Origin of the sequence: Ferrovibrio terrae (assembly GCF_943372915.1) — a bacterium.
GTDB classification, from domain to species: domain Bacteria; phylum Pseudomonadota; class Alphaproteobacteria; order Ferrovibrionales; family Ferrovibrionaceae; genus Ferrovibrio; species Ferrovibrio terrae_A.
In genome coordinates this window covers 1-57,471 of sequence record NZ_CALSAN010000005.1, presented here as the reverse complement: position 1 = coordinate 57,471, position 57,471 = coordinate 1, and the positions used below count along the sequence as shown (strand labels likewise).

51 protein-coding genes and 1 tRNA gene (1 of these 52 only partly in view) are annotated in these 57,471 nt (G+C 60.9%); 29 read left to right on the top strand and 23 right to left on the bottom strand.

All coding sequences use genetic code 11. The annotated features are described in order from the left end of the window. A protein-coding gene (locus AAG821_RS05085; RefSeq protein ID WP_341911398.1) for a PA0069 family radical SAM protein crosses the window boundary here: on the top strand, positions 1–657 show its 3' portion. 489 nt of this gene lie to the left of the window's left edge; the window shows 657 of its 1,146 coding nt (coding positions 490–1,146); its start codon lies beyond the left edge, outside the window; its stop codon occupies positions 655–657. 30 nt (positions 658–687) lie between these two features. Here AAG821_RS05085 and AAG821_RS05080 read toward each other — a convergent pair whose 3' ends face one another. The 4 genes from AAG821_RS05080 to AAG821_RS05065 form a co-directional block, all read right to left on the bottom strand. Next, positions 688–903: a hypothetical protein gene (locus AAG821_RS05080; RefSeq protein WP_341911397.1), complete on the bottom strand. Its 216-nt coding sequence runs from the start codon at positions 901–903 to the stop codon at positions 688–690. Positions 904–972: 69 nt separating this feature from the next. After that, positions 973–2,445: a DUF294 nucleotidyltransferase-like domain-containing protein gene (locus tag AAG821_RS05075; protein WP_341911395.1), complete on the bottom strand. Its 1,473-nt coding sequence runs from the start codon at positions 2,443–2,445 to the stop codon at positions 973–975. After that, positions 2,442–3,173, bottom strand: coding sequence for a 3'-5' exonuclease (locus AAG821_RS05070; protein WP_341911393.1), 732 nt, complete (start codon positions 3,171–3,173; stop codon positions 2,442–2,444). Before AAG821_RS05070 ends, AAG821_RS05075 begins: the two co-directional genes overlap by 4 nt. A gap of 10 nt (positions 3,174–3,183) precedes the next feature. After that, on the bottom strand, positions 3,184–3,780 hold the full coding sequence (locus AAG821_RS05065; RefSeq protein ID WP_341916225.1) for a hypothetical protein: 597 nt from the start codon (positions 3,778–3,780) through the stop codon (positions 3,184–3,186). Between the two features lie 174 nt (positions 3,781–3,954). Between AAG821_RS05065 and AAG821_RS05060 the strand changes: the two genes are divergently transcribed. From AAG821_RS05060 to panE, 6 genes are all read left to right on the top strand, one after another. Next, complete coding sequence (locus tag AAG821_RS05060) at positions 3,955–4,221, top strand: DUF4212 domain-containing protein (RefSeq protein ID WP_341911390.1); 267 nt, start codon at positions 3,955–3,957, stop codon at positions 4,219–4,221. A 19-nt stretch (positions 4,222–4,240) separates the two neighbouring features. Next, positions 4,241–6,088: a sodium:solute symporter family protein gene (locus AAG821_RS05055; protein WP_341911389.1), complete on the top strand. Its 1,848-nt coding sequence runs from the start codon at positions 4,241–4,243 to the stop codon at positions 6,086–6,088. A 90-nt stretch (positions 6,089–6,178) separates the two neighbouring features. Beyond that, the gene (locus AAG821_RS05050; RefSeq protein WP_341911387.1) at positions 6,179–6,502 is read left to right on the top strand and encodes a hypothetical protein; all 324 of its coding nucleotides are present in this window, start codon (positions 6,179–6,181) and stop codon (positions 6,500–6,502) included. Further along, positions 6,499–6,798, top strand: coding sequence for a hypothetical protein (locus AAG821_RS05045; protein WP_341911385.1), 300 nt, complete (start codon positions 6,499–6,501; stop codon positions 6,796–6,798). The genes AAG821_RS05050 and AAG821_RS05045 overlap by 4 nt, the downstream gene beginning before the upstream one ends. Before the next feature lie 13 nt (positions 6,799–6,811). Next, complete coding sequence (locus tag AAG821_RS05040; protein WP_341911383.1) at positions 6,812–7,210, top strand: hypothetical protein; 399 nt, start codon at positions 6,812–6,814, stop codon at positions 7,208–7,210. A gap of 78 nt (positions 7,211–7,288) precedes the next feature. Continuing rightward, complete coding sequence (gene panE, locus AAG821_RS05035) at positions 7,289–8,203, top strand: 2-dehydropantoate 2-reductase (RefSeq protein ID WP_341911381.1); 915 nt, start codon at positions 7,289–7,291, stop codon at positions 8,201–8,203. A 163-nt stretch (positions 8,204–8,366) separates the two neighbouring features. Here the strand turns inward: panE and mog are convergent, their stop codons facing one another. After that, positions 8,367–8,906, bottom strand: a complete 540-nt coding sequence (gene mog, locus AAG821_RS05030; protein ID WP_341911379.1) for a molybdopterin adenylyltransferase — start codon at positions 8,904–8,906, stop codon at positions 8,367–8,369. A 201-nt stretch (positions 8,907–9,107) separates the two neighbouring features. On the opposite strand from mog, the gene AAG821_RS05025 reads away from it, so the two are divergent. Beyond that, positions 9,108–10,052 carry a radical SAM protein gene (locus AAG821_RS05025; RefSeq protein WP_341911377.1) on the top strand — a complete coding sequence of 315 codons (945 nt, stop codon included), beginning with the start codon at positions 9,108–9,110 and terminating at the stop codon, positions 10,050–10,052. A gap of 6 nt (positions 10,053–10,058) precedes the next feature. Here the strand turns inward: AAG821_RS05025 and AAG821_RS05020 are convergent, their stop codons facing one another. Beyond that, positions 10,059–10,805: a cyclic nucleotide-binding domain-containing protein gene (locus AAG821_RS05020; protein WP_341911375.1), complete on the bottom strand. Its 747-nt coding sequence runs from the start codon at positions 10,803–10,805 to the stop codon at positions 10,059–10,061. A gap of 294 nt (positions 10,806–11,099) precedes the next feature. Here AAG821_RS05020 and AAG821_RS05015 point away from each other — a divergent pair, with 294 nt between their 5' ends. The 11 genes from AAG821_RS05015 to ytfE are packed head-to-tail and all read left to right on the top strand — an operon-like array spanning position 11,100 to position 24,210. After that, a complete protein-coding gene (locus tag AAG821_RS05015; RefSeq protein WP_341911373.1) occupies positions 11,100–12,383 on the top strand; it encodes a nitrate/nitrite transporter in 1,284 nt (427 codons plus the stop codon). 15 nt (positions 12,384–12,398) lie between these two features. After that, entirely contained in the window at positions 12,399–13,754 is a 1,356-nt protein-coding gene (locus tag AAG821_RS05010) for a nitrate/nitrite transporter (RefSeq protein WP_341911371.1), read from the top strand. A 22-nt stretch (positions 13,755–13,776) separates the two neighbouring features. Continuing rightward, positions 13,777–17,508 carry a nitrate reductase subunit alpha gene (locus tag AAG821_RS05005; RefSeq protein WP_341911369.1) on the top strand — a complete coding sequence of 1,244 codons (3,732 nt, stop codon included), beginning with the start codon at positions 13,777–13,779 and terminating at the stop codon, positions 17,506–17,508. A gap of 27 nt (positions 17,509–17,535) precedes the next feature. After that, entirely contained in the window at positions 17,536–19,044 is a 1,509-nt protein-coding gene (gene narH / locus AAG821_RS05000; RefSeq protein ID WP_341894861.1) for a nitrate reductase subunit beta, read from the top strand. Beyond that, entirely contained in the window at positions 19,044–19,736 is a 693-nt protein-coding gene (gene narJ / locus AAG821_RS04995) for a nitrate reductase molybdenum cofactor assembly chaperone (RefSeq protein WP_341916223.1), read from the top strand. The genes narH and narJ overlap by 1 nt, the downstream gene beginning before the upstream one ends. A gap of 16 nt (positions 19,737–19,752) precedes the next feature. Further along, positions 19,753–20,451, top strand: coding sequence for a respiratory nitrate reductase subunit gamma (narI, locus tag AAG821_RS04990; RefSeq protein ID WP_341894863.1), 699 nt, complete (start codon positions 19,753–19,755; stop codon positions 20,449–20,451). A 10-nt stretch (positions 20,452–20,461) separates the two neighbouring features. Then, complete coding sequence (locus tag AAG821_RS04985) at positions 20,462–21,220, top strand: peptidylprolyl isomerase (protein ID WP_341911365.1); 759 nt, start codon at positions 20,462–20,464, stop codon at positions 21,218–21,220. 7 nt (positions 21,221–21,227) lie between these two features. After that, entirely contained in the window at positions 21,228–21,956 is a 729-nt protein-coding gene (locus AAG821_RS04980; protein WP_341911363.1) for a carbonic anhydrase, read from the top strand. Then, positions 21,953–23,164: an NnrS family protein gene (locus AAG821_RS04975; RefSeq protein ID WP_341916221.1), complete on the top strand. Its 1,212-nt coding sequence runs from the start codon at positions 21,953–21,955 to the stop codon at positions 23,162–23,164. The genes AAG821_RS04980 and AAG821_RS04975 overlap by 4 nt, the downstream gene beginning before the upstream one ends. A 16-nt stretch (positions 23,165–23,180) precedes the next feature. After that, entirely contained in the window at positions 23,181–23,534 is a 354-nt protein-coding gene (locus AAG821_RS04970) for a carboxymuconolactone decarboxylase family protein (protein ID WP_341914026.1), read from the top strand. A gap of 28 nt (positions 23,535–23,562) precedes the next feature. Beyond that, positions 23,563–24,210, top strand: a complete 648-nt coding sequence (gene ytfE, locus AAG821_RS04965; RefSeq protein WP_341914028.1) for an iron-sulfur cluster repair protein YtfE — start codon at positions 23,563–23,565, stop codon at positions 24,208–24,210. 64 nt (positions 24,211–24,274) lie between these two features. Here the strand turns inward: ytfE and AAG821_RS04960 are convergent, their stop codons facing one another. The 5 genes from AAG821_RS04960 to AAG821_RS04940 all read right to left on the bottom strand — a co-directional run bounded on the left by AAG821_RS04960 (position 24,275) and on the right by AAG821_RS04940 (position 30,091). Then, a complete protein-coding gene (locus tag AAG821_RS04960; RefSeq protein ID WP_341914030.1) occupies positions 24,275–24,757 on the bottom strand; it encodes a hypothetical protein in 483 nt (160 codons plus the stop codon). A gap of 98 nt (positions 24,758–24,855) precedes the next feature. After that, entirely contained in the window at positions 24,856–26,394 is a 1,539-nt protein-coding gene (locus AAG821_RS04955; protein WP_341914032.1) for a TniQ family protein, read from the bottom strand. Next, on the bottom strand, positions 26,391–27,416 hold the full coding sequence (locus AAG821_RS04950; protein WP_341914034.1) for a TniB family NTP-binding protein: 1,026 nt from the start codon (positions 27,414–27,416) through the stop codon (positions 26,391–26,393). The genes AAG821_RS04955 and AAG821_RS04950 overlap by 4 nt, the downstream gene beginning before the upstream one ends. Continuing rightward, positions 27,417–29,372, bottom strand: coding sequence for a DDE-type integrase/transposase/recombinase (locus AAG821_RS04945; RefSeq protein ID WP_341914036.1), 1,956 nt, complete (start codon positions 29,370–29,372; stop codon positions 27,417–27,419). Positions 29,373–29,380: 8 nt separating this feature from the next. Further along, a complete protein-coding gene (locus AAG821_RS04940) occupies positions 29,381–30,091 on the bottom strand; it encodes a TnsA endonuclease N-terminal domain-containing protein (protein WP_341914038.1) in 711 nt (236 codons plus the stop codon). A 454-nt stretch (positions 30,092–30,545) separates the two neighbouring features. Here AAG821_RS04940 and AAG821_RS04935 point away from each other — a divergent pair, with 454 nt between their 5' ends. The 3 genes from AAG821_RS04935 (at position 30,546) to AAG821_RS04925 (ending at position 34,591) form a co-directional block, all read left to right on the top strand. Further along, positions 30,546–31,361, top strand: coding sequence for an HAD domain-containing protein (locus AAG821_RS04935; RefSeq protein ID WP_341914040.1), 816 nt, complete (start codon positions 30,546–30,548; stop codon positions 31,359–31,361). Positions 31,362–31,634: 273 nt separating this feature from the next. After that, the gene (locus tag AAG821_RS04930) at positions 31,635–33,041 is read left to right on the top strand and encodes a toll/interleukin-1 receptor domain-containing protein (RefSeq protein ID WP_341914042.1); all 1,407 of its coding nucleotides are present in this window, start codon (positions 31,635–31,637) and stop codon (positions 33,039–33,041) included. Then, complete coding sequence (locus tag AAG821_RS04925; RefSeq protein ID WP_341914044.1) at positions 33,041–34,591, top strand: hypothetical protein; 1,551 nt, start codon at positions 33,041–33,043, stop codon at positions 34,589–34,591. The genes AAG821_RS04930 and AAG821_RS04925 overlap by 1 nt, the downstream gene beginning before the upstream one ends. A gap of 278 nt (positions 34,592–34,869) precedes the next feature. Here the strand turns inward: AAG821_RS04925 and AAG821_RS04920 are convergent, their stop codons facing one another. From AAG821_RS04920 to AAG821_RS04900, 5 genes are all read right to left on the bottom strand, one after another. Continuing rightward, entirely contained in the window at positions 34,870–35,370 is a 501-nt protein-coding gene (locus AAG821_RS04920; RefSeq protein WP_341914046.1) for a hypothetical protein, read from the bottom strand. A gap of 477 nt (positions 35,371–35,847) precedes the next feature. Continuing rightward, positions 35,848–35,924, bottom strand: a tRNA-Ile gene (locus AAG821_RS04915). 80 nt (positions 35,925–36,004) lie between these two features. Further along, the gene (gene rpoD, locus AAG821_RS04910) at positions 36,005–38,107 is read right to left on the bottom strand and encodes an RNA polymerase sigma factor RpoD (protein WP_341914047.1); all 2,103 of its coding nucleotides are present in this window, start codon (positions 38,105–38,107) and stop codon (positions 36,005–36,007) included. Between the two features lie 71 nt (positions 38,108–38,178). Next, entirely contained in the window at positions 38,179–40,020 is a 1,842-nt protein-coding gene (gene dnaG / locus AAG821_RS04905; RefSeq protein ID WP_341914049.1) for a DNA primase, read from the bottom strand. Between the two features lie 60 nt (positions 40,021–40,080). Next, a complete protein-coding gene (locus AAG821_RS04900) occupies positions 40,081–40,539 on the bottom strand; it encodes a GatB/YqeY domain-containing protein (protein WP_341914051.1) in 459 nt (152 codons plus the stop codon). Positions 40,540–40,830: 291 nt separating this feature from the next. On the opposite strand from AAG821_RS04900, the gene carA reads away from it, so the two are divergent. The 5 genes from carA to AAG821_RS04875 are packed head-to-tail and all read left to right on the top strand — an operon-like array spanning position 40,831 to position 47,341. Beyond that, a complete protein-coding gene (gene carA, locus AAG821_RS04895; RefSeq protein WP_341914053.1) occupies positions 40,831–42,006 on the top strand; it encodes a glutamine-hydrolyzing carbamoyl-phosphate synthase small subunit in 1,176 nt (391 codons plus the stop codon). 27 nt (positions 42,007–42,033) lie between these two features. Beyond that, a complete protein-coding gene (gene carB, locus AAG821_RS04890) occupies positions 42,034–45,267 on the top strand; it encodes a carbamoyl-phosphate synthase large subunit (protein WP_341914055.1) in 3,234 nt (1,077 codons plus the stop codon). A gap of 21 nt (positions 45,268–45,288) precedes the next feature. Further along, on the top strand, positions 45,289–45,762 hold the full coding sequence (greA, locus tag AAG821_RS04885; RefSeq protein ID WP_341894804.1) for a transcription elongation factor GreA: 474 nt from the start codon (positions 45,289–45,291) through the stop codon (positions 45,760–45,762). Between the two features lie 23 nt (positions 45,763–45,785). Then, positions 45,786–46,646: an alpha/beta hydrolase gene (locus AAG821_RS04880; protein WP_341914056.1), complete on the top strand. Its 861-nt coding sequence runs from the start codon at positions 45,786–45,788 to the stop codon at positions 46,644–46,646. A 2-nt stretch (positions 46,647–46,648) separates the two neighbouring features. Next, positions 46,649–47,341, top strand: coding sequence for a response regulator transcription factor (locus tag AAG821_RS04875; protein WP_341914057.1), 693 nt, complete (start codon positions 46,649–46,651; stop codon positions 47,339–47,341). A 32-nt stretch (positions 47,342–47,373) separates the two neighbouring features. On the opposite strand, the gene AAG821_RS04870 is transcribed toward AAG821_RS04875, so the two are convergent. After that, entirely contained in the window at positions 47,374–48,129 is a 756-nt protein-coding gene (locus AAG821_RS04870; protein ID WP_341916219.1) for an enoyl-CoA hydratase/isomerase family protein, read from the bottom strand. A 122-nt stretch (positions 48,130–48,251) separates the two neighbouring features. Here AAG821_RS04870 and AAG821_RS04865 point away from each other — a divergent pair, with 122 nt between their 5' ends. Then, complete coding sequence (locus AAG821_RS04865) at positions 48,252–49,085, top strand: MBL fold metallo-hydrolase (protein ID WP_341914061.1); 834 nt, start codon at positions 48,252–48,254, stop codon at positions 49,083–49,085. Between the two features lie 32 nt (positions 49,086–49,117). Beyond that, positions 49,118–49,945, top strand: coding sequence for a class I SAM-dependent methyltransferase (locus tag AAG821_RS04860; RefSeq protein WP_341914063.1), 828 nt, complete (start codon positions 49,118–49,120; stop codon positions 49,943–49,945). Between the two features lie 9 nt (positions 49,946–49,954). On the opposite strand, the gene AAG821_RS04855 is transcribed toward AAG821_RS04860, so the two are convergent. The 6 genes from AAG821_RS04855 to AAG821_RS04830 are packed head-to-tail and all read right to left on the bottom strand — an operon-like array spanning position 49,955 to position 57,302. Next, positions 49,955–51,142: an ABC transporter permease gene (locus AAG821_RS04855; RefSeq protein WP_341914065.1), complete on the bottom strand. Its 1,188-nt coding sequence runs from the start codon at positions 51,140–51,142 to the stop codon at positions 49,955–49,957. Between the two features lies 1 nt (position 51,143). Then, positions 51,144–52,169, bottom strand: coding sequence for an ABC transporter permease (locus AAG821_RS04850; protein ID WP_341914066.1), 1,026 nt, complete (start codon positions 52,167–52,169; stop codon positions 51,144–51,146). A 12-nt stretch (positions 52,170–52,181) separates the two neighbouring features. Beyond that, positions 52,182–54,086 (bottom strand): ABC transporter substrate-binding protein, encoded by a 1,905-nt coding sequence (locus tag AAG821_RS04845; protein WP_341914068.1) that lies wholly within the window; start codon positions 54,084–54,086, stop codon positions 52,182–52,184. Further along, entirely contained in the window at positions 54,083–55,975 is a 1,893-nt protein-coding gene (locus AAG821_RS04840) for an ABC transporter ATP-binding protein (protein ID WP_341914069.1), read from the bottom strand. Before AAG821_RS04840 ends, AAG821_RS04845 begins: the two co-directional genes overlap by 4 nt. Further along, positions 55,972–56,511: a hypothetical protein gene (locus AAG821_RS04835; protein ID WP_341914072.1), complete on the bottom strand. Its 540-nt coding sequence runs from the start codon at positions 56,509–56,511 to the stop codon at positions 55,972–55,974. The genes AAG821_RS04840 and AAG821_RS04835 overlap by 4 nt, the downstream gene beginning before the upstream one ends. Then, positions 56,508–57,302 carry a polysaccharide deacetylase family protein gene (locus tag AAG821_RS04830; RefSeq protein ID WP_341914074.1) on the bottom strand — a complete coding sequence of 265 codons (795 nt, stop codon included), beginning with the start codon at positions 57,300–57,302 and terminating at the stop codon, positions 56,508–56,510. The genes AAG821_RS04835 and AAG821_RS04830 overlap by 4 nt, the downstream gene beginning before the upstream one ends. Between the last annotated feature and the right edge of the window lie 169 nt (positions 57,303–57,471).

Sequence of the window (57,471 nt, the reverse complement as noted above, 5' to 3'; positions counted from 1 at the left end):
GTGGAGCGCGAGCAGAAGATCACCCGCTCGATCCTGGAGGTGCTGCTGGAAACCCGCCACCCGCTCGGCATCGTGACCAAGAACCATCTCGTCACCCGCGACATTGATCTCCTGTCGGAGATGGCGAAGCTCGGGCTGGTGAAGGTCTTTGTTTCGCTCACCACGCTGGACCGCAAACTGGCGCGGGCCATGGAGCCGCGTGCCTCCACGCCGCCGAAGCGGCTGGAGGCGATCCGCATGCTCAACGAGGCCGGCATTCCATGCGGTGTGATGACGGCGCCGATGATCCCGGCGGTGAATGACATGGAGCTGGAACGCCTGCTGGAAGCAGCCTGGGCGGCCGGCGCGCGCGAGGCCGGTTGGGTGTTGCTGCGGCTGCCCTATGAGCTGAAGGAACTGTGGCGGGAGTGGCTGCAGGAGCATTACCCCGACCGCGCATCGAAGGTGATGAAGCTGGTGCAGGACTCGCGCGGCGGCAAAGACTATGTGGCCGATTTCGGCGACCGCATGCGCGGCGAGGGCGCCTATGCCCAGTTGCTGGCCCAGCGCTTCCAGCTGGCAATCAAGCGCATCGGTTTCAACGAACGCCGCCTGCGCCTGCGCAAGGATCTGTTCCGCCCGCCGCCGCTGGATATCCGGCAGGGCAGCCTGTTCTGATTGTACCGCAACGGCTGGCGGTGCAGGCCGTTACGGCCGCATGAATTCATAATCGCGATCCTGCAGATTCTCGATGGCGAATTGCAACTCGGCGCGGATGTCGTCGAGTGGGCGATGGACTTTCAGAATCCGCACCGCTTCACTGATCAGGGTGCTGGCCACCGCCTCGGGCGTGATCGACGCCGTGGCCGCATCAGCCAGTGCAGCCTCGACATGGCCGTGGACCAATTCCCAGGTGCTGGTCATCGCTGTCTCCATCCTTGATGGCGGGCAACATGATCCTGTCGGCTTTCGGCCGCATTGATCCGGCTCAAGTCAGGATGGTTTTCCGCTGCCCGGTGTCGTGGCAGAGGTCAGCACGCCCTGCACCATGTCGGGCAGCAGCGATACATGCTTCAGCGCCGCCTTGAGCCGGTCGCGCTGCCGCCGTTGCAGGCTGGCGAGGTCGATACGGCTGCCCGGTGTAAGGCCGGCGGCCAGATCGGCGATCTGCTGGCGCAGGATCAGGTCGAGCAGCAGGCCGTGGCTGGAGATCAGTCCGGCGATGTCGCTGTCGCCGATCAGGCCGGCCTGTCCGACGGCCTGCAGGCGTGCCGCCGTGCTGGTGGCGGCGGTGCCCAGACGCAGAGCCATCAGGCGGGCCCCGCTGACCAGGGGCAGCAGGCCGCCGAGCTTGAGGTCGGTGCGGCCATCGGCATCGGCCTTCAGCTGGCCGAACAGACCGAGCGCCGGATGCAGTTGTGCCGACTGCTCGGCCAGCAGGCGCAGGAACAGCGGCGAGTTGCGGGCCGCCGCCAGCGCCTCGGTGCGCAGAGACTCGCCCAGGCGCAGCGTGCCGTAAACCGGCTGCAGGTCATAGAAGATGTCGACGTTGAGCAGGGCTTCCGGCGTGTGGCGGGCGATCCATTCGGTGACGCGGGCGCGCCACTGGCCCTGGCTGCCGCGCCAGGCGGTGTTCTTCGCCATCACGCCGCCCTTGCAGAAGGGGATGCCGGCACTGTCGAGCAAGGCGGCAATGCGTTCGCCGGCGCGCGCATACCAGCCATCGTCCTCGGTGCTGCCAGCATGGATGATGGCGTTGTCCTGATCGGGTTTCAGCAGGCTTTCGCCGCGTCCGCCCGAGCCGAGGATCAGCATGCACCAGGGTGCCGGAGCAGGGTTGCCGGCCAGGTTGGCTTCGGCCTCGACGATGGCGGCAGCCCGCGCGGTCATGTCGGCATAGATGCCGGAGATCACAGCGGCCACTGCCGGGGCATCGGACCCTTCGCTCAATAATGTCGCGGCCAGATGCGGCAGGGCGGCGCGGGCATGGCCAAGCTCGGCGGCGGTCTGCGCCACATCGAGTTCGTCGGCGATCATCTGCGAATCCTGGGCCCGCAGGCGCAGCAGGCTGCGGGCGGTCAGCATGCCGGTATAGCGGCCGGCACTGTCGGTGACCGGCAGGTAGCGCAGGTTGAGCCGCCGCATGCGGCCGATGGCGCGGAACAGGAAGGCGGTTTCGGCGATGGCGACCACATCCTGCGTCATCAGGTCGGCGGCGGTCAGCCGCAATGCCGCTGCGCCATCGCGCCCCAGTGCGCGGGTGATGTCGCGTTCGGTCAGGATGCCGACATGGCGGCCATACTGGTCGCGCACCAGCAGGGCGCCATGCGACATGTCGCTCATGCAGCGCGCGATCTCGGCCAGTGTGGCGTCTGCCGTTATATCGCTGACCGGCTGCTGCATGGCTTCGCTCACCCGCCGGCGGTAGGGCTCCAGATCAGGCAGGGTGGGGGCAACAGGGATCATCGCGGCAGCAACAGCTCGATCGCCCAGCCGGCGCGCTGCTGGCGCTGCAGCAGGTCGCGCTGGCGCTGCATCAGGCGGCGCGCGTCGCCCAGCGTGGCAACGCCGATGCGACCAAGCGCCGGCAGCATGTGGCGCCAGATGCCGGCGGTGGTCTCGGCATCGCCCAGGGCTGTGTGGCGGCCATCGACGGCAACCGAGAAATCCTCGGCGATGCGTTCCAGGGTGATATGCGTCGCGCGCGGCTTCAGGCCGGCATAGAGCAGGCCGAGATCGAGTGCGCCAGCCGGCGGATGGAAAGGCATGCGATGACGAGCCGCCTCATGGTGCAGCATGGCGATGTCGAAGCCGGTATTGTGTCCGATCAGCACGCGGCCCTGCCAGAACAGCTGGATGCTGCCCCAGAGCAGGGCCAGTGAAGGCGCCGCGGCTACCATCGCATCATCGATACCGTGGATTGCCGTCGCCGTCTTCGGGATGCGGATGCCGGGATGCAGCAGGAAATCCAGCGCCGGCTGCGGCTCGGCCATTCCCCCCCGATAGGGCAGACCGGCAATCGAGACGATACGGTCGCGTGTTACGTCCAGCCCGGTTGTCTCGGTATCCAGCAGCAGGGCGGGCAGCGTCGCCAGCGGTTCGTCATCGGCCAGGGTGATGGCCGATTGCGGCGGCGCCGGGCTGCGCAGCCGCGCCAGGATGCGGTTGAACCCGCCGCTCAGCGCCCGCCGCATCGCCCGCCGCTCAGGTCGTCAGCGCTGCCACCAGCGCGTCACGACGAAACCGCTTGAGCATCGAGCTATGCGCCGCCAGCATATGCATGCGCAGATCACCATTGATCACCTCGCGGTCGTTGCGCTTCAGCCGGTCGGCAATCGGCACCAACTCGTGGATCAGCTTTGCCGATTCCGTCACCACCTGTTCCGGGGCGGCCGGCTCGGATGTGCGGGCGAGGGCGAAGCGCCGCTCAAAGGCGGCAAGGCTGTCGGCCCAGTCCTGCCGGTGCGGCGGGACATGCTGGCCCAGGATCGCCGGGTAGAAAGCGGCCAGCGAATCGGCCAGCTTCTGCCGGGCCGGTTCCGCCCCGGGGCGCAGCCAGCCCTCGATCAGAACCAGCATGTCGCTCAGCGTGCTGGCATAAGCCTCCCAGCGGCAAAGCTCCTGGGCATCCCGGAAGTCTGCCTCGGTCAACAACTTCTCGTAGTCCAGCATGGTCTTGACCCGGCAATAGCCGATGACCGTTTTCTGCGCCAGATAAGAGGCCTCACCGGTGGCGAAGGCCTTCAGCTCTTCGATTGTCGAAACCGAAGGTGGAAAAAAGAACTCGAGTGTGCGGCGCAACAAAATGCATTTCCCCCTGTGATACGCTGGCATAACCACCCGCCCAACCTCGCTTACACTTTGGTCTAATGGGCTGTGGTAAGAAGCGACTCCTATACTGCACGAAGCTGGCTTGCGGGTCGAATCCGCTGTCAGACGAATAACTAAATCATAAACAAGGGGCAGGAGCGCTTCATGTCAGAATTAACTCCCGAAAAGGCCAAGGCCTATTGGGCCAGAACATCCGGCCTCATGTGGACGATGCTGGCCATCTGGTTCTTCTTCAGCTTCGTGGTGCATTTCTTCGCGCCGCAGCTCAACAAGATCAGCTTCATTGGCTTCCCGCTCGGCTTCTACATGGCCGCGCAGGGCTCGCTGATTGCTTTCGTCGTCTCGCTCTTCTGGTTCGCGTCCAAGCAGAACGCGATCGATGAAGAGTTCGGCGTCGCCGAAGACGAATAGAACAGGGGGAAACGCCATCATGGCAAACAACACGCAAACCGGGGGTAAGAGTTTTATCGATAACCTCGGTAAAATTTACGGAATTTACACGGGCGGCTTTGCCGCCTTCGTGATCGTGCTCGCCATCCTTGAGCAGATGGGCGTGCCCAACCAGATCATCGGCTACCTGTTCGTGTTCATGACGGTCGGCGTCTACGCGCTGATCGGCGTGCTGTCGCGCACGGCGGAAATGGGCGAATACTACGTCGCCGGCCGCAAGGTGCCCGCCTTCTACAACGGCATGGCCACCGGCTCTGACTGGATGTCGGCCGCATCGTTCATCGCCATGGCCGGTACACTGTACCTGTCGGGTTATGACGGCCTCGCCTTCGTGCTGGGCTGGACCGGCGGCTACCTGCTGGTGTCGATCCTGTTGGCGCCGTATCTGCGCAAGTTTGGCCAGTACACGGTGCCTGACTTCCTCGGCGCCCGCTACGGCGGCAACGTCGCGCGCTTCGTGGGCGTGATCGTGCTGATTTCTGCGTCCTTCGCGTATGTGACGGCGCAGATCTTCGGCGTCGGTATCATTGCCTCGCGCTTCCTCGGCATCTCGTTCGAGGTCGCGGTGTTCGTCGGTCTGGCCGGTATTCTGGTCTGCTCGATGCTCGGTGGCATGCGCGCGGTCACCTGGACCCAGGTGGCGCAGTACATCATCCTGATCATCGCCTACCTGATCCCGGTTATGATCATGTCGGCCAAGGTCACGGGTGTGCCGATCCCGCAGCTGATGTACGGTCAGGCCCTGGAGAAGATCCTGGCGCTGGAACCGGCCCTCGGCGTGGTCAAGAGCCACACGGCGGTGTTCTCGGATGCCAAGGGTGTGGTGAACTTCACCGATGGTCTGAACTTCTTCGCGCTGATCCTCTGCTTGATGGTGGGTACGGCTGCTCTGCCGCACATCCTGATGCGCTACTTCACCACGCCCAGCGTGCGTGATGCCCGCAAATCGGTGGCGTGGAGCCTGCTGTTCATCTTCCTGCTCTACTTCACCGCGCCGTCCTATGCGGTGTTCGCGAAGCTGGAAGTCTACCAGAACGTGATTGGCCAGCAGATCACGGCGTTGCCGGCCTGGGTGCAGTCATGGGGGGCGATCGGTCTGGTCGGTGCCTGTGACGCGGCTAATGCGGCGACGCAGTATGCGCTCTGCAAGGGCGTGACGGGCAATGCCGACGGCATCCTGCAGCTGAGCGAGTTCCGTATCGCGGCCGACGCTATCGTGTTGGCCACGCCGGAAATCGCCGGTCTGCCGTATGTCATCGCGGGCCTGGTTGCGGCCGGCGGTCTGGCGGCAGCGCTCAGCACGGCCGACGGCCTGCTGCTCGCCATCGCCAACGCGCTCAGCCACGACGTCTACTACCGCATGATCGACCCGCATGCTGCGACGAAGAAGCGCCTGATCATCAGCCGCGTGCTGCTGATCGTGGTGGCGATCGTCTCGGCCTATGTCGCGGCGCAGAAGCCTTCGCACATCCTCGCTATGGTGGCCTGGGCCTTCTCGATCGCGGCTTCGGGTCTGTTCCCGGCGCTGGTGATGGGTATCTGGTGGAAGCGGACCAGCAATACCGGCGCGGTTGCCGGCATGATCGCGGGTTACGGTGTCTGCCTGTACTACCTGATCATGACCCAGTTCTATGGTATGCCGCTGTGGTTCGGGGTCAGGAACATCTCCTGTGGCCTGTTCGGTATCCCGGCCGCCTTCATCGTGACCTATGTCGTCAGCTTGATGACAGCGGCCCCGGCGAAGGAAATGCAGGACTTCATCGACAGCATCCGTGTGCCGAAGGGCGACGTGAAGCTGGCGAATGCCGACGACGCCATCTCGCACTAAGTGCAGTGACGTGGTAGTGACGGCGGGGGCCATTGGCCCCCGCCGTTTTCTTTTGTAGTCTTCACATCCAGTTTTCTTTCCGGATTTTCAATGACCCCTCAACCTGACTTTTTCTGGAGTTATCTGCCCTATTGGGCGGTCAGCTATGCCTTTGCGTTGATCGGCTGGACCTGCATCGGGCGGTTCATGATGACGGCGTTCCTGCCGCCGGATCATCCGAACTACATTTTCCGGTTTTTCCATCTGCTGACCAACTGGGCGGTCTGGCTGACCGACTGGATCACGCCGCGCTTTGTGAATCTGCGCTTCATCCCGCTAGTAACGGCATTCTGGTGCTTTGCATTGCGCTATGTGGCGCATTTCCTGTTTGCCGCGAATGGTTTGGCCCCCAGCCTGACACAGGCGGTATCATGAGCCCACACACCATCTTTATCGCCATTCTGGGAATCACCCTGCTCAACGGCTTCGTTTCGCCGATCGTACCCCTGGTCTTCATCATGGCACCGGTCTGGCTGCCGGAATTCGTGCCGCCGACCCGGATCGTGCTGCTCTACGGCACCTCTCTGATCGTCTCGATCACCACGCTGATGCTGTCGGCAGTGCCGGCGGGCATTTTCGAGCGCCTGACCGGGCGTGAGGAAACCGACCAGACATCCATGTTCATCTGGCTGGGTGCTGCGATCCTGCTGACCCTGCCCGGACTGGCCTGAGACGGGCTCCGCCATGGCCGAACCCGACACGTACAGGGTGCGGACATTGGCGGTGCTCTCGATCGGGCGCGGCTGTTTCTTTGCCGCGCTGGCGATTTTCTGCGTCATGATCGGCCTGATCGCGGAGCCGCTGCAATCTCTCAAGTCGGGCGCCATCCTGACGATGATCGTCGCCTGCGTGCTGCTGATCAAAGCGGAATGGGTGGTGCGGCATTCCTACAAGCAGACCGAACTGTGGATATTGCTTGAACGCCGCATCGAACTGGCCCCCGAAGCGGCGCAGCGCATCATTACCCTGACCCTGCGCGAGGTTTACCTGCGCTATGCGCTATACGCGACAGCAATTGCTGTCGGCTTCTGGCTTATGGCCTTGCTGCTCTGGCTCGGCGGCGCAAAGGCCGGGTTCAAATAGCGCCAGCTGGCGAGGCTTGACCATTTTGCCCCATGCGGTACTTGGATGGTCCTTGCACCGATCATTTAAGGGGGAATCATGCGTCTGCTCGTTGTTGGAGCCGGGTCGACCGGCGGCTATTACGGCGGCCGCCTGGCCCAGGCCGGTCGCGATGTCACCTTCCTGGTCCGCCCGGGCCGCGCGGCGCAGCTGCAGAAGGATGGCCTCCAGATCGTCAGCCCGCATGGCGATGTGACGCTGCGGCCCAATCTGCTCACCGCCGACCGGATCGACCAGCCGTTTGATGCCGTCATCCTGACCGTGAAGGCCTACCAGCTGGATGCCGCGCTGGATGACATGGCGAAGGCTGTCGGGCCACAGACCATGATCCTGCCGGTGCTGAATGGCATGAAGCATGTCGAGGCCATCACGGCCCGTTTCGGCAAGGCCGCGCTGATTGGCGGCCTGTGCCGCATCCCGGCCCAGCTGGACGAGCAGGGCCGGGTGATCCAGATGGGCAAGTTCCACGATCTGGCCTATGGCGAGATGGATGGCAGCAGCTCCGCGCGGATTCTGGCGCTGGATGCCGTGCTGAGAGATGCAGGTTTCGATGCCAAGCTGACCCCGCATATCGAGCGCGAGATGTGGGAGAAATGGACCCTGCTCGCAGCACTCGGTGGCCTGTGCTGCCTGATGCGGGGCACGGTGGGCGAGGTGGCGGCGGCGCCGGGCGGCACCGACTTCGCGCTCGGCCTGATCGACGAGGTGGTGACGACGGTGAAGACGGTCGGCGTGGCGCCCAGCGAGGCCTTTGTCGCCAACACGCGCGAGACCCTGACCAAGGCAGGTTCGGCTCATACTTCGTCGATGTATCGCGACCTGCTGAAGGGTTCGGCTGTAGAGGCCGACCAGATCGTTGGCGACCTGTTGGCGCGGGCGCGCAAGGCCGGGCTGTCGACCCCGTTGCTGTCGCTCGCCTACACGCACCTGGCGGTTGTCGGTGACCTCATATAGTGACACCGACGATTGAGGAAAATCAGCAGGTTATGCCGTCAACGTGACGGCATAACCTAGCCTCGAATTGAGCATAAAGTGCCTCTTCTGGCCAGTAAGAGGCCATATCTTGCATCCGGCCGGGAGCAAGCCGCCGATGGCCTGTGAAAAGTGCTCGTACACATCACCGGCTCGGCCGAAAAGCCGCGCAGACGGCAGGATCGGTCTCCAGATACGGGCCGCCGATCAGATCGATGCAATAGGGGATGGCAGGAAAGACGGCTGCCAGGCATTCGGCTATGGCGCTCGGCTTCCCCGGCAGGTTCACGATCAGGCTTTGGCCGCGTATTCCGGCTGTCTGGCGCGACAGGATTGCGGTCGGTACCGACTTCAGGCTGACACTTCGCATCAGCTCGCCGAAACCCGGCATCATTTTTTCGCAAATACTTTCGGTCGCTTCCGGGGTGACATCACGTAGGGCCGGGCCGGTACCGCCGGTAGTCACGATTAGCGGACACCGCTGACGATCTGTCAGTTCAGTGAGCGTCGCAGCAATCAACGGACGTTCGTCCGCAACGATGCGCGTCTCCGCATGCCAGGGGTTAGTCAGAATGCGCCGCAGTTCGGCGATGATGGCGGGCCCGCCGCGATCCTCGTAGATGCCGGCGCTGGCTCGATCTGATATCGTCACGACACCAATCGGTATGTCCTGATTCATTGTCATCATCCTGCTACATGGTTGTGCATCGCTCTGGTGCGGTTCCGGCGCCAGTTTCACAAGACGGCCGGGGTGGAAAATTGACCTTGATCAACAGGTCGACGCCATCAATTGCCCGGCGCGGCAACAGGCCGCAGCGCAATTAACAAGTCGTTCAGCATCACTGCGACGGTAATCGTATTCGCAGATTCATAGAAAGGATGCGAGATGACGATCACTGAACGAATCGATGCTATCACCCGCCTGGATGAGGTGAGTGCCAAGGCCGTAGCGCCAATCCCGCGATCTGTAAAAATCGAGCTGACCGGGCGCTGCAACTTTGCCTGCGCTTTCTGCGCGCGCGAGATGATGTTGCGTGATCAGAAAGACATGGACAAGGATATGTTCAAACGCTTGGCACTGGAGATGCGGCAGGCGGGCGTTGAAGAGCTCGGCCTGTTCTATCTGGGAGAATCCTTCATGGTGCCCTGGCTGCCGGAAGCGATTGCTCATGCGAAGACCGAGTGCGGATACCCTTATGTCTTCCTGACCACGAATGGATCTTTGGCCACGCGCGAGCGCGTGCGCGCTTGCATGGACGCAGGCTTGGATTCTTTGAAATTCTCTTACAATTTCGCCGATGCGGAACAATTCAGTGATGTTGCCGGTGTGAAGCCACGCTATTTCGAGGCGATTAAGGCCAACATCCGTACCGCTCGCGAGGTGCGCGATGCTGGTGGGTACAGTTGCGGCATCTACGCCTCCTATATCGAATATGATGGCGAGCAGGGCCAGCGCATGCAGGCGGCGCTGGAAGAGATCCGCGGCTATGTCGATGAGATCTACGCCTTGCCCCTTTACAATCAGGCCGATTTCGTCAGTGGTGAAGAAGACGTGCGCGGCTGGGCTTCCATTGCCGGTAATCGCGGCCGTGCCGCGGCCCTACGTGACCCGCTACCTTGCTGGGCGGTTTTCACAGAGGGGCATATCACCTGGGATGGCAAGCTGTCGGCCTGCTGCTTCGATCATGACGGCCGTTTCCATATGGGCGATCTGATGACGGAAGGTTTTGCCAAAGCCTGGAATTCCGAGACATTCCAGGCTCTGCGTGCGGCACATTTGAGGCGAGATGTGACCGGTACGGCCTGTGAAGGCTGCGTTGCCTATAAATAACCGGTATCAGCGCGCCGCGAAGTCCTGCAGCTCGGAAGGCTCGCTTGCGTCTGGCCGATTGCCCGACAGGGCAGCGGTCACGGGGCGATAAAGAGCCTGCAGGCGTTCTATATCGCTGACTTCAATGTGGTTTCCGCTGGCCCGGACACCACAGCTTCGCAGTTGTTGGAAGGTTCGGGACAGGCATTCGGAACTCATCCCAAGCTCTCCAGCAATGGTTTTCCGGTCATCGAGCAACTGGAAACTGGCCGGTCCTGCATTGGTGGTGCAGTGGCGCACCAGATAGCTGGCAAGGCGTTCGACCGCCGTATGCAGTTTGACTTCGCGCAGATGCTCGACCAGCAAGCGCCAGTGCCGGGCTAGAATCTCCACCATCATCATCGCAAGGCCATGCTCCGTTTCTAGGGCCTGTCGGAAACGAGTGCTTGGAATCAGAACGATGCGCGACAGAGTCTTGGTTTTGGCAGTCACCAGATAGGGCAGTTGCAGGATGGTGGCCGCGCTGACGAAGATTTCTCCGCTTCCAAAGGTGGTCACGACGGTCGTTTCGCCATCGCAGCATTCTGCGGTCAGGGAGACACGTCCGCTGAGGATCAGATGGACGCATTCGGATTCCTCGCCCTGGCGGGTGAGAATGGCATTCTTGGGGAATTCCCGGACCGGGCAGCCACGCACCAAGCGCTCCGCGACCACGCCGCCTAATTTCCGGTAAATATCTGTTTTCTCGAAGAGTTCCTGATCATCAGGGCGCATGCCGTTGTCCTCCTGCCAATCACAAGATAACCCTCCCCGGTGCGGCGGCATTGACCGACATCAAGCCCGTTGATCCGCGCAGCTGCGAAGAGATTTTGACAATTATCAAGAAATTGCACTGCAAAAAGCGGCCGACGGATAGCGGCTTGATCTAGGACAATCCGTTTTCTCGCGAAGCTTTCCATCGTCAGTCCACACAGCTCGTTGTCACTCGATACGGCTGCAGGAGCATGACAGATGATTGCGCGTTCAGACCCCGACACAAACCCCGCAGGCCAGACCACGGCTCTGGTCATGAGTACGGTTGCATTCACCGTCTGCTTTGCGGTGTGGACGATCTTTTCCATCATCGGCATCCAGATCAAAGCGGATCTCGGGCTTAATGAAACCCAGTTCGGCTTGCTGATCGGCACGCCGATCCTGACCGGATCGCTCAGCCGCCTCATGCTTGGCATCTGGACCGACCAGTATGGCGGCCGCCTGGTTTACACCGTGGTCATGGTCGCAGCGGCGATCGCGACCTGGCTGCTCACCTCAGCCTATTCCTATGAAACATTTCTGCTAGCGGCGCTGGGCGTCGGCATCGCCGGCGGCTCTTTCGCGGTCGGCGTCGCCTATGTTTCGAAATGGTATCCTAAGCACAAGCAGGGCACTGCCCTGGGTATATTCGGCATGGGCAATGTCGGTGCCGCAGTCACCAAGTTCATTGCTCCCTTCGTCATGGTCGCCTTCGGTTGGGAGATGGTTGCCAAGGTCTGGGCCATCGGCCTGCTGGTGATGGCCGTCCTGTTCTTGCTGCTGACCAAGGACGATCCGGCCCAGGCCGAGCGCAAGCGCACCGGCGCCAAGCCGGAGCCGCTGCTGCGGCAGCTGGCACCGCTGAAGAACCTGCAGGTCTGGCGCTTCTCGCTCTATTACTTCTTCGTTTTCGGCGCCTTCGTGGCGCTCGCCCTTTGGCTGCCGCGCTACTACATGGGCGTCTACGGCCTCGACATCAAAACCGCCGGTATGCTGGGTGCCGCCTATTCGATCCCGGCCAGTCTGTTCCGCGCTTATGGCGGTGTTCTGTCGGATAAATACGGCGCCCGCCGGGTCATGTACTGGACCTTCATCGTCTCGGTGATCTGCACGTTCGTCCTGTCATACCCGGCCACCGATTATGTCGTGCATGGCATCAAAGGCCCGATCAGCTTCACGCTGGCCATCGGCTTCCTGCCGTTCACCGTCATCACCTTCGTGCTTGGCTTCTTCATGTCGCTCGGCAAAGCCGCCGTCTACAAGCATATCCCGGTCTATTACCCCAACCATGTCGGTGCGGTAGGCGGTGTGGTTGGCCTGATCGGCGGCCTCGGCGGCTTTGTGCTGCCGATCACGTTCGGGGCGCTGAACGACATCATTGGCGTATGGACCAGCTGCTTCATGCTGCTGTTCGCCCTGGTCGCCACGGCGCTGACCTGGATGCATTTCACCATTCAACGCATGGAGCGTCGCAAGCATCCGGGTCTGCGCGGACCGCAGGATCTGCCGGAACTGGCCGAGGGCGGCATCCCGGCGCGGATTTCGGGCAGCGCCCGGTAGAAGGAAGCCATCATCATGACTGTCACAAACGAAACCGCGGTGCCACGTAAGGGTCATTGGCTGAGTCGCTGGGAGCCGGAGAATCCCGAGTTCTGGGAGAGCACCGGCAAGGCGATCGCCTGGCGCACACTGATCATCACGACGGCCAACCTGACCATGGCCTTCATCGTCTGGTTCATGGTCAGCGCCCTGGTGGTGCGCTTGCCTGGCGCCGGGTTCAAGCTCAATGCCGGCGAGCTGTTCTGGCTGGCGGCCATGCCCGGACTGGCTGGCGGCTCGCTGCGCATCATCCACACTTTCCTGGTGCCGCTTTACGGCACCCGCAACGTGGTGGCGATCTCGACGCTCAGCCTGCTGATCCCGGCCGTAGGCTGGTTCTATGCGGTACAGGATCCCACCACGCCCTACTGGGTGCTGATGGTGCTGGCTTTCCTCGCCGGCCTCGGCGGTGCCAATTTCTCCTCCTTCATGCCGAGTACCAGCCTGTTCTTTCCCAAGCGCCAGCTGGGCACGGCATTGGCGATCCAGGCCGGCATCGGCAATTTCGGTGTCAGCATCGTGCAGTTCGTCACGCCCTGGATCATCGGCCTGGCGCTGTTCGGCACCCTGGCTGGCGAGCCGCTGCCCTTCACCCGCGCGGGCGTGCAGAGCCAGATATGGCTGCAGAATGCCGCGCTGCTCTATGTGCCCTTCATTGCCCTGTTCGGCATCCTGGCCTGGTTCATGCTGCGCAGCGTGCCGGTGCGTGCCAACTTTCGCGATCAGCTCGATATCTTCAAGCTGAAGCACGGCTTCTTCATGACGCTGCTGTACATCATGACCTTCGGTTCGTTCTCGGGCTTTTCGGCGACCTTCCCGCTGCTGATCCGCCAGACTTTCGGCGGCTTCCCGAATGCGCCCGATCCGCTGGCCTATGCCTTCATCGGGCCGCTGATCGGTTCGGTCATGCGTGTGATCGCGGGTCCGCTGTCGGACCGCTTCGGCGGCGCCGTGGTCACGCAGTGGTCAGGTATCGGCCTGATCGCCTGTGCCATCGGCGTGTCTTTCTATACTGCGCCGACCTCGATGGCCGATTTCCCGTATTTTCTCGCCTTCATGCTCGGTCTGTTTTTCTTCTCCGGTATCGGCAATGCCTCGACCTTCAAGCAGATGCCCATGCTGTTCGAGCCGCGTCAGGCTGCTGGCGTGATCGGCTGGACCAGCGCGATGGCGGCCTATGGTCCGTTCGCTGCCGGCCTGATGCTCGGTTACTCGATCACCCTGTTCGGTTCACCGAACGCCTTCTTCTACTGGGCCGCTTTCTATTACGCGGTCAATGTCGCCATCAACTGGTGGTACTACGCCCGCAAGGGCGCCCCGAATCCGTGCTGAATTCGAAACGGAGTGACCAGCCATGAGTCGTTTTCTCGATCGCCTAACCTATTTTCGCAAGCAAGTCGGCAGCTTCTCCAATGGACACGGCATCGTCACCACCGAGGATCGCGCCTGGGAGAATGCCTATCGCGACCGCTGGGCGCATGACCGCATCGTGCGCTCCACGCATGGCGTGAACTGCACCGGGTCGTGTTCGTGGAAGATCTATGTCAAGGGCGGCATCGTCACCTGGGAAACCCAGCAGACCGATTATCCGCGCACGCGGCCCGACCTGCCGAACCATGAACCGCGCGGTTGTTCGCGCGGCGCCAGCTACTCCTGGTATCTCTACAGCGCCAATCGGGTGAAGTATCCGATGATCCGTGGCCGGCTGATCCGGTTGTGGCGCGCGGCGCGGAAAACCCATCGCGATCCGGTCGCCGCCTGGCAGTCCATCGTCGAGGACAAGGCCAAGGCGAAGGAATACAAGTCTGCGCGCGGCCTGGGCGGTTTCGTGCGCGCGAACTGGGACGAGGCGAACGAGATCATCGCCGCTGCCAATGCCTACACGATCAAGGCGTTCGGGCCGGATCGCGTGATCGGTTTCTCGCCGATCCCCGCGATGTCGATGGTGTCCTATGCTGCCGGCAGCCGTTACCTGTCGCTGATCGGCGGCGTCTGCATGAGCTTCTACGACTGGTACTGCGATCTGCCGCCGAGCTCGCCGCAGACCTGGGGCGAGCAGACCGACGTGCCGGAATCGGCCGACTGGTACAATTCGACCTTCCTGATGCTCTGGGGCTCGAATGTGCCACAGACGCGAACGCCCGATGCCCATTTCATGACCGAGGTGCGCTACAAGGGGACCAAGGTCGCGGTGGTGACGCCGGATTATTCTGAAGCGTCCAAATTCGCGGATCTGTGGCTGCATCCCAAGCAGGGCACCGATGCGGCGCTCGCCATGGCCATGGGCCATGTCGTTCTGAGCGAATACCACGTCAAAACCCGCAGCAGCTATTTCGAGGATTACTGCCGTCGCTATACCGACATGCCCAACCTGGTCATGCTGGTGGAACGCGACGGGCGCCTCGTGCCCGACCGTTTCCTGCGCGCCTCCGATTTCGCCGACAATCTGGGCGAAGCCAACAACCCCGACTGGAAGACACTCGCCTTCGACGAGACCAGTGGCAAGCTGGTCACGCCGCTGGGCTCGATCGGTTTCCGTTGGGGCGAGCAGGGCAAGTGGAACCTGGAGGAGAAAGACACTGCGGGCAGCGGGACCAAACTGCGTCTGGGCCTCAAGGGCATCGAGGACGAGCTGAAGCCGGTCGCCTTCCCGTATTTCGGCGGCATCGTGAACGAGCATTTCCCGAACAATGCCCAGACGGATGTGATTGAACGGAAAGTCCCGGTCAAGCGCATCGAAACCAAGAACGGCGCGGTGCTGGTCACCGCGGTCTACGACCTGTTCATGGCTAATTACGGCGTCGATCGCGGTTTCGACGACCCGAACACGGCGAAGAGCTTCGACGATAACCAGCCTTACACTCCGGCCTGGCAGGAGAGCATCACCGGCGTGCCGCGCGAACAGGTGATCGCGGTCGCCCGTGCCTTTGCCGACAATGCCGACAAGACCAAGGGCAAATCCATGGTCATCCTCGGTGCGGCGATCAACCACTGGTATCACGCCGACATGAACTACCGCGGCATCATCAACCTGCTGGCGATGTGCGGCTGCATCGGTCAGTCGGGCGGTGGCTGGTCGCATTATGTCGGGCAGGAAAAACTGCGGCCGCAATGCGGCTGGCTGCCGCTGGCCTTTGCGCTGGACTGGCACCGTCCGCCGCGCCAGCAGAACTCGACATCCTTCTTCTATGCCCATACCGGGCAGTGGCGATATGAAAAGCTGGCGGTAGAAGAGATTCTCTCGCCGGTGGCGCCGAAGAAGCTGACCGGCTCGCTGATCGACTTCAATGTGCGGGCGGAACGGATGGGCTGGTTGCCTTCGGCTCCACAGGTGGACCGTAATCCGCTGCAGATCGCGAGGGATGCTGCCGCCGTCGGACAGGAGCCGGCGCCCTATCTGGTCGACAAGCTGAAAAGCAGCGACATCCGCATGTCCTGCGAGGATCCGGATAATCCGGTGAACTTCCCGCGCAACATGTTCGTCTGGCGCTCCAACATTCTTGGCTCCAGCGGCAAGGGCCACGAATACTTCCTCAAATACCTGCTCGGCACCCAGCATGGCGTGCAGGGCAAGGACCTGGGCCAGGAAGGCGGACGCAAGCCCGAAGAGGTGGTGTGGCGCGAAAGCGCGGAAGGCAAGCTCGACCTGCTGGTGACACTCGACTTCCGCATGTCCACCACCTGCGTGTATTCTGACATCGTGCTGCCGACGGCCACTTGGTACGAGAAGCACGACATGAACACCTCCGACATGCATCCCTTCATCCATCCGCTGTCGGCGGCGGTGGATCCGGCCTGGGAAGCGCGCAGCGACTGGGAAATCTTCAAGGGCCTTGCCAAGAAATTCTCGTCGGTCTGCGAAGGCCATCTCGGCGTCGAGAAGGATGTGGTGATGACGCCGCTGATGCACGACACCCCGGGAGAGCTGGGACAGGCCTTCGAACCGAAGGACTGGCGCAAGGGCGAGATCGAGCCGATCCCCGGCAAGACCATGCCGCAGATCACCGTGATCGAACGCGACTATCCGAATACCTACAAGAAGTTCACCGCGCTGGGTCCGCTGCTGAGCAAGATCGGCAATGGCGGCAAGGGCATCAGCTGGAATACCCAGCATGAGGTCGAATTCCTCGGAAAGCTGAACGGCAAGGTCACCGAGCCGGGCGTCAGCCAGGGCATGCCGCGGATCGAAACCGACATCGAGGCGGCGGAAGTAATCCTGTCGCTGGCGCCGGAGACCAACGGCGAGGTGGCGGTGAAGTCCTGGGCGGCGCTGTCGAAGGCGACCGGCCGCGACCATACGCATCTGGCGCGTCCGCGCGAGGACGACAAGCTGCGCTTCCGCGACCTGCAGGCGCAGCCGCGCAAGATCATCTCGTCACCGACCTGGAGCGGGCTGGAATCCGAGCATGTCAGCTACAATGCTTGCTATACCAACGTGCATGAACTGATCCCCTGGCGCACGCTGACCGGTCGTCAGCAGCTCTACCAGGATCATCCCTGGATGCTCGCCTTCGGCGAGGGCCTGTGCACCTATCGGCCGCCGATCGATACCCGCAGCGTCGCTGCCGTGCATGGCAAGCGCAGCAACGGCCATCCGGAAATCCTGCTCAACTTCATTACGCCTCACCAGAAATGGGGCATCCACAGCACCTATACCGACAATCTGCTTATGCTCACGCTGTCGCGTGGCGGGCCGATCGTCTGGCTCAGTGAAGTGGATGCCGCCAAGGTCGGCGTCGAGGATAACGACTGGGTCGAGGTGTTCAACGCCAATGGCGCACTCGTCGCCCGCGCCGTGGTCAGCCAGCGTGTCAACGAAGGCATGCTGCTGATGTATCACGCGCAGGAAAAGATCGTGAATGTGCCGGGCAGCGAGATCACCGGCGCGCGCGGCGGTATCCACAACTCGGTCACGCGTACCACGGTAAAGCCGACGCATATGATCGGCGGCTATGCCCAGCTGAGCTACGGCTTCAACTACTACGGCACGATCGGCACCAACCGCGATGAATTCGTGGTGGTGCGCAAGATGACCAATATCGATTGGCTGGACGGTCCGCGGGTCAGCACCGCGGCCGCCGAATAAGCCAGCACAGACCAAGGAGATTGCCCCATGAAAGTCCGTGCTCAAATCGCCATGGTCCTCAATCTGGACAAATGCATCGGTTGCCATACCTGCTCGGTGACCTGCAAGAATGTCTGGACCTCGCGCCAGGGCGTCGAATACGCCTGGTTCAACAATGTCGAGACCAAGCCCGGCATTGGCTATCCGAAGGAATGGGAAAACCAGGAGAAGTGGCAGGGCGGTTGGCGCCGCACCCGCAGCGGCAAGATCGAGCCGCGCATCGGTGGTCGCTGGCGCATCCTGTCGAAGATTTTTGCCAATCCGCATCTGCCGCAAATCGACGATTACTACGAGCCCTTCACCTTCGATTACGAGCACCTGCAGACAGCGCCGGAATCGCAGGCAACCCCGGTGGCGCGGCCGGTGTCGTTGATCACCGGCAAGCGCATGGAAAAGATCGAGTGGGGTCCGAACTGGGAGGAAATCCTCGGCACCGAATTCGCCAAGCGCTCGAAGGACAAGAATTTCGACGGGCTGCAGAAGGAAATCTACGGCCAGTTCGAAAAGACCTTCATGTTCTACCTGCCGCGCCTGTGCGAGCATTGCCTCAATCCAGCCTGCGTCGCCGCCTGTCCGTCGGGCTCGATCTACAAGCGTGAGGAAGACGGCATCGTCCTGATCGACCAGGACAAGTGCCGCGGCTGGCGCATGTGCGTCAGCGCCTGCCCCTACAAGAAAATCTATTACAACTGGCAGTCCGGCAAAGCCGAGAAATGCACCTTCTGCTTCCCCCGCATCGAGGCAGGAGAACCGACGGTCTGCTCGGAAACTTGTGTCGGCCGCATCCGCTATCTCGGCGTGCTGCTCTACGATGCCGACCGCATCGAGGAAGCCGCCAGCGCCGAGAACGAGCAGGATCTGTATCAGCGGCAGCTCGATATCTTCCTCGATCCCAACGATCCGGCGGTGATCGAACAGGCCCGGCGCGACGGCGTGCCGGAAAACTGGCTGGAATCGGCACGTCACTCGCCGACCTACAAGATGGCAATCGACTGGAAGATCGCCTTCCCGCTGCATCCGGAATACCGCACCCTGCCGATGGTCTGGTACGTCCCGCCGCTGTCGCCGATCCAGGCGGCTGCCGATGCCGGCAAGATTGCGATGTCCGACCAGATCCCCGATGTGAGTTCCCTGCGCATCCCGGTGAAGTATCTCGCCAACCTGCTCACCGCCGGCAAGGAAGAGCCGGTGGTCGAGGCGCTGGAGCGCATGATGGCGATGCGGGTGTTCATGCGCAGCCGCCATGTCGATGCGAAGGAGAATCTCGCGGTTCTTGAACAGGTCGGGCTCACGCTCGCCCAGGTCGAGGATATGTACAAGACTATGGCGATCGCCAATTACGAGGATCGCTACGTGATCCCGTCAACCCATCGCGAATATGCCGAAAATGCCTTCGACCTGCGCGGCAGTTGCGGCTTCTCCTTCGGCGCCGGCTGCTCCGGTGGCAAGGAACCGGCCAATCTGTTTGCGGCCGGCCAGCGCGCGGTCGGGGAGTGATGACCATGAGAATCCTGAAAGCCCTGTCGGCTCTGCTCGACTATCCGACCGCCGATCTGCAGTCGGCGCTGCCGGAAATCCGCGCGATGATCGCCAGCGATCTCAAGCCCAGCCAGAAAACCGCTGCCGCACTCGACAAGATGGCGGCCGATCTCGGCGACAGCGACCTGATCGAACTGCAGGAACGCTATACCAGCCTGTTCGATCGCGGCCGTTCGGTGGCGCTGCATCTCTATGAGCATGTCCATGGCGACTCGCGCGATCGCGGTTCGGCGATGGTGGCGCTGATGGAGCTTTACCACAGGCATGGCTTTGCGCTGGATTCGAGCGAACTGCCGGACTATCTGCCGCTGCTGCTGGAATTCCTCAGCCAGATCGACCCGCAGGAGGCGCGTGGCATCCTGCGCGATGCCGCGCCGATCTTCGCCTTGCTGCGTGACCGGCTTGACAAGCGCCAGTCTGTCTATGCTGCGGTGCCTGCCGCGCTGCTTGCCCTGGCCGATGCGGCGGCGGTGGCCGCGCCAGTTCGTCCGCCAGAGGAAGACGACGACAGTTTCGAGGCCCTGGACCGGGCCTGGGACGAAGCCGCAGTCACCTTCGGTCCGGAAAACGACCCGCACCGCACCTCCGGTGGCGGCTGCGGCAAGGCCTCGGCCTGGGTGCAGGCTATCAACACCCCATCCCCGCGCTGATCGGAGGACCGTGATCATGATGCAGTATGTCGAACACTTCTTTTTTGGCATCTACCCCTATATCGGACTGAGCGTCTTCCTGGTCGGCAGCCTGGTCCGCTTCGAACGCGGCCAGTACACCTGGCGCAGCGGCTCGAGCCAGATGCTGCGTACCAGCCAGCTGCGCTGGGGCTCGAACCTGTTCCATATCGGGATCCTGTTCCTGCTGTTTGGCCATTTCGTCGGCCTGCTGACGCCGCATTGGCTGTATGAGCATTTCATCACCGCCGGAGCCAAGCAGATGGTGGCGGTGGTGTCCGGCGGCACGGCCGGTACGATCTGCTTCATCGGACTGACCCTACTGCTGCATCGCCGGCTGACCGATGCGCGCATCCGCGCCACCAGTTCGCCGATGGATATCGCCATCCTGCTGGTGCTGTGGCTGCAACTGGTGCTTGGTCTGGTAACGTTGCCGTTCTCGGTCCAGCACAGCGATGGCGGCACGATGTTGGCCCTGTCGGAATGGGCGCAGCGGATCGTCACCTTCCGCGGCGGCGCCGCCGAGCTGGTATCGGCCGTCGACTGGCCATTCAAGCTGCATATCGTGCTAGGCATCACCATCTTCGTGCTCTTCCCGTTCAGCCGCCTGGTGCATATCTGGAGCGCGCCGCTTGGCTATGTTTTCCGCAGCTATCAGGTGGTGCGCCGGCGCTCGCCGGCCCGCCCGACCTTGTAAGGAGACTGACATGGAAGTGATCCGTGTGAATGATACGGCTATCGACGAGGCTGCAGTGCTGGCGGAAATGCAATATCATCCGGCTGCATCCGCCGAAGAGGCCGGGCGAAAGGCCGCCGAAGCCTTGGCGGTTCGCGAACTATTGCTGCAGCGGGCCGAGGCCCTCGGCTACGATCGCGAAGACGAGGGTGCCATCGACCAGGTGATCGCAGCGGAAGTATCGCTGCCGGCGCCGGATGAGGAATCCTGCCGGCGTTACTATGAGGCCAACCGCAGCCAATTCCGTAGTCCGACGCTCTACGAAGCGCGGCATATCCTGATTCCGGCGATGCCAGAAGACGAGGAGGAACGCGAAACTGCCCGACTGCAGGCAGAGAAGCTGATCGCGTTGCTGAAAGCCGATCCCGAGCTGTTTGGACAGCTTGCCAAGGAATATTCGGCCTGCTCCTCGAAGGATAATGGCGGTCATCTGGGCCAGTTCGCCAGCGATACCACCGTACCGGAATTCGAGACTTTCCTCGACGAACTCCAGGTCGGGCAGCTGTCGCCGGCGCCGGTACCGACCCGCTACGGCTTCCATGTGCTGCAACTGATCCAGCGCGAGCCGGGGCGCGATCTGCCATATGACAGCGTGCAGCAACGCGTGTCGGATTATCTCTGTGAGTCGGTTTTCCGCACGGCTGTGCGCCAGTATATCGCCATGCTTGTGGCCGAGGCCGAGATCAGTGGCGTGGCGCTGGCGGGAGCCGAATCGCCGCTGGTGCAGTGAGGTTGCCATGCCGGCTCGCGAACACAGTTCCGGCACATTGGCCCTGCGCCGCCTGTTGCGCGGGTTCGAGCATTTTCACGACTGCTTCTTCGAAGGCAATAGCCAGCTCTACGAGCGCCTGGTTAGCGAGGGGCAGTCACCGCGCATCCTGGTGATCGCCTGCTCGGATTCACGCTCCGATCCGGCGCTGCTGACCGAGGCGCAGCCGGGTGACTTGTTCGTAATCCGGAATGTCGCCGCCCTGGTGCCGGCCTACGAACGGCCAACCGGCGTTCCGAAAGGCACCAGCGCGGCCATAGAATTCGGCATTCGCGCCCTGGAGGTGGACCATATCATCGTGCTCGGCCATTCCCACTGCGGCGGTATCCGCTTTCTGGCTGAGCGCCGCGCGGGCAAGGACGGTTTCGAATTCCTGCCCGACTGGGTGGCGGTCGCTGGCGATCTCGTCGATACGATGGAGAATCTTGCCAGCGAAGCCGACGAAGCCGAGCGGCTGCGCTGGCTGGAAAAATCCGCGGTTGGCCTGTCGGTGCGCAACCTGCAGAGTTTTCCCTGGATCGCTGACCGCATCCGGGCGGGCCGGCTAGCCCTGCATGGCTGGCATTTCGACCTGCAGCACGGCCAGCTGCAGGCCATGGATGGCACTTCCGGCAGATTCAGCGCGGTGCCCGCTGGTGAACTTCCGGCACCGGCCTGTGGCTGCTGTGAAGGCCTTATGGAGCTCGTCGCCCAATGATTCACCTTCAAACCTCCGATCCGCACAGCAGCACCATCGTGATCCGATGGCCGGTTCTGTTGCAAAGCGGTTTCCGCCCGTTCTTTCTGCTGGCCGGATTGCAGGCCAGCCTGTTCATTCTGCTCTGGATCGCGGGCTGGGTGATCGGTTGGAATCTGCCGCTGGGCGATCACCCCATCCTCTGGCACGGCCACGCCATGCTATTCGGCTTTGCCACCGCCGCCCTGGCCGGGTTTCTGCTTACCGCCGTGCCGAACTGGACCGAGGCCGGGCCGGTGCGTGGGGCCCGCCTCGCCCTGTTGGTGGCGTTTTGGCTGGCGGCGCAGATTTTGTCGCTGTCGCCGTTGGCAACGGCTTATGCCGTGGCGGATGTCGGCTTCTGGCTGTTGCTGATCGGGCTGATCGCGCCCGGAATCCTCAAACGCAATGCCTGGCGCAATGGCATCTTCGTGGTGATTCTGTCGGTTCTCGCCAGTATCAATCTGCTGTGGCATCTGTCGTTGCATTACGGCTGGTATGATACCGCGTTGCTTTGTCTGCATGGAGCTTTGGGTCTTTTCCTGCTGGCAATCGGAATTATCGGCGGTCGCATCATCCCGGCCTTCACCATTGGTGGCCTGCTGCAGGCGGGGCATACCGTGTCGATTGTGCCGGCGCCCCGTCTCGGCCTGGCGGCGAATATCGCGCTGGTTGCCGCCCTGATCGCCAGGCTGGCGGCGTTGCCGGTGGCACTGCAGGTGCTGGCCTGCCTGCTGGCCGCCGTCCTGCATGGCCTGCGCCTGCAGCATTGGTGGCGCCGGAAGATCCTTCGCATCCCGATCATCTGGTCGCTTCATCTTGGGTATGCCTTCCTGCCGGTCGGTTTCGTGCTGGAAGCTGCGGGCGCGGCCGGCCTGGTGCCCCTCGGCGCCGGCATTCACGCGCTGGGCAGCGGTGGCGTTGGCCTGATGATCCTTGCGGTCATGACGCGAGCGTCCCTGGGGCATACCGGCCGGCGGCTGGTGGCGCCTGGCCTGGCCGCTATCGCCTATCTGCTGGTGGCTGCCGGCGCGCTGTTGCGCGTTGTTGCCGCGAGTATCGCCGGTGCCGATTTCACCCAGCCCTTGCTCGCCATCAGCGGTCTGGCCTGGGCCGGGGGATTCGCTGCTTTCACCCTGGGCTATGCCCGCATCCTCTTTGCGCCCAGGCTTGATGGTCGGCCGGGCTGATACGGAGACAAACGACATGACAAAACAAAAAGCAAAACATGCAGAGCTGCCGCCGGCGGCACGGAACTTCGCCACGCGCCAAAAGGCGGTGTGGAAGGCGTATGAGATGCTCGGCGAAGCTGCTGCTGAGGCCGGGCCGCTCGATGCCCGCGCGCGGCGGCTGGTGAAGCTGGCGCTCGCGATTGGTGCCCAGGCACAGGGCGCCACATCATCGCATGCGCGGCGCGCCAAGGCAGACAATGTGAGCCTGGCCGAGATGCATCACGTTGCAGTTCTCGCCGTCACCACACTCGGATTGCCAGCTGCGGTACGCGCCATGGCCTGGATCGATACCGCCCTGGAGAAAGGACCGGTGCGGAAGCGGAAGTGAATGTCGTAAGGAAAAAAGAGTGTGCATCATGATCAGCTATGAAGACCGGACCCTTGCCGACATTGCCGTCAGCCTCCCCGGCGCCACAGCGGTCTTTCGGGCCCATAAACTGGATTTCTGTTGTGGCGGCGGAACCAGCCTTAAAGACGCTGCCAGCAAACGTGGCTTGGAGCTGGAGCAGCTTGACGGCGAATTGCAGGCACTAACTCCTGGGGCATTGACCGTGCCGCAGGAGACCGCGGACCTGATTGAGCATATCCTAACCCGCTACCACGTGGTGCATCGGGCCGAATTGCCCGAGTTGATCCGGCTGGCGCGACGCGTCGAGGCAGTACATCGCGGTCATCAGGATGTTCCTGCTGGCCTGGCGGATCTTCTGGAGGAAACGCTGCGGGAACTGGACGACCATATGCAGAAGGAAGAGGTCATGCTGTTCCCGATGATGCTGCGTGGCGGCCACCCGATGATCGAATATCCGATCACGGTCATGCGCAGCGAACATGAAGAGCATGGCGCACGGCTGCATTCGATCGAAGCATTGACCAATGGTGGCGCGGCACCCGGTGATGCCTGTCCGACATGGCGCGCGCTCTATGCCGGTACGCGTAAACTGGTAGATGATGTGATGGAGCACATCCACCTGGAGAACAACATCCTGTTTCCGCGCTGGCTCTGAAACTATAAGGCGCCCCCAGCTACAATGCTGGATTGTTCCTAGCCCTTGCCATAATGGGGCGTTATCAGATGGGAACAATGTGAATGCGCGCGATGGCTTCCAAACCCTCCCTGCCTAGCTCCTGTCCCCATACATCTCGCAACATCTGCACCGCCAACTCGGTTTGTCTCGTAGAGGCTGCGACGCGTCGCGACCGGCCTGGTTGATCCTGTGCGTGGATGTCGCAACGGACTCCGATCCAGCCAGACTCACGCATGCAGCCAGCATGCCCACAAATCCCGCAAACTGCATTACTCGCGAGCTCGGCAGCGCCAACCAGATCAAAGACTTCATCCGGGGCATAGCAGTAAATACGGAGTGTGCCGTACTTTTCCTTGATCTGCTGAATAGATACTCCTGATCTGACCTCCTGCGACAATGCCTTCATGTAGATTGCAAACGCCTCGAAGAGGCCGATCCAGCCGTAGGGAAGAGAGATATCTCCAATTGTCCCGGCGCCCAATAGGCACTCCAGCTGGCGTCGCGCGTCACGAAAGTTTTCGCTCATCACTCTTCCTGGTAAATAGAGGATTCTAAAGAAGCTTCGTGGAAGCTTCGAAATCGATGGTCTATCTGCTAAGTGTGCGTTCATTTTCCGCCCGAGTATCACTGTCGGCTCGGTCTATGCTGGCCAAAAGCAGAGGGCACAGGTGTCGCGCCAGTGGAAAACGTGGACCACATCCTAGCAATCGAGAGAACTTCTCTTCGCAGAAATATAAGACTTGGAAACCCGCTTCTGCCGGTTTGCCTGCTAACGGGTACCAGTCGATCAGTTACGACCGCCCGATAGAAGTCCGCAGAGGTATTGTGGTGGGACATGAATGTCGCTTTGGCGGCCCGCCAAGGCATTTCAGAGACTGGATCGACGCCAAGTACGGGCAGCCTCCCGACTTTTTGGCAAAATTCGTCAATTGACTCCCGGCGAAAACAACGCGATCTGCGATCGAGTACCATCGAAGGGTCAGCATGAGGGAAGATATAATTATCATAGAGCGCTTGCACTTGGTGTCGATCCGAGACGCCAAGAGAGCGGCAAGCGTCCTTGCTAGAAATGCATTCGTCGACACAGCTTTGAATCCAGTGAACCTCTTTGTTGCGAAGATAGGTTGCTTTTCGCCATTTTGATCGAGTGGTGGCGTAGGGGCGACGCTCTCCAATCTTCTTTAGGCTGACTTTTGTCATACCAACTCGTTCTGCTGCATCGTCAATTCTTACAAGCTCACCGTTACGTATCTCTTCTTTGGCTGTCTCACCTTGCTGATAGAGAAATTTTGAAATCTCATCTTCCGCTCTTTTCCGAATCTTTTCGTTTGTCCCTCGGCAAAACAGGCGCCTGTATGGGGAGACTGTGATCGTGCCTTTGTATGGGCGGGCGGCACGGGCTAGTAGCCACTGCGATGAGCTCTCCCAGGACTTAAACATCTCGTATCCCTGGCTCAATCGTAGTTCCATGCCATTGCGCATTGTGGCGATGCCAGTACGATTTACATCGCCCTTTATGCGGCCAACGGCGAAAACAAGTTCGAGAGCAAGTGAAAAATCGGCGTCCTCCAGCACGGGAGGAAGTTCACCAGGCTCATCGCTCCCGGTGAGACCACCAATCAACGATAGCAGTGAGGTCACAGCTTCAGCGAGTGTCGCATTGGATGAATGAGTGGCGCCAATGCCCTTAAAGCACTGGTCGCAACGTCCACGCTTTACCGAAGGCATGTCGAGGGAGGCATCGCATTCAGCACATCTAGAGAGCATTTTTACATGGTGAATCGGGCATGCTACGAGAAAATTGAACTGCCATACCAGCATATGTGTCCCGCGTTCACTCGTGCACAACGGGCAGAAGTACAGTGAATCAAAATTGACATAAATTCGGCGGATCTCCTGTCCTCGACAGAATAATCTACCGTCGCGGCGCGGGAATCTCATTGCATCCAGGTGCTCCACCGATTGACCGAGCGCATCTGCGACAGGGGCCAGATTTGGCGCTGTTGAAAGACAACGGAATGTCCGGGACTTAAACAGGCCGGGAAATGCATCGAAGATCCATTTATAAGAATCGTATCCGAGGATTGGCGCGAGACGCGAAAGGTACCCATAGATGCTTTCGCCGCGCATCGGGTCGGCTTTAAAAAATAATCTTTTCGTCATGCTGATAATTTTCCGCCCAGAGATCCACCATCTCGTCCCCCACGTGCGCGCAGCCGTCGAGAATTGTCCTCCGGCTTGACGGGATTTCCAGCTAGGAGAGCTTTAGGTGAAAACGGGTTGGGCTGAATTGGCAGGATGCCTTCCGTGCGAGAAAATACATCTCGGAGGATCTGGCGAGAAATTGAATTCTCCTGACGTTCAATTGCCAAGAGAAGTGCCCTATCTAAAAGACCGGTAACACGGCCGATTAAGCCGTCGGAAGCAATGTGGAGCCGACGGGCAAGGTCTTCATCAGCGAGGCACGACGGAAGCGGAAGCCCTAATGCCTTCTCCAATCCAGAAAGCATATTCTGGAACACCTTCATTTCGGCTTCAGTAGATACGCTATAGGCCATAATTCTGAAGCTGGCGAAATTACGCCGTTGTAACTGTTCGTTGACCTTGAGGATTTCGGCCGCAGGGTCCGTCCCTACCAGTACAATTGGACAGATATTCTCGTTCAGTAGACTTTTGATCCAGTCCGCTGTCTCATAGGCAGCGACGGCGTTACTGCTGCGAGCGACTAAATGCTGGAATTCATCCATCACAATCAGACTCGTGCGGCGAACACGCAACAAATGCAGGATCCGCTGAGTCATTTCCTGCTGGCTGCCCCGCGACGGCCGAGGGTCACCTAGAACCGTAAGAAGGGTTTCGGCCACACCTTTGACTGTGGCGCGTGCTGGGCATTCGACGAATAGGAGCGGTTTGATTTCAATCTCGATATCACCCTCACAGTAGGTCGTCTTACGCAGTGATTTCATGAAGGTGCGCTCGTAATATCGAACTAAGCGTGTCTTTCCGGACCCAGACGGGCCAAACAGGCCCATGCATTGAGCGTGAGTCGTGCCGCACCCAGATTGATGCAGCGTTTTAATTCCGCGGAGGATTTCCTGGAGTGTCGGATCCTTTACAAATACCTTTCTGAACGCCCAAAGACGAGCTTCCTGCTGCTTGTCTTCGCTGCCATCAATCTGAGTCATTTACTCCTCCGTCTCGATTGAAACCCAGCTTCGGCTGGGCCGTTGTTGTTCGGCAGATTGCGCCTGATCATTGGATGGAGCTGGTGGGATTATCGGAGCACGTAGAATTTCAGTGGAAGAGGAGTCGGCATCCGAGCTTTGCAGACGTTTAATCTGGACAGCGGTTTTGCGACGTAGAGAAGCGGTTCTGGTCAGAGACTTATCAATTTCCGCCTTGATGTGCTGACGTGCGACGCCGAGATCGGCAACAGTCATGCTGCCAGCAGTGCGTTTTCCGGCTTCGCGCTTGGAAAGCTTGTGCAGTGCGAGCGACAGGCCGGTCGTGTACTCTGGCTCGGTTGAGGGCAGTTTGATGAACTGCTTGGTGAGCGGATCCTGCACGAGAATGTAGCTGAGATCGTCATGATTATATCGGATCTCGACTAGCTTCGGAGCGTGCGGTCGATTCAGCAGGTCAAATACAGCATCCGAGCAGTAATATAGGTCGAAGAGACTAATCCCCTTGCGAGTGATGCGGCGCCGTGCAAAACCACCGACCAGGCTATTCAGATCATTCGCGGAACGAAGCGGCGTGATGCCGTGCATGGCAACGCCGTGAGTCCACACTTCGATTGGAGACTTGCCTCGAAGTCTTGGGATTCTTTGCGAGTAATGGTCGATTAGCCAGATATGGATGATGTGCTGCAGATCCAAAAGCGACAGGCAGGCTGCCTTTTCAGACTTATAGTCGCCCCGCTGCTTAGGTCCGCTGAACGTCGTGCCGGGGATTTGATGGAGCAGGCTGGTATTGTGTACCCCGAAGAACCGCTCGATTGCGCTCTTATACCAGGGTGATCGCCCTGGGGCGTGACTGAGATTGATGCCGAGTTGCGCACAGGCCTCGCGGAAGCCTTCACTATGAAATTCCAGTCCGTTATCGACCATGATTGATGTCGGCACTCCCTGACATGGCCATTTATTCTTAATGTCGGGGTAGCGGTCCTGGACGTATTGCTTGTTCAGGATGGCATGCTTTAGGCAAAGCATCACGGTATGAGTGCCTGGCGGCTCAAAACCAACATAGAAACCGACAATCATCCGCGAGTATTTGTCGATAGCGGCAGTCATTGTCGGCCTGCCGATAACTTGGCGTGTTTCCTCATCGACAAGCATGATGTCCAGAATGGTGTGGTCGATTTCGATCACTTCCAAAGGCTTGGTTGCCTTGGGAGCTGGCTGCACAGGGATAAACTTCATGTTTGCGGCGAGTTTCCCTTTGCGGGCGACCATAACCTCATAGGGCATCCTATCAGCGATTGCGCGACGGATCGTCGCCAGGCTGGGGTATGGAAGATGTTCGGCCGGCTGGTGGGTGTCGTTATGGGCCTTTAACTTACCGCACACCAGCTCATGGACCGAGATCGCGGTCGTGTCCTCGGGGCGGCAGTAATGCTCTTCAATGACGATTTCGATTAGGTCGAGAACGTCGCTGTCCACGCGCCGCCGGCGATTGCCTCGCCGATGTACATTAGGCACGAGGACCCGAATGTCTCGCGCGCCAGCCTGCTCCCACCTCGACATCCAGCGAATGACGGTCCGAGCACTCGGAGGCTGAGGGTCGCCCAGCTTTGCCGCAATTTGGGAAAGCGCAATTTTTAGGCGGGCGGCCGTTCTCGGCACGGACAGTCCGCGCATTGCCTCGACATATTGGTGCCGCTTGGTTGTCTCCGCCTTGAGTGGTTTAGATAGATAGAAGAAGTCAGCTTGCACCGGGTCGAACCCGGTATCTTTCTGTGGCGGCGAGTCGAGAGTTACAGTGCCATCCGCCAGCCGCGCAGAGAAATCGTCATTACTCAGAATGATTGGGGCTCGTGTGACCTGGTTCTCAAGGACATACCCGCCCTCGGTCGTAATGACATGCATGCGATAATGGATGCCATCGACATAGACGGATTGGCCTGCAGGGATGCGGTACATGGCGTCACCTATTGATTGCGAGCAAGGTGAAAAGCGGTTTGGCCTGTCAGTTCGGTGTCGAGCGGAAAGCAGATTTTTCCGGTCGCAGCCAAGCAGAGGATTACTGCGTCGACATCGGGCTTTTCATCTAGCACGTGCCGCAGCGTCTCGAAGGCAACCGGTCCTGCGAAGAGAGCGGATACGATAGCCAGCTCATCATCTAGAGAAACTAGGCGCCGACGATAGTGCAGTAGCGTCTGACAGTTTCGTAATCGGGGTTGCTGTCGGATATGGCTTTCAGCGATAACATGGTAGGAAGTTTCAATTATTGCGCAGTGTCGCCTGGCGGCTTCGTACAGTGGCTGCTTTTCCTGCGCTAAGGCATCCCGGTCTGGTTTGACTTCATGGAAGGCCCTGGAGCCGTCTACATACTGCACCAGGAGATCCGGAAAATGCTTTCTTGGCTGCCCATCGACGAGAAGATTGAAGCAGGTGGGCTGAGCGATGAACGTTGCGACGTAGGGGTCGAACTCCAGGCAGTAAAAGTAATCGCGCTCGATTTGAGACTCCCAGGGAAGAGCGCACTGCATTTTTCCACTCTGGAAATAGCCGACGACACGCTTTGTCCGGTACGTCACGACCTTGCGACTGATCGGCAGGGTCGTAGTGGAATTACCGATAAAAATTGGCGCGAGATTCCGTCCGCGCAAGCCTTGCTTGCGGCTGCGTCCATTTGACATGGCGTCCTCAGTGATCTTAGCCGCCGATCGCTACTTTCGAGCGCTCAAGCGGGCGTTGGATGTATTGGCAGGCGCGGAGCCGAAGCCCGGTCAGACGCGTCGCCTGAATCGTTGGGCGCGGCGCGAAATTCGGATTCGAGATGCCCTCAGTTGAGGGCGCAGAGTGGGCGAAACGCCGATACCGGAATGTGAAGACATGACTTCTCTCCCTCGGCGACACTGGATGTCGCAGATCAGTTAACCCGCCGGAACGACCCGGCTAAAGTTTACGAACGAGAGAGAGGTATGAGGCTGCTCAATAAACCACACAGGCCAACACTTTGAGCCTGTTCAACATGGTATGAATTCACGATAGCCATGCGCTGATAATGAATTAGATTCCTAAAAGAGTCAACGACGTTCACATTTGCGAGCCGCTGGAAGGTCTGGCGGCCGTCGCGTCGAGGATCGCGGATTGACCAAGGTTATATTCATTGATGTCGATGGCGTGTTGCTGCCTCTTCGGGCGTATGCGTTGTCAGATAATGGCGGCTTCGAGCTAACGGCTACCTCGCATTCGAGCGAGGGCGGCCCCCGTCGGCGGGCATTCGACCCAGTCGCAGTTGCAATGATTTGCAGGCTTGTTGAGAAGACGGGCGCCAGGCTCGTCTGGTCCAGCAGCTGGGCAAACCTCGATCAGTCTGTTCTCGAGCGCGTCATGGCTGAAAATGGTCTGGATGCGGAAATGTTCGATGAGCGGCCAATGACGCCCCGTTGGCATGGGGCGAACCGGGCCCAGGAGATTGATTTGTGGCTGCAGGAAGCCAGCGGCGCTATCGAATGGATCGCATTGGATAACGACCCCAACCTGCATGGCCGGGATTCGGTACTCAACAAGAGAGATCCAGACAACCTTCGTCGCCCGACTTTCAGTGCCCATGATGGGATGACACTCGGCATTTACAGTCAGGCAGCGGCAATTTTGGGAAGTGATGAAAGTATCGTCGACTGGGCCTTGGCCGATGTCAGGGGACGTCGGCGGCCGATCATATTTGTCACCCGGCAGGGACAGGGCCACATGACCCCATTATTTTCAGTTGAGCGCGTTTGCTCTGGCGGTTTCGTGGTGGCGGACAGCCTCTGGTATCGATTGGGCAATACGATCACCGATCCAAGCCTTCTGAGAGCCGCCAACCGCAGTTTAGTGGGATTTGATCTGACCTTTAGGGACGCAGCAATTGAAACCCTCGTGGAGCTTTTCCCAGTGCGGGCCCAGAAACTGTGGGATTGAATATTGGGCCTTATCGGTGACCGCCTTATCAAGCGCCGACGTCTATCCGATAACGGATGAATAATAGGGTATTCGTTTCTTACGCCAGGCTGCGTCGACAGAGAACGCAAGCATCAGATATGGCAGAATAGCTGTAACGAATCGAAGCAATCGTATCTCTGGATTTGCCATTATTGATGGCGTGGCTGGTGGCACGACCACTGGTCAAAGGGAAGTCTGGGCTGCTGTTTCGATCTCATAGAGCCAACTCTAGATCGAGCGTCGTAAGCCAGTATGACGACTGAAGCACTCACTTCTGTACCCGTCGTGCCAGAACCGCGGGACATATTATTCATCAGCAAGGCGACGCCAGGTGACGATGACTTCGCTCTGTGGCTTGCCCCTAGGTTAGAGGCAGCTGGCTATAAGGTATTCGCTGACTGCCTCGATCTGACGGGTGGTGACGTCTGGCGGAAGGTCGTCACCAGCACGTTGCAGGACAAGGCGATCAGGATGCTCCTGTGTTGCAGTGATGAGACGCTGGCACGTGACGGGGTTATTGAAGAAATCGACATTGGCATTCAGGTTTCCAAGGACATAAAGGAAGAGCGGTTCATTATCCCGCTTAAGCTAAAGCCATATAAAAAGTTCTTCGGCATCTCAAAGCTGAACTACATACCGTTCGATAAGAGTTGGGCAGATGGCCTTGATAGGTTGCTCGAGACCTTGAAGCGACACGGGATTAAACCCAATCCGGACGAGGTCCAGATTAATCCGAATTGGGAGCTGTATCGGAAGCGACTGTCGTTGAAGTTAGTGGACGAGCCGGAGCGACTGACGTCGAACTGGCTTCGAGTGGCGGAAGCGCCGGACGTAATCAGCTATTTCGAGCCGATTGGCTCAATCGATCGTGACCTTCTCTATTCCCACTGTGGGCGGTTGTCGTTCCCGAGCGAGCCCTGGGGACATGGTTTCTTTGCGTTAACCTCCCTGGAAGAGGTCAATCGAGCATTTACGGACCTCGTCAAGTTCAGGTTAGCGACCAGCATTGGCCTCGATCAATTCCGCGAGCATGGAAATGAGGCGCTCAGGATTCGACCTCAGGATGCCTCTAACAAGCTGGTGTCCATGCTTCGTAAGGCATGGATTATGATGTGTGAGGAAAAAGGCCTCGTGCGGTACGAATACTCTGGGAGTGTTGGATTCCATGTCGGCGAGGATCAAGCAGGCATTGGTCAGCAGATTTCGTGGGGGCGCCAAGGAGAACGGCGGCGCTCTATGTTGCGAAATGTTGCTCGCGGCCATGTGTGGCAGTATGGCGTAACGGCATTACCGAATTTTTGGCCATTTCCGCATTTCAAACTGAAATCGCGCGTCCTGTTCGCTCCATACATTGATGACAAGATGGGCGAGATTCTGGATGACGCCAAGAAGCAGCATCGACTACGACGGTCAGTCTGCAAGGGATGGCGGAATAAGCAATGGCACGGCCGGCTTCAGGCATTCCTGGAACTGATGTCAGGTGAATCGTCATACATCAGGATACCAGTCGGCGGAGACGCCTTCATCAAACTGGAAGCGTCGCCGATTTTGTTTACATCTCCAGTCAGCACGTTCCTGCCAAATGAGCAGGAGGATGATGCAGAGGAGGTTGATGAGTCGACCCTCGGTCGTCCAGATCCAGAAGAGGACGAAGAGTGATGGAATATCCCGAAAAGTCGCTACGGGTATTGCATATTCCGGAACCAGACTTGGAGTTCGGTTTTAGGCAAGAAACGACACACCCCAAGGACGGTTTGCATCTTTATGGGCCGCATAAGCGTCCAAAGCGATCGAAGGAGATTCGCCTTGGCGTCATAGGAACAACGAAGGGCATCGAGCATTTTCGTGAATGGTCGAAGAAGATACGGGGAATTATTTCGATCCCGCCACGAGGGATTCGTGACAAAGAAGACCGCCTTCATCTCGCGACTTTCCCGGGCCTAGAGGAAGCGCTCTCGATAACGTTCAGCGACGATGCGCTTGTGGTTCATACGATACCAGAAGATGCGATCGAGAAATCGACCCTGATAATCAATCATCATGAAGCCGTCAGTAAAACGGCGGGGCTGTATGCGAACAAAGCAAATTCTCATTTGGCGAACGACGAGCGCGTCGTTGATGTCTGGCTCCTGGTAATCCCAGAAATTATATTTGAGCGGTGCCGGCCGCAGTCGAAGCGGGCTGGTCTCTCATTGGTGCCGGGTGACTTCAAGAAGAAACAGAAGGCGCGCGTGGACATGCCGCTGCTGGCCGGCGTTATTGATGACTCTGCCGAGGATGTATTCGATGACGTCCCCGATTTTCACCGGCATATCAAGGCTAGCTTCTTGGGAATCGCTCCTACCCAGCTCCTACGCGAAACGACATTGGCGCCGGAAAAGTTTCTGAACGCCAAGGGCTACCCGATTCGTCGAACGCAGGATCAGGCGACGACTGCCTGGAATCTTGCGACGGGTCTTTACTATAAGACACAGTCCTCGCCGCCCTGGCGGTTGGCCAATATCCGTGAGGGAGTTTGCTATATCGGTTTGGTATTCAAGGATTTGCCAAACGATAAAAACAAGCACGCTTGTTGTGCCGCTCAGATGTTTCTTCGCGAGGGGGACGGTGTCGTTTTCCGCGGTGCTAATGGGCCTTGGAAGACTAGCGATTATGAACACCATCTCACGCGGAAAGAGGCTGCCAACCTGATTAAGATGGTGTTGGATACCTATTCGGAGGCTCATGGCGCGCCGAATGAGTTATTCATTCATGGTCGAACCAAGTTCAACGATGAGGAATGGTTTGCCTTTGAAAGCGCAGTCCCCAAGGAGACGAATATCGTCGGCGTTCGTATTACGACGACTAAGGGGGAGAGTAAGCTATTTCGAGATGGCGACTATCCTGTGCTGAGGGGAACGGCGCTAGTTCTAGATGAGAGGAACGCCCTGCTCTGGTCGACCGGTTATATTCCGCAGCTTGATACTTATATCGGCCCGGAAACCCCCAATCCGCTTTCGGTCACAATTCTGCGAAGCAAGGAGGGCCGGTTACCCAGCATCGACAAAGTGCTGGAGGACATACTCGGTCTGACAAAAATCAATTATAACTCATGCAACTTCAATGATGGCATGCCTGTGACGGTACGGTTTGCCAACATGGTTGGCGATATTCTGACAATGGGATCGGCAAAATCGGCGGGGAAGCAGCCGTTCAAGTTTTACATCTGATGTAATCAGGACGCCGGAGATGTCATGGGTAGCTGGACGATCCGCCCAGGCAGTTTGATTACGCAAACAAATTAAGTCGTTGAGGCGACTCAGAAATTCGATTCTTGCAATAAATGCAAGGATTTAGTATTATCAAGGCGACGGCGAGGCGCGGAAACGGCTCTAACGTTCCCGCGCCGCACCAGTCGCTTATCGACTATCTCATGTACCACCCCCCGGACACGGCTTTACGGCCTTATGCGGGTGGGTGAGCGAAGAGAGCTCAGGGGCCGGGCATTTCATGCTTCGGCCCCTTCCTCTTGCGCCGGTCGCTCATTCTCCGGCACGAAGTACCAGTCGAAGCCTTTGCGCTTCGACATATGGATTTGGCTCAGACGATAGAGCGTCATGCCCACCGTCTTTTCATGCATTTCCAGGCCATGATCGGCAGCAAGCCGATCGTTGATAGTCTTGGCACGCAGCGGCTGCGGGTAGGCAATAGCCAACATTTCCAGCACCAATTCGCGCACCGTCGCCTTCGGCTGGCCGGAAGCTGCTTGAGCAGCGGGCGCGGCGGCGACTGCTGGCGGCGGATCGTCGGATGCAGTGGAAAAATTTGCAGGTAACTGCACGCCGAAAAGGCGCGCTGCCGCTGCAGCATCCCTCAGCTGCGAAATGACGTCAGAGCGACGCTCACGCATCGTGGCGATCTGCTTCTCGACCCGCGCAAGCTCCTGAGTAAGGCCTTGATACTTACTCAGTACAGCGCTTGCCGCCGCCTTTTCCTGAAATTCCGACATGGGGAATGGCTCCAATTTTGGAGAGTATCGCACGCCATCCCATCAAAGTCAATCGTGGAGTGTAGTATACTCAATAATTGATTCCCCCTTTCGTTTTTTCGGCATAAAACGGATGGGATGGGGTCTAAAAAAAGTGAATTATTTCAAGTATATACAAGGATATGTTGGCCGCTGGATCATTGGCGGGCAAGAAGAGTCAATCAAAATGCTTGATAGATTTTGCCGACGGGTCTTGGCGGCGCATGCCCCGCTTCGCTGTGCCCGGCGTCGTTTTACTGCATTTTGTGGCGCTGGCTTCAGCACTGGGTTCGGAGCCTTAGGGAGGCGCGGTCAACGCCGGCTGGGTAAAGAAAGCCAGCCCCTTATGCAGCAAAAGTTGTCATTTGTGACAGGTTATGGCCCAAAATGACATTTTATGGGGCCATCGACAGCGGTCTACCAGGGCCGGCTGGCCAAATAATCGGAGAGGGTAGGGGATGGTGGGCCCGGCTGGACTTGAACCAGCAACCAGACCGTTATGAGCGGCCGGCTCTAACCAGTTGAGCTACAGGCCCACAAACCCCTAGGCGACTGTCCTTAAGAAAAGGCCCCGGTTTTGAGACCGGGGCCCTGATCTCCGTGCTCCGGATACGACTCAGGTATCCAGGAACGAACGCAATTTACGCGACCGGCTCGGGTGCTTCAACTTGCGCAGCGCCTTGGCTTCGATCTGGCGGATACGTTCGCGCGTGACCGAGAACTGCTGGCCGACCTCTTCCAACGTGTGATCGGTGTTCATGCCGATGCCGAAGCGCATGCGCAGCACGCGCTCCTCGCGCGGCGTCAGCGTCGCCAGCACCCGCGTGGTGGTTTCGCGCAGGTTGGAGTTGATCGCAGCATCCACCGGCAGCACGGCGTTCTTGTCTTCGATGAAGTCGCCCAGATGGCTGTCTTCCTCGTCGCCGATCGGCGTTTCGAGAGAGATCGGCTCCTTGGCGATCTTCAGCACCTTGCGCACCTTCTCCAGCGGCATGCCCAGCTTGGCGGCCAGCTCTTCCGGCGTCGGCTCGCGGCCGATCTCGTGCAGCATCTGGCGCGAGGTGCGCACCAGCTTGTTGATCGTCTCGATCATATGCACCGGGATACGGATGGTGCGGGCCTGGTCGGCGATCGAGCGGGTGATCGCCTGCCGGATCCACCAGGTGGCATAGGTCGAGAACTTGTAGCCGCGGCGGTATTCGAATTTATCGACCGCCTTCATCAGGCCGATATTGCCTTCCTGAATCAGATCGAGGAACTGCAGGCCGCGGTTGGTATATTTCTTGGCGATCGAGATGACGAGGCGCAGGTTGGCCTCCACCATTTCCTTCTTCGCCACGCTGGCTTCGCGCTCGCCTTCGCGCACCTGCTTGTAGATGCGCTTGAATTCCGAGATCGGCAGGCCGAATTCGGTTGCGATGGCGGCAACCTGCTCGCGGATCGGGGTGACATCCTTGACGGCGGCTTCGCCGAACTTGAGCCAGCCCTTGTGCGACTTCAGCTTGCCGACCTTGGCGAGCCACTTGGGGTCGAGTTCCTGGCCTTCATACTGCTTCAGGAATTCGTCGCGCGGAATCTTGTAGCTTTCGGCGGTGCGCAGCAGGCGGCCTTCCAGCATCATCAGCCGCTTGTTCAGGCCGTACATGTTTTCCACCAGCATCTCGATGCGGGTGTTGTTCAGATGCACGGACTCCATGAGATGAACCATCTCATGCTTCAGCTTGGCGTAGGTCTTGTCCTTCTTGGCATCCATATCGGCATGCACAAGGGCAGCCTGCAGCCGCTCTTCCTGGGTCTTCTGCAGCTTCTTGTAATGCTTGGCGATGGCATCGAAGGCTTCCAGCACCATCGGCTTGAGCTGGGCTTCCATTGCGGCCAGCGACAGGTTGGCCTCGTCTTCCTCGTCCAGCTCTTCGGGCGTGGTGACCACTTCGCCTTCGATGGTGGGGCCGTCGCTTTTCTTCTTTTCCGGTTTCGGCACGGTACCGGTTGCCTCGGCCAGAACCTTGGCCGACTTGGCATCCAGCTTGAGGTCCAGCTTCACCGGCAGCTTCGGCTCGACCATCTTGGGTTCGGCGCCGTCTTCCTCTTCGCCTTCCATGCCGGCAGCGGCGGCCTCTTCGGCACCGCCACCCAGCGTGGCTTCGAGATCGACCACGTCGCGCAGCAGGATCTTGCCGTCGACCAGATCGTCACGCCATTTCACGATGGCCTGAATGGTCAGCGGGCTTTCGCAGATCGCGCCGATCATCTTCTCGCGGCCGGCCTCGATCCGCTTGGCGATGGCGATTTCGCCCTCGCGCGACAGCAGTTCGACCGAGCCCATCTCGCGCAGATACATGCGCACCGGATCGTCGGTGCGGTCGACCTCGGCCTTGGCCGGCGCCGTGGCGGCGGCTTCGCCGTCGGCCTCGACTTCCTGCTCCGCCTCGTCCTTGTCGCCGGCGGCAGCAGTGCCGGCGTCGTCCTGCTCCTCGGACTCCACGATGGTGATGCCCATTTCGGACAGCATCGCCATGGTGTCTTCGATCTGCTCGGACGAGACATGCTCGGGCGGCAGCACGGCATTGATTTCGTCGTAGGTGACGTAGCCGCGCTCCTTGGCTTTCGCCAACATGCGCTTGATCGCCGCCATCGATGCGTCGATCAGGGGCGTGTCAACGGTCTCTTCCTTTTCAGGAGCTTCCGCAGTGTCAGGGGCAGCTGCTTGTTTCGCCATGCCGGTTCCTAACTGGTCCTATCTCTAAAAAACACAAAGCCGTCCGCCCAAAATCTGCCGGGAGGACGGCCTCAATCTGTATCCGATACCGAAACCAGGCTGCGTGCCGAGCCGACCTCTGCCTTGAGGGCGACGAAACGCTGCCATGCCTCGGGGTTGGTATTACTGGCCAATTCGGCCTCTGCCGCCGCCAGTTCCTGTTCCAGTTCCGCCAACCGGTAGCGCTGCACGGCCTGCCACCAACCTCGCTCGACCTTATCCGGCTCGGTATCGGGGCGCGCAAACGGCTCCAAAATCTTGCCGGCCTCGCCAGTTACGAGGTCGAGCGCGGGCCCGAGTCCTCGCTGCCTCAAATGGGCTGCAAAGGCCTCGCCGTCAAGACCCGGATGGCGGGATGCTTCTTCTAGAATCCGGCTCTTAAGGCTGTCAAGCGGCCCCGGGGGAAAGGCGAGGCCGGCAAAAGCCTCGCCATGCTCCTCTAAAAGCCAGGGATGCATCACCACGGCGGCCAGAAGGGCCTTTTCTGTTCTTTCCAGATTGCTGGCCATCGGGCCCTTGTCGCCCTCGGGCGGCCTGTTCCAGGCGCCAGGGCCGGTATAGGGCGGGCGGTTCCCCCCGGGCCGGTTGGGGGTCCAGGTGCGGGTCGGGGTGAACAGGGTCCGCAGCCGGCTGCGGAAATGGTCGCGATAATGGCCCTGAACGGCCGGATTCTTGATCTGGCGGGCCACCTCGAACAGGGCGGCCTCCAGCGCCGCCCGGCGCTCGGGGGTGTCCAGCGGCCGGCCCTCGGTCTCCTTGCGCCACAGGATGTCGGCCATCGGCAGGGCCGCCGCCAGCACCTCGTCCATGGCCTTGCGGCCCTGGCTGCGGACCAGATCATCCGGATCCTGGCCGCCGGGCAGGATGGCAAAACGGAAGGAATGGCCGGGCTCCAGCAGGGGCAGGGCCCGGTCGGCGGCACGCATGGCGGCCCGGATGCCGGCATTGTCGCCATCGAAACACAGGATCGGCTCGGCCGAGAGGCGCCAGAGCAGTGCGATCTGCTCCTCGGTGAGCGCGGTGCCCAGTGGGGCCACGGCATGGTCGATGCCGGCCTGGGCCAGCGCGATCACGTCCATATAGCCTTCCACCACGACAACGGTGCCGCTTTCGCGGGCGGCCTCGCGCGCGATCGCGTGGTTGTACAGATTGCGGCCCTTATGGAACAGCGGGGTTTCCGGCGAGTTGAGGTATTTCGCCGGCGCATCCGGGTCCATGGCGCGGCCGCCGAAGGCGATCACCCGGCCGCGGCGGTCGCCGATAGGAAACATCACGCGATGGCGGAAGCGGTCATAGCTCGGCCCGCCATCTTCGGGCTTGATCAGCAGACCGGATTCGATCAGCAGCGGTTCCGGGATGCCGCGCGCCAGCAGGGCTTCCTTCAGCGCCGTGCGGCTTTGCGGCGCATAGCCCATGCGGAAGCGCTCAACGGTTTCCGGCTTCAGGCCGCGTTTCTGGATATAGGCGCGCGCCTCATTGCCGACATTGCCCTGCAACTGCGCCTGGAACCACTTGGTGGCCTCTTCCATGGCCTTGCCCAGCGTGGCGACCTGGTCGGCCTTCTCGCGGTCTTCCGGCCGCACGCGCGGCACTTCAAGGCCGGCTTCCATGGCGAGCTGCTCGACCGCTTCTGGGAAGGCGAGGCCGCCATTGCGCATGGCAAAGCCGATCACGTCGCCATGGGCGCCGCAGCCGAAGCAATGGAAGAAGCCCTTGTCGTCGTTGACGGTGAAGGACGGCGACTTCTCGTTATGGAACGGACACAGGCCGGTGAATTCCCGACCGCGCTTGATCAGCCGCACCGAACGGCCGACCACGCCGGACAGCGGCACCCGGTTGCGGATCTCTTCCAGAAAGGAATCGGGAAACGCCATGCTACTCCCAGCAGGGCTTTCGGCCCCGGAAAACTGGCGACTCGGCCGACTCGGGGCCGATCAGCTTAACTGGCTTTTCAGGATAGCCGCTGCTTTGGCGGTGTCCATCTGGCCGGTGTATTTCGCCTTCAGAACAGCCATTGCCTTGCCCATGTCCTTGATGCCCTGGGCGCCGACCTCGGCAATCGCGGCCTTGGCCGCGGCCTCGATTTCGGCCTCGGACAGCTGCTTGGGCAGATAGCCCTCGATCACCGCGATTTCTTCCTTTTCCTGGGTCGCCAGATCCTGGCGGCCGCCCTGTTCGTAGAGCGTGATCGACTCGCGGCGCTGCTTCACCATGGTCTGCAGCAGGGCGAGGATGGCGTCGTCGGGGATGCCGGTGCGGTCGTCGCCGGAGGTGCGGGCAGCGATGTCGCGGTCCTTCAGGGCAGCCAGGATCAGGCGGAGCGTCGCCAGTCGGCGGGCATCCTTGGCCTTCATGGCGTCCTTGAGCGCCTGGTTGAGCGTCTCGCGCAGCATCGGTGGTCCCCCAGCGGTAACGGAATCGGAGCGGTTTTTGAAAGGCGCGCAGCATAGCCTAGACGCCTCGCGGGTGCAAAAGGAATAAATATATGATTTTGCTGGCCTTTTAACCTTTGGGCCGGGCTTGACGGGGGCGGTTGGTTTGGTATGTTCCGGCCTCGGTTGAAGCGGCGCCCGCCGCCGCCGCAATCATCGTGAATAGCTGTGCCGTACCACCGGATGCGCCCGCCTCCGGTGGCTTTTTGCGGCCTGATGCCTGCCCCGCCCGACCGAGTAATGGAGTTCCCCATGGCCGAGACACCGAAATACGCCGCCCCGCCCGGACCGGGCTATACCGGCGTCGTGGTGCTGGCCGATGGCAGCGTGTTCTGGGGGCATGGGCTGGGTGCCGAAGGCGATACCGTGGGCGAGGTCTGCTTCAACACCTCGATGACCGGCTACCAGGAAATCCTCACCGATCCCTCCTATGCCGGCCAGATCATCAGCTTCACCTTCCCCCATATCGGCAATGTCGGCACCAACACCGAAGACATCGAGACCCAGGGCATCGCCGCTCGCGGCCTGATCCTGCGCGCGCCGATCACCAGCCCGTCGAATTTCCGCAGCGCCACGCATCTGAGCGACTGGCTCAAGCTGCGCGCCCTCGTTGGCGTATCCGGCATCGACACGCGCGCCATGACGCGCCGCATCCGCGATCTCGGCGCGCCGAATGGCGTGCTGGCACATAACGCGGCCGGCAAGTTCGACCTCGCCGCGCTGCATGCCAAGGCCAAGGCCTGGCCGGGGCTGGAAGGCATGGACCTCGCCGCCGAAGTCAGCTGCCGCCAGACCTATGGCTGGGACGAGACGCGCTGGCAGCTCGGCAAGGGCTATGGCAAGCAGGAAAACCCGAAGTTCCATGTCGTGGCCATTGATTACGGCATCAAGCGCAACATCCTGCGCAATCTCGCCGATGTCGGCTGCAAGGTGACCGTCGTGCCGGGCAATGCCACGGCCGAGGATGTGCTACGCCACAAACCCGATGGTGTGTTCCTGTCCAATGGCCCGGGCGATCCGGCGGCCACCGGCGTCTATGCCGTGCCGACCATCAAGGCGCTGGTCGACAGCGGCAAGCCGGTGTTCGGTATCTGCCTCGGCCACCAGATGCTGGCGCTCGCGCTCGGCGGCAAGACCGGCAAGATGGATCGTGGGCATCGCGGCGCCAATCATCCGGTGAAGGATCTCGAGACCGGCAAGGTGGAGATCACCAGCCAGAATCACGGCTTCTGCGTGATCGAGGAAAGCCTGCCCAAGAATGTGGTGCGCACCCATGTGTCGCTGTTCGACGGTTCGAATGAAGGCATCAAGCTGACCGACAAGCCGGTCTTCTCGGTGCAGTATCATCCCGAAGCCTCGCCCGGCCCGCAGGACAGCCACTATCTGTTTGAACGCTTCGCGAAATTGATGGAGCAGAAGCGCGGTTGATCTTAACCGCCCGCTCCCTGGTGAATCATGCCCAAACGTACTGACATCAAAAGCATCCTGATCATCGGCGCCGGTCCCATCGTGATCGGTCAGGCCTGCGAATTCGATTACTCCGGCACGCAGGCCTGCAAGGCGCTGCGCGAGGAGGGCTATCGCGTCATCCTGATCAACTCCAACCCGGCCACGATCATGACCGATCCGGGCCTGGCGGATGCCACCTATATCGAGCCGATCACGCCCGAGATCGTCGCCAAGGTGATCGAGAAGGAGCGCCCCGATGCGCTGCTGCCCACCATGGGCGGCCAGACCGCGCTGAACACCGCGATGAAGCTGGACGAGCAGGGCGTGCTGAAGAAATTCGGCGTCCGGCTGATCGGTGCCAGCCGCGAAGCCATCGTGATGGCAGAGGACCGCGAGCAGTTCCGCCAGGCGATGAACCGCCTCAAGCTCGACATGCCGCGGTCGGGCACCGCCCATACGCTGGACGAAGCCCGCGCGCTGCTGCCCACCGTGGGTCTGCCAGCGGTCATCCGCCCGTCATTCACGCTGGCCGGCACCGGCGGCGGCATTGCCTATACGCGCGAGGAATTCGACGAGATCGTGACGCGCGGCCTTGATGCCTCGCCCACCACCGAAGTGCTGATCGATGAATCGGTGCTCGGCTGGAAGGAATACGAGATGGAGGTTGTCCGCGACAAAAAGGACAACTGCATCATCATCTGCTCGATCGAGAATATCGATCCGATGGGCGTGCATACCGGCGACAGCGTCACCGTGGCGCCGGCGCTCACGCTCACCGACAAGGAATACCAGATCATGCGCGACGCCTCGATGGCGGTGCTGCGCGAGATCGGCGTAGAGACCGGTGGCTCAAACGTGCAGTTTGCCGTCAATCCGGCCGATGGCCGCATGGTCGTGATCGAAATGAATCCGCGCGTGTCGCGCTCCTCGGCGCTGGCATCGAAGGCAACCGGCTTCCCGATTGCCAAGGTCGCCGCCAAGCTGGCCGTGGGCTACACGCTGGACGAACTGATGAACGACATCACCGGTGTGACGCCGGCGTCGTTCGAGCCGACGATCGACTACATCGTCACCAAGATGCCGCGCTTCACCTTCGAGAAGTTTCCCGGCACCGACCGCCTGCTGAACACCTCGATGAAATCGGTGGGTGAGGCGATGTCGATGGGCCGCAGCTTCCAGGAGAGCATCCAGAAGGTGCTGCGCTCGATGGAGACCGGCCTTAACGGCTTCAATGAAGTGGTGATTCCCAATGCCGATGAGCCCGATGGCAAGGAAGCCATCGTCTCCGCGCTGGCCAAGCCGACGCCGGATCGCCTGCTGGTGATCGCGCAGGCCTTCCGCCATGGCCTGAGCATTGCCGAGATCCATGCAGCCTGCAAATACGACCCCTGGTTCCTCGAGCAGATCGAAGAACTGGTGAAGACCGAAGAAGCGGTGCGCAAGAACGGGCTACCCAAGGATGCCGATGGCCTGCAGGCGCTGAAGCGCATGGGCTTCAGCGATGCGCGCCTGGCAGAACTCACCCGGGTCAAGGAAGCCGAGGTTTCGGCTGCGCGCCGCAAGCTGGGCGTCGTGCCAGTGTTCAAGCGCGTGGATACCTGTGCCGCGGAATTTGAAAGCCGCACGCCGTATATGTATTCGACCTATGAATTCGGCCCCAATGCCGAATGTGAGGCGCAGCCGCAGGACCGCACCAAGGTGATGATCCTGGGTGGCGGGCCGAACCGTATCGGACAGGGTATCGAATTCGACTATTGCTGCGTCCATGCCGCCTATGCGCTGAAGGAAGCCGGCTTCGAGACCATCATGGTCAACTGCAATCCGGAAACCGTGTCGACCGATTACGACACCTCAGATCGCCTGTATTTCGAGCCGCTGACGGTCGAAGACGTGCTCGAGATCGTGCGCATCGAGATGTCGAAGGGCAAGCTGCTCGGCGTGATCGTGCAGTTCGGCGGCCAGACGCCGCTGAAACTCGCCGCCGGCCTGGAAGCAGCGAAAGTGCCGATCCTCGGTACCTCGCCTGATGCCATCGATCTGGCCGAGGACCGCGAGCGGTTCCAGCAGCTGCTGCAGCAGCTCGGCCTCAAGCAGCCGGTCAATGGCATCGCGCGTTCCGAGGAAGAGGCGCGCGCCGTGGTGGCCAAGATCGGCTATCCCGTGGTGATCCGGCCGTCCTATGTGCTGGGCGGTCGTGCCATGGAAATCGTGCGCAGCAATGCGCAGCTCGAACGCTACATGACCGAAGCCGTGAAGGTGTCTGGCTCATCGCCGGTGCTGATCGACAGTTACCTGTCGGATGCCATCGAGGTGGATGTCGACTGCCTGGCCGATGCCGAGACGCAGTTCGTCGCCGGTGTCATGGAGCATATCGAGGAAGCCGGCATTCACTCGGGCGACAGCGCCTGCACCCTGCCGCCCTACAGCCTGGCGCCGGAGATCATCGAGGATATCAAGCGCCAGACCGAGGCCTTGGCCCGCGCGCTCAAGGTCGTCGGCCTGATGAACGTGCAGTATGCCGTCAAGGATGGCGTGGTTTATATCCTCGAGGTCAATCCGCGCGCCTCGCGCACGGTGCCCTTCGTGGCCAAAGCCATCGGCGTGCCGCTGGCCAAGATCGCCTCGCGTGTCATGGCCGGTGAAAAGCTCGCCAGCTTCAACCTGCATGAAAACAAGGTCGATCATATCGCGGTCAAGGAGGCGGTGTTCCCGTTTGCCCGCTTCCCCGGCGTCGACATCATCCTCGGCCCGGAAATGAAATCGACCGGCGAGGTCATGGGCATCGACCATGATTTCGGCACCGCCTTTGCCAAGGCACAGCTGGCTGCCGGCACCGTCCTGCCGCTGAAAGGCAGCGTCTTCATCTCGGTCCGCGATGGCGACAAGCCGGGCCTGGTGGATGCCGCCCGCCGGTTGGTGTCGATGGGCTTCGAGGTTGTGGCCACGGCCGGCACCGCCCGCTTCTTCGAGGAGCACGGCATTGCCGTGAAACGCGTCAACAAGGTGATGGAAGGCCGCCCGCATGTTGTTGATGCGATGAAGAATGGCGACATCAACCTGGTGTTCAATACCTCGGAAGGCTCGGCATCGATCCGCGACAGTTTCGACCTTCGTCGCACCGCCCTGATGAACAAGATCCCGTATTTCACCACCATTGCCGGGGCCAAGGCGGCCGTGCGGGCGATCGAGGCTTTGCGTTCAGGGAGCCTTGCGGTTACCCCCCTCCAGGCTTACTTTTGACGGTCTGACAGGAAGGCAATGATGCAAAAGATTCCGATGACCGCGACCGGTTACCAGCGTCTGGAAGCCGAGTTGAAGAACCTGAAGTCGGTCGAACGGCCGTCGGTGATCCGTGCGATCTCGGAAGCCCGCGAGCACGGCGATCTGTCCGAGAATGCCGAATATCATGCCGCGAAAGAACGTCAGGGCTGGATCGAGACGCGTATCCTCGAAGTTGAGGATAAGCTCAGCCGCGCTGAAGTGATCGACGTGTCCAAGCTGTCGGGCGACAAGGTCAAGTTCGGCGCGACCGTTGTGCTGGCCGACGAGGACACCGACGAGGAAAGCACCTATCAGATCGTCGGTGCTGATGAAGCCGATATCAAGGCCGGGCTGCTGTCGATCACGGCGCCGCTGGCCCGTGCCCTGGTCGGCAAGTCGGCTGGCGAGAATGTTGAAGTCTCGACGCCAGGTGGCGCCAAGGCTTACGAGATCGTATCGGTCGCCTTCAAGTAAGGTGGCTGAACGAGGGAGTCCGGATGGATCGCGCCACCCTCGACAAGCTGTATAACAATCGCGAGGCCGTTCCCACGCATCCGCAGGATATTGCGCGCTGGGCTACGGAAAGCGCGCGCGCGCGGGCTGAACTGCCCTGTCATGCCGATATTGCCTACGGTCCGCATCCGCGCGAAATCCTCGACCTGTTTACGCTTGCCGCACCCGGCGGTCCGTTACTGGTTTTTATCCATGGCGGCTACTGGCAGGCGATGAGCAAGGGTGAAGCCGCGCTGATCGCGCATGGCTTTGTCCGTGACGGCCTAGCCAATGTGGCGACGATCAATTATCCGATCGGCCCCGAAGCGGGGATGGACCAGATCGTGGCGTCGATCCGCCGCGCCTTGCTGTGGCTGTGGCATCACGCCCCGGCCTATGGGTATGACCGTGACCGCATCTATGTCAGCGGCCATTCTGCCGGCGGTCACCTGACACTGATGGCCATGCTGACCGATTGGCCGGCGCTGGACGCGGGCGCCCCTGCCGATCTGGTCAAGGGTGGCTTCTCGATCTCCGGCGTCTACGACCTGCGCCCGATCCGCCTGAGTTACCTGAACGACAAGCTGGGCATGGACGATGCCGTGGCGGCGCGCAATTCACCCCTGCTGCTGCTGCCTGCCAGCACATCCGGCCTGCCGCCGCTGACCTGTGCCGTGGGCGGCGCCGAAACCCCGGCCTTCCTGCAGCAGCAACACGATTTCGTTACTGCATGGAAAGCACGTGGCGGGCAGGTGACCGCCATCACGGCGCCGGATAAGCATCACTTCGATATTGTCGACCAGATGGCACAGCCTGGCGCGGTCCTGCAAACCGCCATGGCCGCAATGCTGCGCCGAGGGGGATGATGATGAGCGGATTGAAGCGCGTTCTTCTGGTTGACGACGACAAGACCCTGCAGGGTCTGCTGGCGGAGCAACTGGAAACCACCCGCGAGTTTTCCACGCTGTGCGTCAACGACGCAGCCGCAGCGCTGCAGGCGGCACCGAGCGAGCATTTCGACCTGGTTCTGCTGGATGTCGGCCTGCCCGACATGGATGGCCGTGACCTGTGTCGTGAGCTGCGGAATCTGGGCCTGCGCGCGCCGGTCATCATGCTGACCGCTGCCGATGGCGAGGCCGATACCATCATGGGCCTGGAAGCCGGCGCCAATGACTATGTCACCAAGCCGTTCAAGCTCGGTGTGCTGATGGCACGCATCCGCGCCCAGCTGCGCCAGTTCGAGCAGAGCGAGGATGCCGTTTTCACCATCGGCCCTTACAGTTTCCGGCCGGCCGGCAAGCTGCTGCTCGATAACGAGAAGGCCGGCAAGAAGGTGCGGTTGACCGAAAAGGAAACCGCGATCCTGAAATACCTGCTGCGGGCAGGCACCAAGCCGGTGCAGCGCGAAACCCTGCTGGCGGAAGTCTGGGGCTACAATGCCGGGGTCTCCACCCATACGCTGGAGACGCATATTTACCGTCTGCGGCAGAAGATCGAGCGTGATCCCAGCGCGGCCCGGCTGCTGATCACCGATCCGGGTGGCTACCGCCTCCAGCCCTGATTACGGCGATATACCTGATATCCACACAGTGACTATTGGCCGCTGAATTTCGGCGGGCGCTTTTCTGCCATGGCCGCACGGCCCTCCTGAAAGTCGGCGGTGCGGAAACTGCCAGCCGCGCGGTCGCGGGCCGCCCGTTCGTCAAACAGGCCGGCGGCGACCTCGTTCAGGCTTTGCTTCATGCCGCGCACAGCCTGCGGGGCCAGGGCCGTGAACGTGGCGGCCAGGGCCTGTGCCCGTTCGGCCAGGGCATCCGGTTTCACCAGCCAATCAAGAAAGCCGGTGCGCAGCATCTCGGCATCGTCGAAGGTTTCGGTGGCCAGGAACAATCGCTTGGCCGGGCCCAGTCCCAGCCGGGTGACAGCGCGTTTCAGACCATGCGGATGGTACTGGATGCCAAGCTTGGCTGGCGGGATGAAGCATCGGATGCCATTTACGCCCAGCCGGAAATCGCAGGCCAGTGCCAGATCGGTGCCACCGCCATACACACCGCCCTGCAGCACGCAGAGCGTCGGGAAGGGCAGGTTTTCCAGCCGGTCGGCAACACGCTCCAGCGGGTTGTCGCGCCAGTCATGGCCGCTGACGGCCCCAAAATCGACCCCGGCGCAGAAGCTTTTGCCCTGGGCGCAGAGCAGAAGTGTGCGGATATCGGACCGGGCGGCCAGTCCGATCAGGGCCGCATCCAGGGCCTCAAGGTCAGCGATTTCAAGGGCATTGTGCTTTTCGGGCCGGCAAAATGTGATGGTCGCCAAAGAACCTTGGATTTCGGCAAGAAATACTTGAGACATCCCTCGGTCCGCCCTTAATCTTCTCCATGACAGATTTCCGCACAGACCTAGCCAGCCGGCAAGGCTCAGTCGGCACAGAAGGCACTCCATCCCTCGACGCTGACGGGAAAAAGGAGGCCACGGTGGGGGTTGAAGATTTTTACGTCCGCTTCTGGGGCGTGCGCGGCAGCATTGCCGTCGGCTCGCCGGAAGTGATGCGCTATGGCGGTAACACTTCGGCAATCGAGGTGCGCTGTGGCTCGCATCTGCTGATCTTCGACACCGGCACCGGCGTGCGCGCGCTCGGCATCGCTTTGAGTGAGCAGAAGCAGCCGATCGATGCAGACGTATTCTTCACCCACACCCATTACGACCATGTCTGCGGCCTGCCGCATTTCTGCCCGGCCTTCGATCCGCGCAACACACTGCGCATCCATGCCGGCCATGTTACCGATAACGGTGGCATCAAGGGCGTGCTGAAACAGATGATGTGCTCGCCGCTGTTCCCGGTGCCGCTGGAAATTTTCCAGGCCAATCTGAGCTTCCATGATTTCGATCAGGGTGCCGTGCTGCACCCGCATCCGGGTGTCACCGTGCGGACCGGGCCATTGAGTCATCCCGATCTCGCCACCGGTTATCGCGTCGAATTCCAGGGCAAGTCGATCTGCTACCTGACCGATACCGAGCACCCGGCAGTAGGCCATGACGAGAATATTCTCAAGCTGATCCATGGCGCCGATATCGTGATCTACGACTCCATGTATACCGATGAGGAATATGTCTGCCGCAAGGGCTGGGGCCATTCCACCTGGCAGGCTGGTGCACAACTGTGCGATGCCGCCGGGGTGAAGACCTTCGTGGTCTTCCACCACGACCCCGAGCATGACGATGCCTTCATGGACAAGGTCGCTGCCGATGTCGAGCAAGCGCGCCCGGGCTCTGTCGTGGCCCGCGAGGGCCTGGTCCTGCGGCCGTAATGTCCGGGATCAAACACTGGCGGCGGCTCCGCATGGGGCTGCAGACATTGCTGGGCCCGGTGGTTGGCTTGCGTCGCCAGGGTTTTTTCATCCCTTACCGCTATGCCGATAGTGTTGCCGTAACACAGCCGGTCTACACACAGCTGGCGGAAAGGTTTGCGGCGGCCGAGCCGGTTTTCCTCGATCTGCTGCGCGGTGCCGACGACTATGCCGAGGCACTGCAAGCTATCGCTGGCGAGAAGGGTGTCTCACCTGCGCCGAAATTCGAGCAGAGCTGGTTCCCGACCCTGGATGCCGTGGTGGCCTATACGCTGGTGCGGCAATACGGGCCGCGCCGGATTGTCGAGATCGGTTCGGGTCACTCCACCCGTTTTCTGGCCCGTGCCGTCAAAGATGCCGGCCTGCCGACCGAGATCACGGCCATCGATCCGCAGCCGCGCGCAGCCCTCACCGGCCTGCCGGTCACGTTCCATCCCGCCATCGTGCAGACCGCCGATCCGGCGATCTTCAAGGCGCTGCAGCCGGGCGATATCCTGTTCATCGATTCCAGCCATATCCTGATGCCGGGCACCGATGTCGACTGGCTGTTCAATCGCGTTTTACCGGCCCTGCCTCATGGCGTGCTGGTGCATATCCACGACATCTTCCTGCCGGATGACTACCCGCCTGACTGGGCCTGGCGCGGCTATAACGAGCAGCAGGCGATCGGGCCGTTGCTGGCCGGTGGCTTTACGCCCCTGTTCTCCAGCCACTATGCCCTGACACGGCTGGCGCGCGCGGTCAGCGCCAGCATCATCGGGCGCCTGCCGCATGTGGCCGAGGCAAAGCCGGCCAGCCTGTGGCTGGTGAAACCGAGCTGACAGCCCGGCCTAGCGATAGGGATCGGCGGCGTCGCGCAGACCGTCGCCAAAGAAGTTGAAGGCCAGCACCACCACGATCACCGGGATCGCTGGCGCCATCAGCCAGGGATAGAGCGCCACCACGTTGATATTCTGCGCCTCGTTCAGCAGCACGCCCCAGGAGGTGATCGGCGGGCGCAGGCCCAGTCCCAGGAAGGATAGCGCGGTCTCGCCCAGGATCATGGACGGGATCGACAGTGTGGCCGAAGCGATCAGATGACTCATGAAGCTGGGCAACAGATGGCGGCCGATGATGCGGCTGGGCGAAGCGCCCATCAGCTGTGCCGCTGTAGCGAAATCCTCCTCGCGAAGCGCCAGCAGTTTGGAGCGCACCGCACGGGCCAGACCGGGCCAGTCGAGCAGGCCGAGAATGATGGTGATGCCGAAATAGACCAGGATCGGCGACCAGGTGACCGGCAGGGCGGCCGACAGCGCCATCCACAGCGGCAGTTCCGGTAGACTTCGGATCAACTCGATCATGCGCTGGATCAGGCTGTCGATCCAGCCGCCGTAATAGCCGGATATGCCGCCCAGCACGATGCCGATGATAAAGCTGATGGCGATGCCGATCAGTCCGACCGTCAACGAGATGCGGGTGCCGAAAACAATGCGCGAGAAGATGTCGCGCCCGAGGCGGTCGGTTCCAAGCAGGTAGAAGTCGCCGCCTTCGGCCGGACAGACCAGATGGAAACGCATCGGAATCAGGTTCATGTATTCGTATTCATCGCCCTGACAGAAGAAGCGCAGCTTCTGTACCTTGCTAAGATCGGGCGCATATTCGCGTTTTAGCGTTTCCGTGTTCATACGGAAGCGCAGGCCATAGACAAACGGGCCGACGAACTGACCGTCATGGAACAGGTGAATCTCGTGCGGCGGGGCATAGATGCCGCGCGGATTGCGGGTCTGCAGGTTGTAGGGCGCAATGAATTCCGAAAACAGCGTGGAGGCGTAGATCAGCAGCAGGATGATGCCGCTCCACAGTCCGAGGCGGTGGCGCCGGAATTTCCACCACATCATCCGCCACTGCGAGGCGCGATAATACTGCTCCTGCCCGGGTGTCAGGGCTTCGATCGAATAGGGGTCGAACGGGGCCGGGTTGACCCAATGTTCGGCTCCGGGCCCGGCCTTGGCCGGCTTTATCGGTTGATCGTCGCGCATGCTATTTGGCCTGGCCACCAGTGAGGCGGATGCGTGGGTCCAGCAGCGCCAGCAGAATGTCGGAGATCAGCATCCCAACCACGGTCAGCAGGGCGAGGAACATCAGGAACGAGCCGGCCAGATACTGGTCCAGCGACTGCAATGCGCCGAGCAGCATCGGTCCCGCCGTCGGCAGGCTCATCACCACCGACACGATCACCGAGCCGGAAACCACCGAGGGCAGCAGATTGCCGATATCGGCGATGAAGGGGTTGAGCGCCATGCGGATCGGATACTTGATCAGCAGCCGCAATGGCGGCAGCCCCTTGGCGCGTGCCGTGGTCACATATTGCTTCTGCAGCTCATCCAGCAGATTGGCGCGCAGGCGCCGGATCATCGACGCGGTGCCCGAGGTGCCGATCACAATCACCGGCACGATCATGTGGATGATCAGCGATTGTATCTTTTCCCAGCCCCAGGGCGCATCGATCAGCTCTGGGTCGACCAGGCCGCCGATGCTGACGCCGAACCAGACATTGGCATAGTACAGCATCACCAGCGCCAGCAGGAAGTTTGGCGTCGCCAGGCCGATATAGCCGAACAGGGTGAAGCCGTAGTCGCCCCAGGAGTACTGGCGGGTCGCCGAATAGATGCCGATCGGGAAGGCGACGATATAGATGAACAGGATGGTGAAGAAATTGATCACCGCGGTCATCAGCAGGCGGTCGCCAATCAGTTCGCCCACCGGGCGATTGTATTCGAATGACCAGCCCCAATCCCCCTGCAGCAGGCCGGAGAAACCGTTGGGGCCGGGAATGAAGCCCATCCAGATGCCGTATTGCTCCAGGATCGAGCGGTCCAGCGCATACTGGCTACGCAGGAATTCCGCGCGTTCCATGGCACTGGTCTCGCCCTGCGCGCGCAGCTCGGCGATCTGGTTGGTCAGGTAGTCGCCGGGCGGCAGCTTGATGATCAGGAAGATCAACAGGCTGATGATCAGCAGTGTCGGAATCATCAGCAGCGTGCGGCGCGCAAGGTAAGTCAGCATGTTTTTGTGCGCTTACTGGCCAAACCAGAAGGTCTCTGGGCGATACAGGCCGACAAACGCGCCCGGGTCCCAGTTGAAAACACCTTCCTTGGGAATGTTGTGGAGTTTTTTGTTCGCCACGATCGGCTGGAACACGCCGGTTACCACGCCAATCGTGAAGGTTTGCTCGGCATGGATGGACAGCATGCGATGCCAGATGCGGGCGCGCTCGGCGCGATCGCCGGTATCCAGCCAGGCCTGATAGAGGTCGAACAATTCCTGCACCAGCGGCATATCGATCGGCTCGCCCGATTTCTGCCCGGTCTCGAACCACTGGCCCCATTTCGGCCACTGCAGGCCATATTGCGAGGTCGGGGCCAGTTCGTTCGGCTTCATGTCTGCCGTCGGCAGGCCATTCTCCATGCCGGCCCAGACCGACATCATCGCCTCGCCTGAGAATATGCGATTGCGCACCACATCGCGCTGGCTCGGCTTGGCAAACAGCTTGATGCCGATCTTGGCCCAGTTCTCGCCGATCAGCTCCAGTACGTCGGTCTGCTCGGTGTCTTCGCCGGCGGTCTCGACGATGATTTCCGCCGGCCGGCCGTCAGGCAGCAGGCGGATGCCGTTACCGTCACGCTTGGTCAGGCCGATCTGGTCGAGCAGGCGGTTGGCCGTGGCGACATCCAGCTGCGCATTGGTGCTCTTGTACTCCGGTTTGAACAGCGGGCTGTCGGGCATCACGGTGTTGTTCGACTCGATCGCCAAACCGAAGAACAGCGATTCATTGATGGCCTGCCGGTCGATGCCCAGCGACAGCGCATGGCGGAAACGTGCATCGCGCATCAGTTTGCGCCAGGTTTCGTCATTGCTGTTCAGGTTCGGATACAGCGCAATATGCGACCCCTTTGCGGTGCGCCACAGCAGGGTCTTGTAGCCGGCGCGCTTCTCGTTTTCCTTCAGGAAGGTGAAGTTGCTGAAGTTGATGTTGCGGAACTGCAGGTCGGCCTCGCCGGCGCCGGCCTTGGCCGGGATCAGCTTGCCATCCGCTTGTGTAAAGATGATGCGGTCAAGATAGGGCAGCTGGCGGCCATTGCTGTCGATGCGGTGGAAATAGGGATTGCGGGCTGCAACGAAACGCACTGCCGGCGGCTTGGTGGTCATCGTCCAGGGGTCAAGGCCGGGAAGGTCGGGATTGTCACCTTCCACCATGTTGTCCAGCCGGCCATGCAGGGCAGCCCAGTTCGGGCGCTTGTCGGCAGCGGCCAGCGCAGCCAGTTTCTGCGGATCGGCGTAGCGGGCATGGAACTGCTTCAGATAATGCGCCGGCCGATAGAGGTTGAAAGCCGAGGTGCCGGCGATGCGCGGCAGGAAAGCCGGGTTACGTTTGGACCAGCTGAAACGCACCGTGGTTGCGTCGAGGATTTCGACCTTGGGCTTTTCGCCGTCGACCAGCAGATCCTGCATCGGCCCCGACGGATTCAGTTCCCTGTTGTTGGCGACGTCTTCCCAGTAATAACGGAAATCTTCGGTGGTGAAGGGATGGCCGTCCGACCAGCGATGGCCCTTGCGCAGATAGAAGGTGAAAACGCGCTCGTCCTCGATCTCGAACTTTTCCAGCAGGTCGGGAACGTATTCGTATTTCTCGTTATAGGTGATCAGCCGGGTATAGCCGATCACATTGAGCAGGCGGGTTTCGCGGGCGCGGCTGATCATGCTGCGCAGGTCGCCACCATGTTTGCCGGCTTCCTGCGGGGCTTTCAGCGTGACGATCAGTGGTTGTTCGGGTATCCGCTGGGCAATCGGCGGGATTTTGCCGGCGCTGACTTCTGCCGCCAGCATCGGGGTTTCCTGCAGGTCCGGTATCTGCGCCTGCGCCACGGTGCAGGTGAGGGTGAGAGCGAGAAGCCCGGCGGCAAGGCTGGATATCGTTTTCATGCTACAAGATCCCGGAAATCGGCGCTGGCGTCAGCGCGCACGAAATGGCCCTGGCCGACATCGACCATACGTGGATGTGTGGTGCTGTCGATGGTGAAGGGGCGCGGCCAGGCGGCCGGCTTGGATGCCTTGCCCTCCATCAGCAGATGCAGGTCGAGGCGGCTGTTCGGATCTGGCTTGGGCACCGCGGCCAGCAGTGCCTTGGTGTAGGGATGCACCGGATTGTTGAATAGCTGCTCGCGCGGCGCCAGTTCCACCAGACGGCCGGCGCACATCACGGCGATACGGTCGGCTATATAGTCGACCACGGCGAGGTTATGCGAGATGAACAGGTAGGTGAGGCCGAGTTCGGCCTTGAGGTCTTTCAGCAGGTTCAGGATCTGCGCCTGGATCGAAACATCGAGCGCCGATACCGGCTCATCGCAGATCAGCAGTTCAGGCTGCAGGGCCAGGGCGCGGGCGATGCCGATGCGCTGGCGTTGTCCGCCGGAGAATGAATGCGGATAGCGGCGCAGGAAGCGCGGGTCGAGGCCGACCAGCGACATCAGCTCCTTGACGCGCTGGAAGCGTTCTTCCTCGTCGCCGATCTTGTGAATGACCAGCGGCTCGGAAACGATATCGAATACCGTCATGCGCGGATTGAGCGAGGAAAACGGGTCCTGGAAAATGAACTGCACCTGGCGGCGGTAGTTGAACAGCGCCTCGTCTTCCAGCTGCAGCACATCCGCGCCATTGAAACGGATGCTGCCGCTGTCGGGTTTGATCGCGCGCAGGATCAGTTTGCTGGCGGTTGTCTTGCCACAGCCGGACTCACCGACCAGACCGAGGCATTCACCGCGCTGCACCGTGAAGCTGACATCATCCACGGCCAGCGCCGTTGCCGCAGGCCCGGGCCGGAACAGGCCGCCCTTGCGCAGGGTGAAGCTTTTGCTGACATGCTCGACTTCCAGCAGCGGCTCTCCACGCTTGCTCGCATCTGCCGGTTTGCCGCTGCGCAGGAGGGCTCCGACTTCGCCCTTGATCTCGCGGAGCGGCACCAGCCGTTCGCCCGGCTTCATGTTGAAGCGCGGCACGGCATTCAGCAGGGCTTTCAGATAGGGATGCTGCGGGTTGCCGAAGATATCCTGCAGGCCGCCGCGCTCCATGGCCTGACCGTGATACATCACCACGATCTCGTCAGCCATGTTGGCCACCACGCCCAGATCATGCGTGATCATCAGCACAGCCATGCCGAGTTCAGACTGCAGGTCTTTCAGGAGCTTGAGGATCTGCGCCTGGATGGTCACGTCCAGTGCCGTGGTCGGCTCGTCGGCCACCAGCAGGGCAGGGCGGCAGACTAGGGCCATGGCGATCATGGCGCGCTGGCGCAGGCCGCCCGAAAGTTCAAAGGCGTAGGTGCGCAGGGCGCGCTGCGGATCGGGGAAGCCGACCAGCCGCAGCATGTCTATGGTCAGTTCGCGCGCTTCGGTCTCGCCGGCCTTGCGATGCAGCCGCAGGGCCTCGGTGATCTGGTCGCCGATGGTGTGCAGCGGACTCAGCGAGGTCATCGGCTCCTGGAAGATGATCGAGATACGACCGCCCTGCAGTTGACGCATGGCACTTCCGCCGCGCGGCAGTTCAGCGATGTTGGTGGTCTGGCCCGGCAGCTGCGGATCGTGGAACAGGATTTCGCCGCCGGCGATGCGGGCCATGCGCGGCAGGATGCCCATGATCGCCTGGCTGACCACGGATTTACCCGAGCCCGACTCACCGACCAATGCAACTGTGCCGCCCTGGGGGATGTTGAAGCTGATACCGTTGACGGCGCGGACGATCCCCTCCGGCAGATCGAACTGGACCTGCAGATTCTTGACCTCAAGCACGTTGCGGTTCAGCTCCGGATTGCTCACGGCTGGTATCCCCGGTGACTCTCATTCACGTTGTGCAGGCGCGTGGCATTCAGGCGGGAGGCTTCACTGATGGCAATGCCATTATGCTCGGCCGCAGCGAAGGCCTGCTCGACCAAGGATGGAAAACCAATCAAATCACTGTCGGCCCGCAAAGTTCCCCCATCTGCCTCGATCGTTAACTGCAGCCAGCCCTCGCTGCGGTCGCGGCGGGTGGAATAATAGCGCAGATTGACGGCCCTGATCCCGGACCATCGCAACGCCAAAGTCCTACCCAACCCCCATCGGCCCAGCCCGGGGCGGTTAAACCACCGGCTGCGCCGGACCACCCCGGACGCGTCGAGTTCGATCTCGATCTGCTGACGCCATAACGTGACGGCGCCAAGCCAGGCGAGCAACAGGCTCAACCCGACCAGCAGGGCAAAAATGACAGATTGCAGGGCGGTGAACAACACTAGTCCCAGACAGATGGCGAGGCCGACAGCCGCCCGCAGGTAGTCCGGCCAGAGACGGGCGAGGGGGTAATACAGCCGGGTCATGACGTCGGCGTGACAGCCGGAGGCGCGCCAATCTGCAAGGCGACAGCCGGATCGAGCCACCGCACTGCGGTATGCCGTTTTGTCGTCGCCAGAAAGACATCCGTGAAGTCCCAGATTGTCTCGTCATGGCGCAGGTGGTGGGTCAGCAGGCCAACGGGCTGCACCGGGTGTTCGCCCTGTCGCATGGCACGCAAAAGCGCGCTGGCAGCGGCCAGACTGCGCATGGCGGCGCCGGAATTGTCCGTGCCGTGCCAGTCGATCGGATCCACATGGGTGTTGAGCCAGGCCAGGCCGGGCGCAGCCCAGTAGGCCTTGCGCGGCGTGAAGCCGGAGGCGGCTGTGTAGCCCAGGCGAGGCATCTCGGGCAGGCAATCGGCGGCCAGCCGGTTCCAGGGCGGCACGAAGATTGGCTGGAACTGCCGGCCGAAATGCTGCCGCATCAGCACCTGCCCGGCCTGCAGGTCGGACAGGCGGTCAGCCAGCGGGCGACTGGCCGGAAATTCGCATTTCTTTTCGGTCAAACCGGCGTGATTGTGGTGTGCATATCCATGCTGCAGTGCAGCAACGCCATTGTGACCGGCCAGCCGGTCAGTCAGGCTGGCCTGGACCCTTGCCGGAATGATGGCCAGCGCCAGCGGAGCGCCGCTGGCGACCTGTAACGCCAGCAGCCGGTCGAGCGCCGGCGAGGCCTCAACGGCATCGTCATCGCGCCACCAGAAATAGGCTATACGGCCCTGGGCTGCCCAGAGGTCAAGTTCTGCCGTCAGGGCCTGCCAGGCGGCTGCGGTCATGGTCTGGCCTCCACCAGTTCGCGCACCCGGCGGGCTGTGTCCTCGGCACCATCCAGCCGAATGGTGCGCGGGTCGGGTTTGGGCATGGTCAGGGCCCGGTCGATGGCCCGGGCCAGGGTTTCGGGGCTGGCATCCTGTTCGGACAGGATCTGCAGCAGGCCACGCTGGG

Excerpts from the sequence above, each read along its gene's own strand:
- AAG821_RS04845 (WP_341914068.1), bottom strand. The coding sequence starts at position 54,086 with ATGAAAACGATATCCAGCCTTGCCGCCGGGCTTCTCGCTCTCACCCTC.
- AAG821_RS04870 (WP_341916219.1), bottom strand. The coding sequence starts at position 48,129 with ATGTCTCAAGTATTTCTTGCCGAAATCCAAGGTTCTTTGGCGACCATC.
- AAG821_RS04875 (WP_341914057.1), top strand. The coding sequence starts at position 46,649 with ATGAGCGGATTGAAGCGCGTTCTTCTGGTTGACGACGACAAGACCCTG.
- AAG821_RS04925 (WP_341914044.1), top strand. The coding sequence starts at position 33,041 with ATGGAATATCCCGAAAAGTCGCTACGGGTATTGCATATTCCGGAACCA.
- AAG821_RS04940 (WP_341914038.1), bottom strand. The coding sequence starts at position 30,091 with ATGTCAAATGGACGCAGCCGCAAGCAAGGCTTGCGCGGACGGAATCTC.
- AAG821_RS05080 (WP_341911397.1), bottom strand. The coding sequence starts at position 903 with ATGACCAGCACCTGGGAATTGGTCCACGGCCATGTCGAGGCTGCACTG.
- AAG821_RS04970 (WP_341914026.1), top strand. The coding sequence starts at position 23,181 with ATGACAAAACAAAAAGCAAAACATGCAGAGCTGCCGCCGGCGGCACGG.
- rpoD (WP_341914047.1), bottom strand. The coding sequence starts at position 38,107 with ATGGCGAAACAAGCAGCTGCCCCTGACACTGCGGAAGCTCCTGAAAAG.
- AAG821_RS04860 (WP_341914063.1), top strand. The coding sequence starts at position 49,118 with ATGGGGCTGCAGACATTGCTGGGCCCGGTGGTTGGCTTGCGTCGCCAG.
- AAG821_RS04835 (WP_341914072.1), bottom strand. The coding sequence starts at position 56,511 with ATGACCCGGCTGTATTACCCCCTCGCCCGTCTCTGGCCGGACTACCTG.
- AAG821_RS05010 (WP_341911371.1), top strand. The coding sequence starts at position 12,399 with ATGACTGTCACAAACGAAACCGCGGTGCCACGTAAGGGTCATTGGCTG.
- greA (WP_341894804.1), top strand. The coding sequence starts at position 45,289 with ATGCAAAAGATTCCGATGACCGCGACCGGTTACCAGCGTCTGGAAGCC.
- AAG821_RS04880 (WP_341914056.1), top strand. The coding sequence starts at position 45,786 with ATGGATCGCGCCACCCTCGACAAGCTGTATAACAATCGCGAGGCCGTT.
- AAG821_RS04955 (WP_341914032.1), bottom strand. The coding sequence starts at position 26,394 with ATGACGAAAAGATTATTTTTTAAAGCCGACCCGATGCGCGGCGAAAGC.
- narI (WP_341894863.1), top strand. The coding sequence starts at position 19,753 with ATGATGCAGTATGTCGAACACTTCTTTTTTGGCATCTACCCCTATATC.
- AAG821_RS05055 (WP_341911389.1), top strand. The coding sequence starts at position 4,241 with ATGGCAAACAACACGCAAACCGGGGGTAAGAGTTTTATCGATAACCTC.
- AAG821_RS05015 (WP_341911373.1), top strand. The coding sequence starts at position 11,100 with ATGAGTACGGTTGCATTCACCGTCTGCTTTGCGGTGTGGACGATCTTT.
- AAG821_RS04950 (WP_341914034.1), bottom strand. The coding sequence starts at position 27,416 with ATGACTCAGATTGATGGCAGCGAAGACAAGCAGCAGGAAGCTCGTCTT.
- AAG821_RS04920 (WP_341914046.1), bottom strand. The coding sequence starts at position 35,370 with ATGTCGGAATTTCAGGAAAAGGCGGCGGCAAGCGCTGTACTGAGTAAG.
- carA (WP_341914053.1), top strand. The coding sequence starts at position 40,831 with ATGGCCGAGACACCGAAATACGCCGCCCCGCCCGGACCGGGCTATACC.
- narJ (WP_341916223.1), top strand. The coding sequence starts at position 19,044 with ATGACCATGAGAATCCTGAAAGCCCTGTCGGCTCTGCTCGACTATCCG.
- narH (WP_341894861.1), top strand. The coding sequence starts at position 17,536 with ATGAAAGTCCGTGCTCAAATCGCCATGGTCCTCAATCTGGACAAATGC.
- AAG821_RS05025 (WP_341911377.1), top strand. The coding sequence starts at position 9,108 with ATGACGATCACTGAACGAATCGATGCTATCACCCGCCTGGATGAGGTG.
- AAG821_RS05040 (WP_341911383.1), top strand. The coding sequence starts at position 6,812 with ATGGCCGAACCCGACACGTACAGGGTGCGGACATTGGCGGTGCTCTCG.
- AAG821_RS04855 (WP_341914065.1), bottom strand. The coding sequence starts at position 51,142 with ATGCGCGACGATCAACCGATAAAGCCGGCCAAGGCCGGGCCCGGAGCC.
- AAG821_RS05020 (WP_341911375.1), bottom strand. The coding sequence starts at position 10,805 with ATGCGCCCTGATGATCAGGAACTCTTCGAGAAAACAGATATTTACCGG.
- AAG821_RS05060 (WP_341911390.1), top strand. The coding sequence starts at position 3,955 with ATGTCAGAATTAACTCCCGAAAAGGCCAAGGCCTATTGGGCCAGAACA.
- AAG821_RS04975 (WP_341916221.1), top strand. The coding sequence starts at position 21,953 with ATGATTCACCTTCAAACCTCCGATCCGCACAGCAGCACCATCGTGATC.
- AAG821_RS05045 (WP_341911385.1), top strand. The coding sequence starts at position 6,499 with ATGAGCCCACACACCATCTTTATCGCCATTCTGGGAATCACCCTGCTC.
- AAG821_RS04930 (WP_341914042.1), top strand. The coding sequence starts at position 31,635 with ATGACGACTGAAGCACTCACTTCTGTACCCGTCGTGCCAGAACCGCGG.
- dnaG (WP_341914049.1), bottom strand. The coding sequence starts at position 40,020 with ATGGCGTTTCCCGATTCCTTTCTGGAAGAGATCCGCAACCGGGTGCCG.
- AAG821_RS05005 (WP_341911369.1), top strand. The coding sequence starts at position 13,777 with ATGAGTCGTTTTCTCGATCGCCTAACCTATTTTCGCAAGCAAGTCGGC.
- ytfE (WP_341914028.1), top strand. The coding sequence starts at position 23,563 with ATGATCAGCTATGAAGACCGGACCCTTGCCGACATTGCCGTCAGCCTC.
- AAG821_RS05050 (WP_341911387.1), top strand. The coding sequence starts at position 6,179 with ATGACCCCTCAACCTGACTTTTTCTGGAGTTATCTGCCCTATTGGGCG.
- AAG821_RS04980 (WP_341911363.1), top strand. The coding sequence starts at position 21,228 with ATGCCGGCTCGCGAACACAGTTCCGGCACATTGGCCCTGCGCCGCCTG.
- carB (WP_341914055.1), top strand. The coding sequence starts at position 42,034 with ATGCCCAAACGTACTGACATCAAAAGCATCCTGATCATCGGCGCCGGT.
- AAG821_RS04945 (WP_341914036.1), bottom strand. The coding sequence starts at position 29,372 with ATGTACCGCATCCCTGCAGGCCAATCCGTCTATGTCGATGGCATCCAT.
- AAG821_RS04830 (WP_341914074.1), bottom strand. The coding sequence starts at position 57,302 with ATGACCGCAGCCGCCTGGCAGGCCCTGACGGCAGAACTTGACCTCTGG.
- AAG821_RS04900 (WP_341914051.1), bottom strand. The coding sequence starts at position 40,539 with ATGCTGCGCGAGACGCTCAACCAGGCGCTCAAGGACGCCATGAAGGCC.
- AAG821_RS04960 (WP_341914030.1), bottom strand. The coding sequence starts at position 24,757 with ATGAGCGAAAACTTTCGTGACGCGCGACGCCAGCTGGAGTGCCTATTG.
- AAG821_RS05075 (WP_341911395.1), bottom strand. The coding sequence starts at position 2,445 with ATGATCCCTGTTGCCCCCACCCTGCCTGATCTGGAGCCCTACCGCCGG.
- AAG821_RS04985 (WP_341911365.1), top strand. The coding sequence starts at position 20,462 with ATGGAAGTGATCCGTGTGAATGATACGGCTATCGACGAGGCTGCAGTG.
- panE (WP_341911381.1), top strand. The coding sequence starts at position 7,289 with ATGCGTCTGCTCGTTGTTGGAGCCGGGTCGACCGGCGGCTATTACGGC.
- AAG821_RS04850 (WP_341914066.1), bottom strand. The coding sequence starts at position 52,169 with ATGCTGACTTACCTTGCGCGCCGCACGCTGCTGATGATTCCGACACTG.
- mog (WP_341911379.1), bottom strand. The coding sequence starts at position 8,906 with ATGACAATGAATCAGGACATACCGATTGGTGTCGTGACGATATCAGAT.
- AAG821_RS05070 (WP_341911393.1), bottom strand. The coding sequence starts at position 3,173 with ATGCGGCGGGCGCTGAGCGGCGGGTTCAACCGCATCCTGGCGCGGCTG.